Annotated in this window: 48 protein-coding genes and 2 tRNA genes (1 of these 50 only partly in view); 31 read left to right on the top strand and 19 right to left on the bottom strand. The window is 61.1% G+C overall.

Translation table 11 applies throughout. From position 1 onward, the window contains the following. Positions 1–545 precede the first annotated feature (545 nt). Both DXD39_RS00035 and DXD39_RS00040 read left to right on the top strand, forming a co-directional pair. Positions 546–2,435, top strand: a complete 1,890-nt coding sequence (locus DXD39_RS00035; RefSeq protein WP_117802763.1) for a carbon starvation protein A — start codon at positions 546–548, stop codon at positions 2,433–2,435. A 183-nt stretch (positions 2,436–2,618) separates the two neighbouring features. Continuing rightward, complete coding sequence (locus DXD39_RS00040; protein ID WP_158565361.1) at positions 2,619–4,811, top strand: hypothetical protein; 2,193 nt, start codon at positions 2,619–2,621, stop codon at positions 4,809–4,811. 366 nt (positions 4,812–5,177) lie between these two features. Here the strand turns inward: DXD39_RS00040 and DXD39_RS00045 are convergent. From DXD39_RS00045 to DXD39_RS00060, 4 genes are all read right to left on the bottom strand, one after another. Next, positions 5,178–5,252 (bottom strand) — tRNA-Gln (locus tag DXD39_RS00045). A 38-nt stretch (positions 5,253–5,290) separates the two neighbouring features. Further along, positions 5,291–6,196 (bottom strand): peptidoglycan-binding protein, encoded by a 906-nt coding sequence (locus tag DXD39_RS00050; protein WP_199572190.1) that lies wholly within the window; start codon positions 6,194–6,196, stop codon positions 5,291–5,293. A 139-nt stretch (positions 6,197–6,335) separates the two neighbouring features. Continuing rightward, positions 6,336–7,349 (bottom strand): polyprenyl synthetase family protein, encoded by a 1,014-nt coding sequence (locus tag DXD39_RS00055; RefSeq protein ID WP_089573618.1) that lies wholly within the window; start codon positions 7,347–7,349, stop codon positions 6,336–6,338. Positions 7,350–7,476: 127 nt separating this feature from the next. Beyond that, complete coding sequence (locus DXD39_RS00060; protein ID WP_158565363.1) at positions 7,477–9,879, bottom strand: PTS transporter subunit EIIC; 2,403 nt, start codon at positions 9,877–9,879, stop codon at positions 7,477–7,479. A 275-nt stretch (positions 9,880–10,154) separates the two neighbouring features. Here DXD39_RS00060 and DXD39_RS00065 point away from each other — a divergent pair, with 275 nt between their 5' ends. The 5 genes from DXD39_RS00065 to DXD39_RS00085 all read left to right on the top strand — a co-directional run bounded on the left by DXD39_RS00065 (position 10,155) and on the right by DXD39_RS00085 (position 15,546). Continuing rightward, the gene (locus DXD39_RS00065) at positions 10,155–10,874 is read left to right on the top strand and encodes a GntR family transcriptional regulator (RefSeq protein WP_117802766.1); all 720 of its coding nucleotides are present in this window, start codon (positions 10,155–10,157) and stop codon (positions 10,872–10,874) included. 306 nt (positions 10,875–11,180) lie between these two features. Beyond that, positions 11,181–12,497: an ABC transporter substrate-binding protein gene (locus DXD39_RS00070; protein WP_055252173.1), complete on the top strand. Its 1,317-nt coding sequence runs from the start codon at positions 11,181–11,183 to the stop codon at positions 12,495–12,497. An 87-nt stretch (positions 12,498–12,584) separates the two neighbouring features. Further along, on the top strand, positions 12,585–13,439 hold the full coding sequence (locus DXD39_RS00075) for a carbohydrate ABC transporter permease (RefSeq protein WP_055252174.1): 855 nt from the start codon (positions 12,585–12,587) through the stop codon (positions 13,437–13,439). Then, positions 13,439–14,278, top strand: a complete 840-nt coding sequence (locus DXD39_RS00080; protein ID WP_089573621.1) for a carbohydrate ABC transporter permease — start codon at positions 13,439–13,441, stop codon at positions 14,276–14,278. The genes DXD39_RS00075 and DXD39_RS00080 overlap by 1 nt, the downstream gene beginning before the upstream one ends. 68 nt (positions 14,279–14,346) lie before the next feature. Then, positions 14,347–15,546 (top strand): ABC transporter ATP-binding protein, encoded by a 1,200-nt coding sequence (locus DXD39_RS00085; RefSeq protein ID WP_055252176.1) that lies wholly within the window; start codon positions 14,347–14,349, stop codon positions 15,544–15,546. A gap of 533 nt (positions 15,547–16,079) precedes the next feature. On the opposite strand, the gene glgP is transcribed toward DXD39_RS00085, so the two are convergent. The 3 genes from glgP to galE all read right to left on the bottom strand — a co-directional run bounded on the left by glgP (position 16,080) and on the right by galE (position 21,263). Beyond that, entirely contained in the window at positions 16,080–18,347 is a 2,268-nt protein-coding gene (gene glgP / locus DXD39_RS00090) for a glycogen/starch/alpha-glucan family phosphorylase (protein WP_117802767.1), read from the bottom strand. Between the two features lie 128 nt (positions 18,348–18,475). After that, positions 18,476–19,993 (bottom strand): 4-alpha-glucanotransferase, encoded by a 1,518-nt coding sequence (gene malQ / locus DXD39_RS00095; protein ID WP_233541060.1) that lies wholly within the window; start codon positions 19,991–19,993, stop codon positions 18,476–18,478. 208 nt (positions 19,994–20,201) lie between these two features. Beyond that, positions 20,202–21,263, bottom strand: coding sequence for a UDP-glucose 4-epimerase GalE (galE, locus tag DXD39_RS00100; protein WP_117564856.1), 1,062 nt, complete (start codon positions 21,261–21,263; stop codon positions 20,202–20,204). A gap of 266 nt (positions 21,264–21,529) precedes the next feature. On the opposite strand from galE, the gene DXD39_RS00105 reads away from it, so the two are divergent. After that, on the top strand, positions 21,530–22,735 hold the full coding sequence (locus tag DXD39_RS00105) for a hypothetical protein (RefSeq protein WP_117564857.1): 1,206 nt from the start codon (positions 21,530–21,532) through the stop codon (positions 22,733–22,735). Positions 22,736–22,957: 222 nt separating this feature from the next. Here DXD39_RS00105 and murB read toward each other — a convergent pair whose 3' ends face one another. Then, the gene (gene murB, locus DXD39_RS00110) at positions 22,958–23,920 is read right to left on the bottom strand and encodes a UDP-N-acetylmuramate dehydrogenase (protein ID WP_117802768.1); all 963 of its coding nucleotides are present in this window, start codon (positions 23,918–23,920) and stop codon (positions 22,958–22,960) included. A gap of 183 nt (positions 23,921–24,103) precedes the next feature. Between murB and DXD39_RS00115 the strand changes: the two genes are divergently transcribed. From DXD39_RS00115 to hisE, 12 genes are all read left to right on the top strand, one after another. Next, positions 24,104–25,132: a LacI family DNA-binding transcriptional regulator gene (locus DXD39_RS00115; protein WP_089573627.1), complete on the top strand. Its 1,029-nt coding sequence runs from the start codon at positions 24,104–24,106 to the stop codon at positions 25,130–25,132. Positions 25,133–25,336: 204 nt separating this feature from the next. Beyond that, a complete protein-coding gene (locus tag DXD39_RS00120) occupies positions 25,337–27,865 on the top strand; it encodes a phosphoketolase (protein ID WP_117802769.1) in 2,529 nt (842 codons plus the stop codon). 542 nt (positions 27,866–28,407) lie between these two features. Further along, on the top strand, positions 28,408–30,123 hold the full coding sequence (gene hisG, locus DXD39_RS00125) for an ATP phosphoribosyltransferase (protein WP_117802770.1): 1,716 nt from the start codon (positions 28,408–28,410) through the stop codon (positions 30,121–30,123). Between the two features lie 105 nt (positions 30,124–30,228). Continuing rightward, a complete protein-coding gene (hisD, locus tag DXD39_RS00130) occupies positions 30,229–31,665 on the top strand; it encodes a histidinol dehydrogenase (RefSeq protein WP_117802771.1) in 1,437 nt (478 codons plus the stop codon). Between the two features lies 1 nt (position 31,666). Further along, a complete protein-coding gene (gene hisC / locus DXD39_RS00135) occupies positions 31,667–32,782 on the top strand; it encodes a histidinol-phosphate transaminase (RefSeq protein WP_117802772.1) in 1,116 nt (371 codons plus the stop codon). Beyond that, a complete protein-coding gene (gene hisB, locus DXD39_RS00140; protein ID WP_117802773.1) occupies positions 32,783–33,370 on the top strand; it encodes an imidazoleglycerol-phosphate dehydratase HisB in 588 nt (195 codons plus the stop codon). A gap of 79 nt (positions 33,371–33,449) precedes the next feature. Then, complete coding sequence (locus DXD39_RS00145; RefSeq protein ID WP_233541061.1) at positions 33,450–34,151, top strand: imidazole glycerol phosphate synthase subunit HisH; 702 nt, start codon at positions 33,450–33,452, stop codon at positions 34,149–34,151. Next, positions 34,148–34,891: a HisA/HisF-related TIM barrel protein gene (locus DXD39_RS00150; protein WP_117802775.1), complete on the top strand. Its 744-nt coding sequence runs from the start codon at positions 34,148–34,150 to the stop codon at positions 34,889–34,891. Before DXD39_RS00145 ends, DXD39_RS00150 begins: the two co-directional genes overlap by 4 nt. 3 nt (positions 34,892–34,894) lie before the next feature. Continuing rightward, on the top strand, positions 34,895–35,677 hold the full coding sequence (gene hisF, locus DXD39_RS00155) for an imidazole glycerol phosphate synthase subunit HisF (RefSeq protein ID WP_117802776.1): 783 nt from the start codon (positions 34,895–34,897) through the stop codon (positions 35,675–35,677). Positions 35,678–35,819: 142 nt separating this feature from the next. Continuing rightward, positions 35,820–36,161, top strand: coding sequence for a phosphoribosyl-AMP cyclohydrolase (gene hisI, locus DXD39_RS00160; protein ID WP_117802777.1), 342 nt, complete (start codon positions 35,820–35,822; stop codon positions 36,159–36,161). Beyond that, entirely contained in the window at positions 36,158–36,385 is a 228-nt protein-coding gene (locus DXD39_RS00165) for a hypothetical protein (RefSeq protein WP_117802778.1), read from the top strand. The genes hisI and DXD39_RS00165 overlap by 4 nt, the downstream gene beginning before the upstream one ends. A gap of 15 nt (positions 36,386–36,400) precedes the next feature. Continuing rightward, positions 36,401–36,718, top strand: coding sequence for a phosphoribosyl-ATP diphosphatase (hisE, locus tag DXD39_RS00170; protein WP_117583614.1), 318 nt, complete (start codon positions 36,401–36,403; stop codon positions 36,716–36,718). Between the two features lie 27 nt (positions 36,719–36,745). Here the strand turns inward: hisE and DXD39_RS00175 are convergent, their stop codons facing one another. From DXD39_RS00175 to DXD39_RS00185, 3 genes are all read right to left on the bottom strand, one after another. Beyond that, positions 36,746–37,657 (bottom strand): PHP domain-containing protein, encoded by a 912-nt coding sequence (locus DXD39_RS00175; RefSeq protein ID WP_117802779.1) that lies wholly within the window; start codon positions 37,655–37,657, stop codon positions 36,746–36,748. Between the two features lie 232 nt (positions 37,658–37,889). Next, positions 37,890–38,309 (bottom strand): nitrous oxide-stimulated promoter family protein, encoded by a 420-nt coding sequence (locus DXD39_RS00180; protein ID WP_117802780.1) that lies wholly within the window; start codon positions 38,307–38,309, stop codon positions 37,890–37,892. Then, positions 38,309–41,875, bottom strand: a complete 3,567-nt coding sequence (locus DXD39_RS00185) for an ATP-binding cassette domain-containing protein (protein ID WP_117802781.1) — start codon at positions 41,873–41,875, stop codon at positions 38,309–38,311. Before DXD39_RS00185 ends, DXD39_RS00180 begins: the two co-directional genes overlap by 1 nt. A 382-nt stretch (positions 41,876–42,257) precedes the next feature. On the opposite strand from DXD39_RS00185, the gene larC reads away from it, so the two are divergent. The 6 genes from larC to DXD39_RS00215 all read left to right on the top strand — a co-directional run bounded on the left by larC (position 42,258) and on the right by DXD39_RS00215 (position 47,673). Next, positions 42,258–42,743 carry a nickel insertion protein gene (gene larC, locus DXD39_RS00190; protein ID WP_117785985.1) on the top strand — a complete coding sequence of 162 codons (486 nt, stop codon included), beginning with the start codon at positions 42,258–42,260 and terminating at the stop codon, positions 42,741–42,743. Between the two features lie 57 nt (positions 42,744–42,800). Then, positions 42,801–43,349 carry a phosphodiesterase gene (gene yfcE / locus DXD39_RS00195; RefSeq protein ID WP_117646212.1) on the top strand — a complete coding sequence of 183 codons (549 nt, stop codon included), beginning with the start codon at positions 42,801–42,803 and terminating at the stop codon, positions 43,347–43,349. Positions 43,350–43,351: 2 nt separating this feature from the next. Continuing rightward, entirely contained in the window at positions 43,352–44,212 is an 861-nt protein-coding gene (gene mazG / locus DXD39_RS00200; protein ID WP_117802782.1) for a nucleoside triphosphate pyrophosphohydrolase, read from the top strand. A gap of 188 nt (positions 44,213–44,400) precedes the next feature. Beyond that, positions 44,401–45,690 (top strand): phosphopyruvate hydratase, encoded by a 1,290-nt coding sequence (gene eno / locus DXD39_RS00205; RefSeq protein ID WP_117564903.1) that lies wholly within the window; start codon positions 44,401–44,403, stop codon positions 45,688–45,690. Positions 45,691–45,884: 194 nt separating this feature from the next. After that, positions 45,885–46,643 carry a septum formation initiator family protein gene (locus DXD39_RS10275; RefSeq protein WP_233503122.1) on the top strand — a complete coding sequence of 253 codons (759 nt, stop codon included), beginning with the start codon at positions 45,885–45,887 and terminating at the stop codon, positions 46,641–46,643. A 28-nt stretch (positions 46,644–46,671) separates the two neighbouring features. Next, positions 46,672–47,673, top strand: coding sequence for a hypothetical protein (locus DXD39_RS00215; RefSeq protein ID WP_117802783.1), 1,002 nt, complete (start codon positions 46,672–46,674; stop codon positions 47,671–47,673). Between the two features lie 153 nt (positions 47,674–47,826). Here the strand turns inward: DXD39_RS00215 and DXD39_RS00220 are convergent, their stop codons facing one another. The 3 genes from DXD39_RS00220 to DXD39_RS00230 form a co-directional block, all read right to left on the bottom strand. Beyond that, positions 47,827–49,113: an ATP-binding protein gene (locus DXD39_RS00220; RefSeq protein WP_233541062.1), complete on the bottom strand. Its 1,287-nt coding sequence runs from the start codon at positions 49,111–49,113 to the stop codon at positions 47,827–47,829. 489 nt (positions 49,114–49,602) lie between these two features. Next, positions 49,603–49,687, bottom strand: a tRNA-Leu gene (locus DXD39_RS00225). 31 nt (positions 49,688–49,718) lie between these two features. Next, on the bottom strand, positions 49,719–50,342 hold the full coding sequence (locus DXD39_RS00230) for a hypothetical protein (RefSeq protein ID WP_117583606.1): 624 nt from the start codon (positions 50,340–50,342) through the stop codon (positions 49,719–49,721). A gap of 163 nt (positions 50,343–50,505) precedes the next feature. On the opposite strand from DXD39_RS00230, the gene DXD39_RS00235 reads away from it, so the two are divergent. Then, on the top strand, positions 50,506–50,793 hold the full coding sequence (locus DXD39_RS00235) for a PTS sugar transporter subunit IIB (protein ID WP_117654890.1): 288 nt from the start codon (positions 50,506–50,508) through the stop codon (positions 50,791–50,793). 11 nt (positions 50,794–50,804) lie between these two features. Continuing rightward, complete coding sequence (locus DXD39_RS00240; protein WP_117802785.1) at positions 50,805–51,179, top strand: VOC family protein; 375 nt, start codon at positions 50,805–50,807, stop codon at positions 51,177–51,179. A gap of 294 nt (positions 51,180–51,473) precedes the next feature. Here DXD39_RS00240 and DXD39_RS00245 read toward each other — a convergent pair whose 3' ends face one another. From DXD39_RS00245 to DXD39_RS00255, 3 genes are read right to left on the bottom strand one after another with little or no spacing between them, the layout of a single operon-like run. Next, the gene (locus tag DXD39_RS00245; protein WP_117802786.1) at positions 51,474–52,769 is read right to left on the bottom strand and encodes a cell wall metabolism sensor histidine kinase WalK; all 1,296 of its coding nucleotides are present in this window, start codon (positions 52,767–52,769) and stop codon (positions 51,474–51,476) included. Continuing rightward, positions 52,753–53,529, bottom strand: coding sequence for a response regulator transcription factor (locus DXD39_RS00250; protein ID WP_117802787.1), 777 nt, complete (start codon positions 53,527–53,529; stop codon positions 52,753–52,755). The genes DXD39_RS00245 and DXD39_RS00250 overlap by 17 nt, the downstream gene beginning before the upstream one ends. 18 nt (positions 53,530–53,547) lie before the next feature. Next, positions 53,548–54,090: a DUF4342 domain-containing protein gene (locus DXD39_RS00255; protein ID WP_117802788.1), complete on the bottom strand. Its 543-nt coding sequence runs from the start codon at positions 54,088–54,090 to the stop codon at positions 53,548–53,550. 375 nt (positions 54,091–54,465) lie between these two features. Between DXD39_RS00255 and DXD39_RS00260 the strand changes: the two genes are divergently transcribed. Continuing rightward, positions 54,466–55,212: a metallophosphoesterase gene (locus tag DXD39_RS00260; RefSeq protein WP_147348099.1), complete on the top strand. Its 747-nt coding sequence runs from the start codon at positions 54,466–54,468 to the stop codon at positions 55,210–55,212. A gap of 12 nt (positions 55,213–55,224) precedes the next feature. Here DXD39_RS00260 and DXD39_RS00265 read toward each other — a convergent pair whose 3' ends face one another. After that, positions 55,225–56,019, bottom strand: coding sequence for a hypothetical protein (locus DXD39_RS00265; protein ID WP_117802790.1), 795 nt, complete (start codon positions 56,017–56,019; stop codon positions 55,225–55,227). Between the two features lie 478 nt (positions 56,020–56,497). Here DXD39_RS00265 and DXD39_RS00270 point away from each other — a divergent pair, with 478 nt between their 5' ends. Together DXD39_RS00270 and DXD39_RS00275 are read left to right on the top strand one after the other, a co-directional pair. Next, positions 56,498–56,737, top strand: a complete 240-nt coding sequence (locus DXD39_RS00270; protein ID WP_117802791.1) for a hypothetical protein — start codon at positions 56,498–56,500, stop codon at positions 56,735–56,737. An 85-nt stretch (positions 56,738–56,822) separates the two neighbouring features. Beyond that, complete coding sequence (locus tag DXD39_RS00275) at positions 56,823–57,548, top strand: metallophosphoesterase (protein WP_117802792.1); 726 nt, start codon at positions 56,823–56,825, stop codon at positions 57,546–57,548. Between the two features lie 15 nt (positions 57,549–57,563). Here the strand turns inward: DXD39_RS00275 and gluQRS are convergent, their stop codons facing one another. Then, a protein-coding gene (gene gluQRS / locus DXD39_RS00280) for a tRNA glutamyl-Q(34) synthetase GluQRS (RefSeq protein WP_255415031.1) crosses the window boundary here: on the bottom strand, positions 57,564–57,671 show its end. It continues 897 nt past the right edge of the window; the window shows 108 of its 1,005 coding nt (coding positions 898–1,005); its start codon lies beyond the right edge, outside the window; the stop codon is at positions 57,564–57,566.

Here is a 57,671-nt window from a genome sequence, read left to right on the forward strand (position 1 = left end):
ACCTCGGACTTTACCCAACAAAAGTTTTTGCATGAGAGATGCCCCTCGGGAGCGGGCGGGCGTATACAAGGTTTATCGCGAGTTCCGCACGAGCCGGAGAGCACTTAATGTGCTCTCCGTGCGAGCAGGACTGTAGAGCAGGAAACCTTGTATACGCCCGCCCGCTCCCGAGGGGCATCTCTCATGCAAAAACTTTTGTTGGGTAAAGTCCGAGGTCAATGGCGTTTTATACCGAGAAATTCAAAAATAGTTGAAAATTCATTACAAATTTGCGTTGACTTTAGGTAACTAAAGTTTCATACTCCTTTTTCAACCACTGGGGGATGTGAACACGCACGGATCGTTCGCATCATGATTGAAGAGGATTTTTTAGACATGTTCACGCATCAGCTAAACATTATCAGCGTAGTAATTATCTGATGCGGGTTAGCACATACAGCTAGCCCGTACGATAACGGGCGGCTGATGAAGATGAGGGCCGTCGAGCGCAACCGACGGCCCTCATTTTTTATGTCTGAGAAGTTCTTTTTAGAGGAGGAAATGTAATGAACGGAGTTTTGCTCATGGTTGTGGCCGCGGCGGTGCTCGCCTGCGGCTATCTGGGCTATGGCCGATGGCTGGCCAACAAGTGGGGCGTTGACAAAGAGGCCCTCACGCCGGCCAAGCGCATGAAGGACGGCAAGAGCTTCTCGCCCGTCTCCGCCTTTACCGCGTTCTCGCACCAGTTCAGCTCGATCTGCGGTGCTGGCCCTGTCACGGGTACGATCGTCGCCATGGCCTTTGGCTGGCTGCCCGTCGTGCTCTGGGTCCTCGTCGGCGGCATCTTCTTTGGCGCCGTCCACGACTTTGGTGCTCTGTACGCTTCGATGAAGAACAACGGCAAGTCGCTCGCTCAGCTCATCGAGAAGTACATCGGCAAGACCGGCCGTCGCCTGTTCCTGCTGTTCTGCTGGCTGTTCTGCATCATCGTCATCGCCGCCTTCACCGACATGGTCTGCAAGACGTTCATGTTCACCCCGGCCGTTGACGCTTCTGGTGCTGCTACCGGTGCCATCGACTTCACCAAGTCCTATGCCGCCGGCTGCGCTGGTACCATCTCCATCCTGTTCACCTTCGTCGCTATCGCCTTTGGTTGGGCCCAGAAGAAGTTCAACCTCACCGGTGCTACCGAGTTCGTCACCGGCGTGGTCCTCATGGTTCTCATGTTTGCCGTCGGTATGCAGTTCCCGGTCTACCTGGATAAGTTCCAGTGGTTCGCCGTCGTCATGGTCTACCTGGTCTTCGCTGGCGCTATGCCCATCCAGATGCTCAAGACCCCGCGTGACTACCTCACTTCCATCATGATGATCGTTATGATCGTTTGCGCTGTCCTCGGTATCGTCGTCCTGGGTGTTAACGGCCAGGCCACCATCACCGCTCCGGCCTTTACCGGCTTCTCCAGCGCTTCTGGCATGATGTTCCCGGTCCTGTTTGTTTCCGTTGCCTGCGGTGCCCTCTCCGGCTTCCACAGCCTCGTTTCTTCTGGTACCTCCTCCAAGCAGGTCGAGAAGGAGCAGGACGCCGTCAAGGTCGGTTATGGCGCCATGATCGTCGAGTCCTTCGTCGGCATCCTTGCCATCATCGTCGCCGGCATCATGTTCTCCGATATGAACACCGCCGGCACCGGTGCCCTCAACGCCGGCGTCGCTTCCACCCCGTTCCAGATCTTCGCCGCTGGCATCTCCCGCGGTATGCAGGCCTTCGGTGTTGACGGCACGCTCGCTACCGTCTTCATGACCATGAACGTCTCCGCTCTGGCCCTGACCTCGCTCGATGCCGTCGCCCGCATCGCCCGCACCTCGTTCTCCGAGTTCTTTGCCCAGACCAACGACGCCCTGGCCATCGAGTCCAAGGCCGGCTACATGAAGGTTCTCGGCAACCCCTGGTTCGCCACGGTCGTCACCCTGCTTCCCGGTCTCGCCCTCGCCTTTGGCGGCTATGCCAACATCTGGCCGCTCTTTGGTGCTTCCAACCAGCTGCTCGGCGGCATGACCATGATCACCCTCGCCGTGTTCTGCAAGTGCACCGGCCGCAAGGGCTGGATGCTCTACGTGCCCGTCGCCTTCCTGCTCTGCTGCACCTTCACCTCGCTGGTCCAGAGCGCCATGGGCTGCATGACCGCTGTCCAGGCTTACGGCTTCTTCGGCACCATCCCGGCTACCGCCACCACGGCCGCCGTCTCCGTCGCCGCCACCAAGGGCCTGCAGCTCGTTTTCGCCGTCCTGCTGATGGTCCTGGGCCTCATCGTTGCCGTCAACTGTCTCAAGGAGTTCTTCGGCAAGGAGGCCGGCTCCATGCCCGACGAGGAGCCCGAGTGGTCCGAGATGGGCAAGGCCGAGTACGGTCGCGCCGCTGCCGCTGAAGCTCCTGCCGACGCCGAGGCCGCCAAGGCCTAGTCGGTCGGACGGGTTGAATCTCCCATCTATTTGACTCGGAAAGACCGGGTCCGCAATCAAGCGGACCCGGTCTTTTTTCTTGTGAGAACAGGTGGTGCAAGGGCGTTCTCGCAGATGTTTTGCGTGGATAGGCTCGTGCGTTGTACCATATGGACGTATATGTGTGCATATGAAAGGGGCCCCGTGGCCAAGACGGTATATTCCGATAATCAAAACAATGTCGATGCTCTGGCTGAGCGTCTGAGCAGCCAGACATCGCTTTCTGCCGAGCGCGCCAAGCTGGTTGCCTACGACCTGCTCTGCCGCAAGGCGCTCAAGATTAAGTCGAGCGCGCTGGCGCAGATTTTCCGCTCCGTCGATAAGGAATGCGACACCAAGGCGATGCGCGATGAGCTTATCGCGGCAAATATCGTGACCAAGATCGAGGGCAGCGGCATTAACGGGCGCCCGGCGTTCTATACCATCAATGTCGAGATCCGCGATGCCCAGGAGCAGCCTGCCGAGTCCGTCGAAGATTTTGTCGTCGAGGATTCCGCTGACGTGCCTGCTGTGGAAGAAGCTGCTCCGCGTGAGCATGTCGATACCGATGAGTTGCTCGATGAGAACGTCGTGCGTGCCTTTACGGCCAAGGCAGGACGCGGCGGTTTTGGCGGGGGTGGCAAGCGCGATGCGCAGCGCCGCGCCCAGCAGGAGCGCTTCCGTCGTGCCGTTGCTCAAAAGGGTGAGACGGATGCCGAGGCTGTTGAGAACGAGGTTGCTGCCGAGTCGCAGAGGCCCGCGAAGGAGCAAAAGCCCGTGGAGGCCCAGGAGCCCCAGCGTCGCCGTGGTGCCCACTTTAAGGCTGCGCAGCAGGATGTCGCGCATGAGGTTGAAGAGCCTTCCGAGGCTGCAGACGATGTTGAGGAGTCTGCCAAGAAGGCTCCGGGTTCATGCCGTCCCGGGCGTGGTTTTGCGAGGCGCGCGTATCCCGTAAGGCGTCAGGAGAAGGGCGAGCCGGCTTCGACCGCTCAGGCCGAGAAGGCCGAACAAACCGAGAAAACCGTTGAGCCGGCGGCTCGCGAGCAGCAACCTTCCGAGTCGCAGCCTGCGGCTGACACTGAGGTCAAAGCTCAACAGACCGCTGATAAGCAGGCTGGGGAGAGCGCCTCAGGCAAGCCCCGCCGTCGTCGTCACCGCGGCGGTCGTGGCTCAAATGCCGAGGCCGCGGCCGAGAAGACAGCGACACAAAACGGAGATGAGAAGGCCGAGACTCCGGTGGATCAGGTCAAGCGCCAGCCGGCGAAGGAGGCCAAGTCCGATCGTCCGCAAAAGCGCTCGTCTGCGCCCAAGCAGGAACGTAATACCCGGGCAGATTCCAAGCGTAAGCCTCATGCACAGGCTGAGCCTGCCGCGGCTGATAGTGCTACCCAGCAGCCCGAGTCGGCCGTCCACGGCGAGGTATCGGCGTTTGCCCTTGCCCGCGTTTTGGGCAGGCAGCTGCTCAAAGTTGTCCCTACGCCTACGGCGCTCTCTAAGATCAAGGAGCAGCAGACTCAAATTGTTAAGGTCGAGGGCAAGGACGGCAAAAAGGCGCCGCAGCGCACTCAGCACAACGAGATGTCCAACCGCAAGATTGCCGAGGAAATCGCAATCATCCAGGCTTGGATCGAGCAAAACCGAGGTGCCGATACGCCGGTTGCCTCGCGCCGCCAGCGTGCCTACCAGATTTTTAACGATGAGAAGGCCTTTGACGGCAAGCACGGCGAGCGCCTAATTCGGCGTATGACCGAAAAGGGCATCAGCATGCAGGCGATTAAGGTCGCCCCCAACCGCCCCGTTCACTTTACGGGTTTCTTTACGCTGGGCGCCGATAAGCCGTTCATTATGGTCGAGAACCTGGACACCTACGACGAGATCGTCAGGCTGCTGCGTGGCCGCAAGCACGCCAAGCTCTTTGGCATCAAGGTGGGCGGCGTGATTTTTGGCGGCGGATGCAAGGCGAGCGTCTCGCATGCCCTGGACGATTATCTGGCTGAGATCGGCTATCGCTTTAACTACGTCTACTACGTGGGCGATATCGACCGCGAGGGCGCGCGCATCGTCGAGCAGGCTCGCAATGCCAATGTGGTTGAGATTCGCCTGCATGCCGGCATGTACCGCGCCATGCTCGCCGAGCATAAGCGTCGCGTGAAGGCCGGCGGCGAGTGCGAGCCCGCGGCTGCCAACCAGGGCGTGCCGCAGAACCTGGCCGCTACGATCAAGGACCTGCCCATGGTCACGCGCGTGCAGTTCCGCAACGTGCTGCGTGAGGGCGGACGAATTCCGCAGGAGATTCTGATGACCGCCGACTATCGGGATGGCGACTCGGGAAGCTTCGACCGCATGCTCAACAATTAGGGACGTGTGGCCCCGGCGGGCCGGGCATTAAGTTTGCTGCTCTACAGTCCTGCGCAAGACGAAGGCCACATTAAGTGGCCTTCTTTGCGTGCGGAACTCGCGACAAACTTAATGCCCGGCCGGCCGGGGCCACACGGCACTTTGTAGATGGCGGCTCGCTTTTCGGAACTGGGCTGATGTGGGACGGTGGGATTCCGCGTCCGCCTTTTCGGCGGCCGCGCCCCGCTGTGTCGCTTCGCTCCTTGCGTGCTGCGCTAGAAAACGCTTCGCGTTTCCTCAGCTCCGCACCCTTGCGGGTTCGAATCTCTCCGCTTGCCCACAAGAAAGCGCCCTGGGCCGTTATGGGCTCAGGGCGCTCAGTTTTAATGGCTGGGACGGAGGGATTCGAACCCCCAACAGCCGGCACCAAAAACCGGAGTTCTACCGTTGAACTACGTCCCAATGTGTGGTGTTGCCCAAAAGCAACTCGTCTAGTTTACCTAATCTGCGAGGGCATCGCAAACGCCGTCGAGTAGGCGTACGGCGAGCGTCTGCGCGTCGCTGGCCGTGAAGGTGCCGTTGTAGCGCGTCATGCCCGTGAGCTCAATGCGAATGCGAGCCGGCTTCTGCTGCGCGGCGACATTGGCGGTGCGGATGCGCTGGGCCAGGTTGTGGCACTCGGCGAGGGCAATCGTGGCGCGTGGCGCGGCGTCGGCGGGCAGCTCGTCGCTTGCGATCTCGAGCACCAGGTCAACGTCGGTTGGGACCTCGGAGTCGCAGAGCATCATGCCGCTGTTGTCGGTCGTTGCCGTGGCGATGTTCCACATGCGCGAAGCAACGCTGCGTGCGATGGGGTCCTCACCGATAACGGCGATCTGGAAGCGCTCGAGCACGTTGGCGGCGCGAGCAAAACCGATGCGGGACTCGGCTTCGGTGACCGAGGGCTTGCCCTCCCACACATGGTGCAGGCGGTTGATGTAGGCGTAGGTGTCCTGGAAGGCCATGCCGTCGGCAAACAGGCCGACATTTTCCTGGAACTGCTGCAGGGCGGCCTCGGTATGCGGACCAAAGTAGCCGTCGTCCTCGCCGCAGGCAAAGCCCAAAACGTTGAGAGCGCGCTGCAGGGCCTGCACATCGGCGCCATGGAAATTGGGCATGCGCAGATACAGAGTGCGGTCGCCCAGCTTATACGAGGCGTCGACCAGGGCGCTCCAACAGGAGATATCGACGGCATGACCGGCAGCAAGGCCGCTGTCGAGCCTGAAGGTGCTGACGGCCTGCTCGGTGGTGGTGCCAAAGCGCTTGTCGACAACCTCGGCGCCATCGATTGTATAGCCGAGCTGCAGAAGGCGGGACTGGACGTCCTCGACGGCTGCTCCCTGCATGCCCGTGGTAATAGGTTCCATGAACGAACCCCTTTCGGCGTACCATTCGTACTATTTTGAGCGTGTGTCGGATAGACAACGCGAGACAATTTATAAACATGCACTCAATAGTGTAGCAACTTGTACCCAAACTCGCTGCCCACAGGTTTTATGACCCCCGCTAGTTAAGGCGCTCCACAAAGAAATCTGCCATTGAGAGGAAGAGCTCGCGCGCATGCGGGTCGAGCTCGACGCCTTCGATAGCGGCCTTGGCCTTGGCGGTCAGGTCGAGCGCATAGGTGTGGGCGTAATCGATGGAGCCGGTCTCCTGGAAGATCTCCACGGCGCGTGCGAGCTGCGCAGGGTCCTCGGTGCCCGAGGAAAGGATTGCCTCGATCTCGTCGTGATAGCGCTCGTCTGACAGGGCATGCACGGCAACGAGGGTGCGCTTGCCCTCGGTGATATCGGTGCGGAAGTCCTTGTTGGCGGCCTCCTTGGTGCCGATCAAGTTGAGCAGGTCGTCTTGAATCTGGAAGGCAAGGCCCGTGTGCAGCCCAAAGGCGCGCAGTGCCTCAATCTGCTCTTCGCTGCCGCCGCCGATAATGGCTCCGGCGGCAAGCGGCGTCGCTCCGCTGTAGTACGCGGTCTTGTGCGTCGCCATGTCCAGATAATCGTCGACCGAAATGTCAAAGCGCCCGTCGCGGACCCAGCCCAGGTCGAGCGCCTGGCCCTCGATGGTACGGACGATCATCTCGGTAAGCTCGTGGAGCACGCGAAGCTTCACGTCTGCGTTGAGTGTGGGGTCGTCGAGAACCGTCTTGGTGACCATGGTGAGCGCCAGGTCACCGCAGTTGATGGCAAGACCGGTGCCCTCGGTAAGGTGCATGCAGGGCTTGCCGCGACGAATCTGCCCGTTGTCGGCGATGTCGTCGTGGATGAGTGCGCCCGACTGAAAGTGCTCGATGGCCGCCGCTGCGCTGCGGGCGCTCTCAAAGCTGCCGCCTACCGCAGTGGCGGCGAGCATGCAGATGAGCGGGCGGTGGCGCTTGCCAGCGTTTGCCGTAAATGCCGAGAGCGGGGTATACAGGTAGCGCTCGATATCGGCGGAAGTCGCCTGTCCGTCAAAGAACGTGGCCAGATAGTCGTTAATCTGGTCAAAGTGCTGGGCTAAAAAGCTGGTAAACGGACTGGACACGGGTTCTCGCATTCTTTGATAGGTTGCATCGTTGCATTATGCAGACAACATATTGCCACATTAGGGCGTCGAGCGCGGCGGTTGAAGACGATTGGTCCATGCGGCCGCAAGTGCGGTAGGGGCTTGGCTAGATAAGCCCAAAGTGTTCGAGCGCGGTGACGACGCCGTCGTGGTCGATGCTGTCGGTGACATAGTCGGCCTTTTCCTTGAGGAAGTCCGGTGCGTTGCCCATGGCGATGCCAACGTCGACGGCGTTCATCAGCGAGACGTCATTGCTGGCGTCGCCGATGCCGTATACGGTTCCGTGGTGGGGATCGAGGGCGTCGAGTACGGACTGGATACCCTCGCGCTTGGTGCATTCGCGAGGCGAAATCTCGGTCACTTCGAGCTCGAGCTCGTTAAAGCAGAGCAGCGGCTCAAACGCTTGATCCTGAGCGATGCGGTTGGCAAGCGACGTGGACATTAAGATCTTGTAGGCGCTGTAATGTTGCAGCTGCGTAATTGCATCGCCCACGGTGCGGGCGTATCCTGGGGCGTCGGGCGCATCGGCACTCATGCGAACGACGCCATTGAGTCCCTCAAAACGAATCACTTCGTCCGATTGCTCAAGAATGGGAGCAAGGCGCTGCAGCATGCCGGGCGTCATCGCCAAATCGCGAATCACGTGTCCCTCAAGTTCGACATAGCCACCCGCGAGGCAGACGATGCCGGTCCAGGGCAGCTCGAGCAGCTTTGGATGGATGCAGCTCAGCGTGCGCCCTGTGCAGATAAACGCCATATTGCCCTTGGCGACAAAATCACGGATGGCTTGCGAGACCGCTTCATTGGGATAGGGGGAGAGGTCTCGCTCGCTCTCGGGAAGTTCTTGTGCCACTCGAGGGTCTTGCCAGGCGAGTGTTCCGTCGATATCGAAGAAGCAGATATCGCCGCGCTTATGGGCTGCGCTGGCGGCAGGGGAGGCCGAGGTGGTGGGCACAAATCCCGGCTCGAGGCCCATGATCTGGTCAAAATGCTCTTTAACGCGGGGAACGGAGATGCCAATAATCACCTGGGCGGTCTTGCCCGTAATGATGAGGCCCTTGGCGCCCACCGCGACAAACGACGCATTATCTGCAACGATGGAAGGGTCTGCGACCTCGACGCGCAGGCGCGTGGCGCAGTTGGTTGCGCCCACGATATTGCCAACGCCACCTAAAAGCTGAATTACCCGCTCGGCGAGGACGTGATCTTGATCGGATTGAATACTGACCTCGCCATTGGGAGATTGCTCTTTGGCAAAGCCGCTTCCCGTTAAACGATCGATTGCCGCGCGATTGGAGACATGATCCTCGCGGCCCGGCGTCTTAAGGTCATAGACCAAGATGAGTGCTCGAAAACTAACAAAAAAGATGAGGCTAAAGGCAAGACCGATACCGAGCGCCAAAAGGTAGGAGCCGGCATGCATTCGCATGAGTGGGATGAAGTTGAAGGCCGTCATTTCCATGAGACCGCCCGAGAAGATGCCGACGATGCCAAAGAAGTTCATGGTCATGGCAAGGCAGGAGGACAGGACGGCGTAGAGCAAAAAGAGTCCGGGATAGGTGAACATAAAGAGAAACTCGAGCGGCTCGGTGACGCCGCAGACCACCGAGGCGACGATGGCGGGCAAAAGGATGACCTTAAGGCCGGCGCGGCGTTCGGGTTTGGCGGTGAAATAGAATGCTGCCGCGATGGCGGGAAGGCCAAAGAGCTTGCCCCAGCCGGTGGCGGTAAAACCTGCCCAGGGCGCAAGTTCATTTAAAGGGCGCGTGCTATGGGAGAGAATGGGGAGCAGGTTGGTCCACGTGGCGTAAATACCGTCGTGAATGACCAGATTGTCGTAATAGATGGGCATATAGAGCAGATGGTGCAGCCCCATGGGCTCGAGCGCTCGCTCCAAAAACACAAAGATGCCCACGCCGAAGGGGCCGACGCCCGCAAGTGCGTGGCGCAGCGTTTCGGTCACAGCGTATGCGAAGGGCACGATGGCGGCCGAGATGGCGGCAAGGGCAAACACGGCAAAAAAGCTGATGAGGTAGACCAGCGAGGAACCCGAGAAGGTGCCGAGCCAATCGGGAACCTTGGCATCGTAGAAGCGGTCATGGATGGCGACGACGGTTGCCGATACCGCCAGCGGGCCGATAATGCCGGTATCGAGCGTCTTGATGCCGTCGATGACGGTGATACCGCTGGCGGGGGTCAAAGACGACGGGTACTTAAGCCCAAGGTTGTCTCCGCTCAGCTTAATGATCTCGCTCAAAAAGAAGCAATAGGCAAAATAGGCCACGAGTGCCTCGAGGCAGCAGCGTGCCGGTTGCTTTTGGGCAAGACCGATAGGCAGCGCTACGGCAAAAAGGAGCGGGAGACGTTTAAAGACCGTCCACGAGCCGCGCTGGATGATGGTCCAGAAAACGTACCAAGGGGTTCCGTATACGGCGAGGTCGCCGACGATGTCTACGGTCGTGGCGAGGGCGGAGATACCGACCATGAGGCCTGATATAGAAAACAGCATGGCGGGCGCGAACGTTGCCCCGCCAAAGCGTTGGATTTTTTGCAGCATATTCTGCCTCTCGACCATAAGCCCGCCGTGTCTGCGGTGGAACGTTTAAACAATGAGTTAATTGTAGGGGAGTGAGCGTTCGCCGCATTGTTGGTTTTGATTCGAATCGATTGGAGCATCACGGGCGCCGTTGACAGTTAATAATCGGTGCTTTGCCGATAGACGGTTTAAACAACCCAAAGAAATGCTATCGTGCCTAGCCATACATATTCATTAGAGGTGAAATCATGCCAAAAGCGATTTACGAAGGAATCTACCGCGAGATCCGTTCGCGCATCATCAACGGGACCTATGCGTTTCAGGAGATGCTGCCAACCGAAGCCGAGCTGACCGCGGAGTTTGGCTGCACGCGTAATACCGTTCGACGCGCCTTGAGCATGCTGGCCGACCAGATGTTTGTGCAGCCTATACACGGTAAGGGCGTGCGCGTTATTTGGCTTAAGGGCGAAACCGACATGCTGGGCGCACTCGAAGAGGTTGAGTCGTTTGGCGAGTTCGCAAAACGCAACAATGCCGTCGCATCGACCGAGGTCAAGTCTTTTGAACATTTGATTTGCACTGAGCAACTCTCTCGTCGCCTGGGCTTTAAGGTGGGCGAGGAGCTGATTCGCGTAGTGCGTGTCCGAAGCCTCAACGGCAGCGCGCGCCAAGTGGACCATGGCCACTTTTTGGCGTCGATCGCCAAGGGCCTGACCCCCGAGATCGCGGCGGATTCTATCTACGGCTATCTGGAGCACAAGCGCGGCGTCAAAGTGATGGCGAGCCGCCGTACGGTGAGTGTCGAGCTCGCCAACGATGAAGACTGCAGCTATCTGGACCTCGGCAAGTACAACTGCGTCGCCGTTATGGAGAGCCAGTCGTACACCTCGGACGGCATCTTGTTCGAGGTCACGCATGCCCGCACACACCCCGAGATCTTCCATTACCGCGTCAATTCCAAGCGATAGCCGGCTAGCTCGCAGCCTGACGAGACTCATGCCCTCAAAGCGAAAACGCCCGGTCAAACCGACGATGCATCGGCTTGATCGGGCGTTTTCTCTGCATTCGATAACAAATAATTGTTTATACAAAACTTGTCAAGTATCAAGTTGAAATTACCGTTCACCGAAGTTTTTCTACCGCTCTAGTAATACTTGTTCAAACAACTAGCCAAATAGCGTATTGTACAAGTCAGCAAAAGGGGCAAAGTCCCCGAGCCAATCTCCGAAGGCGGCGGCAAAGGGTGCCGCCACGGTGTGAAAGGGTGGATTGTAATGAAGAACGAAATGAGCAGAAGGCAGTTCCTGGGCTTTGCTGGTTCCGCGGCTGCGGTTCTTGGTCTGGGCCTCGTGGGCTGCGGTGGTTCTGCCGGCTCTGGCTCCTCTGCTTCTGGTGACGCTGCCGAGGTCTACTTCCTCCAGTTCAAGCCCGAGGTCGACAAGGAGTGGAAGGAGATCGCCAAGGCGTACAAGAAGGAGAAGGGCGTCGAGGTCAAGATCGTGACCGCCGCCTCCAACACCTACGAGGAGAAGCTCAAGTCCGAGATGTCCAAGAGCTCCGCTCCGACGCTGTTCCAGGTCAACGGCCCCACCGGCCTTAAGAACTGGAAGGACTACTGCGCCGATCTTTCCGACACCAAGCTCCGCGGCGAGCTCATCGACGACTCCCTGGCGCTGCAGTCCGACGGCAAGGATCTGGGTATCGACTGGGTTCAGGAGAGCTACGGCATCATTTACAACAAGGAGCTCCTCGAGAAGGCCGGCTACAAGGCGGAGGACATCAACTCCTTCGACAAGCTGAAGGCTTGCGCCGATGACATCCAGGCCCGCAAGGACGAGCTCGGCGTTGACGGTGCCTTCACTTCCGCCGGTATGGATGACTCCTCCAGCTGGCGCTACACCACGCACCTCGCCAACCTCCCGCTCTACTACGAGTTCGAGAAGGAGCACAATCAGGAGGACGACGAGATCAAGGGCGAGTATCTCGACAACTTTAAGCAGATCTTCGACCTGTACATCACCGACTCCACCTGCGATCCTTCGCAGCTCGCCTCCAAGACCGGTGACGACGCCACCAACGAGTTCGCAACCGGCAAGGCCGTCTTCTATCAGAACGGCTCTTGGGCCTACGCCGACCTCACCAAGGCCGGTATGACCGACGACCAGCTCGGCATGCTGCCGATCTACATCGGCGTCGACGGCGAGGAGAACCAGGGCCTGTGCTCCGGCGGCGAGAACTACTGGTGCGTCAGCTCCCAGGCTTCCGAGGATGCCCAGAAGGCCACCGAGGACTTCATGTATTGGTGCGTCACTTCTGACACCGCCACCAGCATCATCGCTGACAAGATGGGTCTGACCGCCCCGTTCAAGAGCGCTAAGGAGACCACCAACGTCTTCTCTCAGCAGGCCGTTGCTATGGCCAAGGACGGCAAGAAGACCGTCGCTTGGGACTTCGTTTACATCCCCTCCGAGGAGTGGAAGAAGAACCTCAAGCAGGCTCTCATCGCTTATGCTGCCGACAACACCAAGTGGGACGGCGTCAAGAACGCCTTCGTCGATGGCTGGAAGACCGAGAAGGCTGCTTCCGAGTAAGCAGTTGCTGCCCAAGCTATCTGATTAGCGACAGGGGGCGGGCAGACGTAGGTTTGCCCGCCCCCTGCATATTGAAAGGACCCTTCTATGGGCAAAGCACTCAAGCGCTGGTGGCCGCTCTTTATGCTGCCCACGTGCCTGGCGTTTATGATCGGGTTCGTGATTCCCTTTATCCAGGGTTTCTATCTCTCGTTCTGCCAGTTTATTACCATCAATAACGCGCACTTTGTCGGTATCGAGAACTACGTGCGCGCGCTGTCCGATCCGCAGTTCTCCACGTCGTTCTTCTTTACCGTGGCGTTTGCCTTCCTGTCGACGGTGCTCATCAACGTGATCGCGCTGGCCATTGCGCAGGCGCTCACTCGCAAGGCGCTCAAGGGCACCAACATCTTCCGTACGATTTTCTTTATGCCTAACCTGATTGGCGGCATTGTACTGGGTTACATTTGGCAGATTCTGATCAACTGCCTGCTCTCCAACGTGGGTGCCCAGCTTATCGCCCTCAACTCCGCCGCTGGCTTCTGGGGCCTTATCATCCTGACCCTGTGGCAACAGGTCGGCTACATGATGATCATCTACATCGCCGGTCTGCAGTCCATTCCGTCCGACTACATCGAGGCCGCCAAGGTCGATGGCGCTACGGCATGGCAGACGTTTTGGAAGGTTAAGATCCCCAACCTGATGCCGACCATCACCATCTGCCTGTTCCTGTCCATCACCAACGGCTTTAAGCTGTTCGACCAGAACCTCGCCCTTACCGGTGGCGCCCCGGCGCACTCCACCGAGATGCTCGCCCTGAACATCTACAACACGTTCTATTCGCGTGCTGGCATCGCATGGCAGGGCATCGGTCAGGCCAAGGCAGTTATCTTCTGCATCCTGGTTGTCGCTATTTCTATGATCCAGCTTAAGGCCACGAGGTCCAAGGAGGTGCAGCAGTAATGAAACGCGATAAGGCTATTAACCGCGCGCTCTCGATCTTCTTTACGATCCTGTCGCTCGCATGGATCTACCCCGTGTTCATGATTGCGCTCAATTCCTTTAAGAAGGGGACCGCAATCAGCACCACCACGGCGTTCGATCTGCTCACGCCCGAGACGTTCAACGGCCTCGCAAACTACGTGCACGCTCTGAACGAGCAGGGCTTTGCCTCGGCGTTTATGTATTCGCTCATCATCACGGTCACGTCGGTCGTGCTGATTCTGGTGTGCTGCTCCATGTGCGCCTGGTACGTGGTGCGCGTCAATAACAAGATCTCGAACTTCTTCTATTACCTGTTCGTGTTCTCGATGGTCGTGCCGTTCCAGATGCTGATGTTCACGCTGTCCAATTTGGCGGACCGCATCGGCTTTAACACGCCGTTCAACATCTGCTTTATCTATCTGGGCTTTGGCGCGGGTCTGGCGGTCTTTATGTTCGCCGGCTTTGTAAAGAACATCCCGCTCGAGATTGAGGAGGCGGCCATGATCGACGGCTGCAACCCGGTCCAGGTGTTCTTTAAGATTGTCCTTCCCATCATGAAGCCCACCTATCTTTCGGTTGGCATCCTCGAGACCATGTGGGTCTGGAACGACTACCTGCTGCCCTACCTCACCCTTGACTCCACCAAGTACAAGACCATTCCTATCTTGATCCAGTACTTCCGTGGCGGCTATGGCCACGTCGAGCTCGGCCCCATGATGGCCTGCATCATGATGGTCGTTGTCCCCATCGTCATCATGTACATCTTCTGCCAGAAGTACATCATCGACGGCGTGGTGGCAGGTGCCGTCAAGGGCTGATGCCGTAACTGTTTTGCAAGTTTCTGCGGCGCCCCTCAGCGTGGCGCCGCATATCGAAAGGTAAAGACATGGCCGAGATCGTTCTCAAACATGTTCAGAAGGTGTATCCCAACAACGAGTCCAAAAAGAAGGGCTTCTTTGGCAAAAAGAAGAAGACCGAGGAGAAGAAGCACAACCTCAAGGTTACCGAGGACGGTGTGCTCGCTGTAGAGGACTTCAACCTCACCGTTCACGACCAGGAGTTCATCGTCCTCGTTGGCCCCTCTGGCTGCGGTAAGTCCACGACGATGCGTATGGTCGCCGGCCTGGAGGACATTACCTCCGGTGACGTGCTCATCGACGGCAAGCGCGTCAACGACGTGGCGCCCAAGGACCGCGACATCGCCATGGTGTTCCAGAGCTATGCTCTGTACCCCAATATGACGGTGTACGAGAACATGGCGTTTACGCTTGAGCTCAAGAAGGTTCCCAAGGACGAGATCGACCGCAAGGTTCGCTCCGCCGCCGAGATCTTGGGTATTACCGAGTACCTCGACCGTAAGCCCAAGGCGCTTTCGGGCGGCCAGCGCCAGCGCGTCGCCATCGGCCGCGCTATCGTTCGTGACCCCAAGGTCTTCCTGATGGACGAGCCGCTGTCCAACCTGGACGCCAAGCTTCGTAACCAGATGCGTGCCGAGCTCATTAAGCTGCGCCACGAGATCAAGGGTACGTTCATCTACGTCACCCACGACCAGACCGAGGCCATGACCCTCGGCGATCGCATCGTGGTCATGAAGGACGGCGTCGTCCAGCAGATCGCCACCCCGCAGGAGGTCTTCAACCATCCCGCGAACATCTTCGTCGCCGGCTTTATCGGCGTGCCGCAGATGAACTTCTTCGATGCCCAGCTGGTGCGCTCGGGCAACGGCTTCACCGTCAAGACCGAGGATATGAACGTGGCGCTCGCCCCCGAGACCTGCGCTCAGCTTGCTCTCAACTGGGACGGCGGCGACGTGAAGGAGATCACGGCCGGCGTGCGCCCCGAGCAGATCCTGCTTGCCGACAAGGACGAGGAGGGTGCGCTCCAGGGCACCGTCGAGGTGACTGAGCTCATGGGTTCGACCGAGCACGTCCACGTGACTGCTCCCGATGGCCAGTTCGTCCTGATCATTCCCGTTGTCGACCTTGAGGCCAAGGGTGCGCTCAAGGCGGGCGACCCCATCTGGTTCAAGTTCGAGAAGAACGCGACCCATCTCTTCGATAAGGTGTCTGGCAAGAACCTTATCTAGGCCCGGTGCATCCAGGCCCTCCCTTTGGGCGACTGCGGCTTTGCCATCCTTTTGCCGTGGTCACATATAAGGCTCCCCTCCCGTCCACTGGGCGAGAGGGGAGCCTTTCTTTGTGTTGGGGTTGTCCATCTGTCAGTTTGTCTTGATCTGTAACAGGAGGAGGGCCAAATTGGGCCTAGGTGTTACAAGTTGAGATGTTGTTGAGCTGCCCGTCCTTCCATCTCAATCCGTAACACGAGAGGCTGATTTCGACAGTTACCTGTTACAGATTGAGATTGTTTTAGCGGCCTTGCCCGTCTGTCTCGTTCTGTAACAGGTAGACCCGATTCCAGCGGTTATCTGTTACAGATTGAGACAGTTCATCGGGACAATTCTGTTTGTCTTGATCTGTAACAGATAGACCCAATTTTGCCGGTTAGGTGTTACAGATCGAGATTGTTTGGTCGAGGTGGGCCACGGGCAACACGCAGGCACAAAAAACGGAGCCGTGTTGCCACGACTCCGCTTTCAAGAGGATGGGTAAGGGGAATGGGTTAGTCCAGGTGCCAAATCTCGTCGTTGTACTGGGAGATCGTACGGTCGGACGAGAAGGTGCCGGCGTTGGCGATGTTGATCAGCGCCTTGCGCATCCAGACATCCTGGTCCTCGTAGTCGGCCAGCACGCGCTCCTTGGTCTGGATGTATTCCTCAATGTCGAGCAGGGCCATAAACCAGTCCTTGCCCTTAATGTCGTCGTGCAGACGCTGCAGGCGCTCCGCGTTGCCGGTCGCCATAAAGGCGGGGTTGGTGATGAAGTCCACTAGCAGCTTGATGCCGGGCTTGCGGTAGAGCGCGCCGGCGTCATAGGTGCCGTCGGCGTAGAGCTGCTCGACCTGCTTGGACGAGGCGCCAAAGGTATAGATGTTCTCGTCGCCCACGAGCTCGGCAATCTCGACGTTGGCGCCGTCGAGCGTGCACAGGGTCAAGGCGCCGTTGAGCATGAACTTCATGTTGGAGGTACCGCTCGCCTCCTTGGAGGCCAGGCTGATCTGCTCGGAGATGTCGGCAGCGGGAATCACGCGCTCGGCGGCGGTGACGTTGTAGTTCTCGATCATGACGACCTGCAGGTAGGGAGCCACGTCGGGGTCGTTGGCGATCCACTGGGAAAGCGTCAGGATCAGGTGAATGATGTCTTGGGCGATGGTGTAGGCAGGTGCCGCCTTGCCGCCAAAGATGATGGTGACGGGGTGCTCGGGCTTGTTGCCGTTCTTGATGTCGAGATACTTCCAGATGATGTAGAGCGCGAGCATCTGCTGGCGCTTGTACTCATGGATACGCTTGACCTGAACGTCGATGATGGCGTTGGAGGGAATGGTCACGCCCTGCTCGAGCGCCATGAACTGGCGCATGATGGTCTTGGCCTCGACCTTGGTAGCGGCCAGGCGCTCAAGAACATCCTTGTCGTCGGCGAACTTGGCGAGCTTGCTCAGATCGCCGGTGCTGCGCCAGTCGGTGCCGATTACATCGTCGAGCAGGCTGGCGAGCGCGGGGTTGGCCCCATGGATCCAGCGGCGGAAGGTGATGCCGTTGGTCTTGTTGGAGAACTTCTCGGGATAGATCTCGTAGAACGGATGAAGCTCGGTGTCCTCCAGGATCTTGGTGTGGAGGGCGGCTACACCGTTGATGGAGAAGCCAAAGTGGATGTCCATGTGGGCCATGTGGACGGTGTCGTGCTCGTCAATGATGGCGACGCGCGGGTCATCGTGCTCGGCCTTCGCGATCTCATCGAGCTTGACGATGATGCCGGCGATGGCGGGGGAGACCTTCTGCAGGCTGGCGAGCGGCCACTTCTCGAGCGCCTCGGCAAGAATCGTGTGGTTAGTGTAGGCGACCATGGAGCGTACGATGGTCACGGCCTCGTCAAACTCGATGTCGTGCTCGGTGGTGAGCAGGCGGATGAGCTCGGGGATGACCATGGTGGGGTGTGTGTCGTTGATCTGGACCACGGCGTAGTCGGCCAGGTCGTGCAGGTTGCTGCCGCGCTCGACGGCCTCGTCAATCAGGAGCTGGGCGGCGTTGCTCACCATGAAGTACTCCTGGTAGATGCGAAGCAGGCGGCCCTGCTCGTCGGAATCGTCGGGGTACAGGAACAGGGTGAGGTTCTTGGCGATTTCGGTCTTGTCAAAGTCAATAGAGCTGCCGGGGACCAGGCCGTCGTCGACGCTTGCCAAATCGAACAGGCGCAAGCGGTTTTTGGTGGGCTGGCCGTAGCCGGGCACATCGATGTTGACGAGCTTGGAGGTAACGGCAAAGTCGCCGAACTCGACGGTGTAGGAGCGGTCGTCATCGATCAGGATATCCTGCTCGCCGAGCCACTCGTCGGGGACGGCCTTCTGCTGGTTGTCGACAAAGCGCTGGCGGAACAGGCCGTAATGGTAGTTGAGGCCCACGCCGTCGCCGGTAAGGCCCAGCGTGGCGATGGAATCCAAGAAGCACGCGGCCAGACGGCCCAGGCCGCCGTTGCCGAGCGAAGGCTCGACCTCGAACTCCTCAATCTTATTGAGGTCGTGGCCGGCGGCGACGAGCTGGTCCTTAACCTCGTCATAGATGCCGAGGTCGATCATATTGTTGATGAGCAGCTTGCCGATCAAAAACTCGGCAGAGATGTAGTAGAGCTTTTTCTTGCCGTTGTTGAGCGGACAATCGGCAGAGCGCTCCTGCACGAGCTTGACCAGCAGCTTATAAATACGACGGTCATCGAGCTGCTCGAGCGAGGTTCCAAAGGACTGCTCGGCAAGAGCCGCAAGATTGATACGGGGCATGTTTCCTCCTGTGGTGAGTTGACGACATGTCAGAAATTCAAAAGAAGCCCGCGCGAGGGATTGGGGCGGCCTCGCGCGGGAAAAGCGGTCGCGTCCGCACGGTGGGGTGGGGTCGGGCGCGGTGGCTCCTATTGGGGAAGCTCAATTTCGGCTTCCGACGGGATGCGGAAGTAGGTTTCGGTCCAGTCGGTGAGCTTGTGCTCGAGCTCGCGGGTGATGGCGCCATCGAGCATGCGCCAGGTCCAGTTGCCGCCCAGCGTGGCGGGAGTGTTGATGCGCGCCTCGTTGCCCAGGTTGAGCAGGTCTTGCATGGTGTAGATGCAGGTATCGCTCACGCTGGCGGCGATGGTGCGGTTGAGTGCATCGGCCATGGGCTCGCCGGCCTGCTGGTGGGTGTACAGGGCCGCCTGCTCGCGCTGACGCGGGGTGGCCGTTCCCTCAAACCAACCGCGCGCCGTCTCGTTGTCGTGGGTGCCCACATAGGCGACGGTGTTGGCAATGTAGTTGTGTGGCAGATAGTACGAGTTGGTGCCCTCAAAGGCGAACTGCAAGATCTTCATGCCGGGGAAGCCCGAGTTGTCGCGCATGTCGATGACGCCGGGGGTGAGGAAGCCCAGGTCTTCGGCGATGATGGGTAGCGTGCCGAGCTTTTCCTCGAGCGTCTTGAAGAACTTGAGGCCGGGGCCCTGCGTCCACGAGCCGTAGGACGAATCGGGTGAGGAGAACGGCACCTCCCAATAGGCCTCGAAGCCGCGGAAGTGATCCAGGCGGATGACATCGTACATGTCGAGGGCGGCGCGGATGCGGCCCTCCCACCAGGAGAAACCGTCCGACTCCATGGCGTCCCAGTCGTAGATGGGATTGCCCCAGTACTGGCCGGTGGCAGAGAACTGGTCGGGCGGCGTGCCGGCGACACTCACAGGATTACCGGCGGCGTCGATCTTAAAGAGCTCGGGCGTGGCCCACATCTCGACGGAGTCGCGTGAGACATAGATTGGCAGATCGCCGATGATCAGGATGTCGCGCTCGTTGGCATAGGCCTTGAGGCGGCTCCACTGACGATCGAAGAAGTATTGCGTCATCTGGTGGTAGAGCATGCGCGCGGGATGGGCGGCGCAGACCTTGGCAGAGGCCTCACCGCGGGTACGAAGCTCTGCGGGCCACTCCCAAAATGCCTTGAGGCCGCACTCCTCCTTGACGGTCATGAACTCGCAGTAGGGGATGAGCCAGTCCTCGTTGGCCTGGATAAAGTCATCAAAATCGGCCGGCTTGTCGGCAGCAAAGCGCTCAGCGGCGCGGTCGAGAATCTGACGGCGGCCGCCAAAGATAGCGCCGTAGTCGACATTGCTGGGGTCGGATCCCAGATACACGCCATCGATATCGCGCTGCTCCAGATACCCTGCCTCGATAAGCTCGGCAAAGTCGATAAAGTTGGGGTTGCCTGCGCGGGCCGAGAACGACTGATAGGGCGAATCGCCATAGCTGGTCGTCGTAAGGGGCAGAATCTGCCAGTAATGTTGTTTGCACGAGGCGAGAAAATCGACGAAGTCGTAGGCATTCCAGCCAAAGCCGCCGATTCCGTATGGTCCGGGCAGAGATGAGACGGGCATGAGGACGCCGCTTGCACGCTCCATGAATGCGCTCACCAACCTTCTTGTTGTGGGGTCGGCCTGCCGATGGGTGTGCAGTCCGCCTCCGATGTTCTGATTCGATACGCCTATTGTAAAACATGTTGTTTAAACATGTACAGGCAAGATAAAAAAGTTGGAAGTATTTTGGTGAATGGTTACGCGTCATGAAAAAGCCCCGGTCTCACATCGTGAGATCGGGGCAAGAACGGTATGTAGGTTTTTGCTACTCGGCGTCGGCGAAGCCGTTGGGGTTGTGGCTCTGCCAATTCCAGCTGTCGCGGCACATGTCCGCGATATCGTACTGGGCCTTCCAGCCCATCATGCGCTCGGCCTTGGAGGCATCGCACCAGTTGGCGGCGATGTCGCCGGCGCGGCGCTCGCGGATCACATAGGGCAGCTCCTTGCCGCAGGCCTTGGAGAAAGCAGCGACGACCTCGAGTACCGAGGTGCCGGTGCCGGTGCCCAGGTTAAAGATCTCGACGCCGGTCTTGCCGTTCATCCAGTTGAGGGCGGCCACGTGACCAGATGCCAGGTCACACACGTGGATGTAGTCGCGCACGCCGGTGCCGTCGGGGGTGGGGTAATCGTTGCCAAAGACCTGAACAGCCTCGAGCTTACCGACGGCGACCTGGGCGACGTAAGGCACCAGGTTGTTGGGGATACCCTTGGGGTCCTCGCCAATCAGGCCCGACGGATGGGCGCCGATGGGATTGAAGTAACGGAGCAGCACGACGTCCCACTCGGGGTCGGCGGTGTGGACGTCCATGAGGATCTGCTCAATCATCCACTTGGTCCAACCATAGGGGTTGGTCGCGGGCTTCTTGGGGTCCTCTTCGGTGACAGGCGGATTGTCCGGATCGCCGTAGACGGTCGAAGAGCTCGAGAAGATGATGGACTTGCAGCCGTGGTTGCGCATGACATCGATGAGCACCAGGGTGTTCTCGATGTTGTTGTGGTAGTACTCGACGGGCTTGCTTACCGACTCGCCAACGGCCTTAAAGCCGGCAAAGTGGATGACACGGTCGATCTGGTGGGTATCGAAGATCTTGTTCATCGCGTCGCGGTCGAGCACGTTGGCCTCGTAGAAGGTGAGGTTCTTGGCGGCCTCGTCGCCCACGATGGTCTTGACGCGGTCGATGGCAACGGCGCTGGAGTTGGAGAGGTCATCGACGACGACAACCTGGTAGCCGCCCTCGAGCAGCTGAACGACGGTATGCGAGCCGATAAAGCCGGCGCCGCCGGTAACGAGGACGCAGGTGTCTTTGGGGTCGAGTGCTTTGGACATGTAGTCTCCTATCGAATCAGGAACACTTCTTGAGGGGAGTATAGCGCAGGCGGGGACGCCCAAATGGTGCACTGTAGGAAAAGCAGAGGATTATGTTAACGTACTCATATAAGAGCTTGCTCAATTGTTACCTCAAATTTGACAATTGCTTACGAGCCGCCGACCTTGTAGTTTCCTGCCGTTCGTGGAAATCGTTGGGACGCGCCATATGTACGCTAATATGTATGAGTTGAGCGACATATAAATAAGCATGTAACGGAGTACATATGTCACCAAACAGCGATTCCATCCTTTCCCAGGAGCTCTCGCGCCGCACTGCCCTTAAGGCCCTGTTCGGCGCCGCTTCTGCGGCAGTTCTTTTTGGCCTGCCCACTCGCGCCCATGCGGCGGAGGCTTCCAAAGAAACCACCGATAAATTGAATGCCGCCCAGGCCCAACTCGACGAGGTTCAGGCCCAGCTCGACAGCATCGCAAATGAGTATGCGGCGCTGGCCAACAAGAATGCCCAGACCCTCAACGACATCGAGAATGTCCAGGGCAAGATTGACGACACGCAGGCCCAGATCGATGAAAAGAAGGCCGAGCTCAAGAAGAAGCGCAACGACCTTTCCGATCGCGTGGCCGCCAGCTACAAGTCCGGCGGTACGAACATCCTGTCGCTGCTGCTGGCCTCTGGCTCGTTTGAGGAACTCGTCGCCAACGCGCATTACGTTGAGAAGATCAACAAGAGCGACCGCGATGCCATCGAGGATATCCAGACGATTCAGGCTGAGCTCGACGCGCAGAAGACCGAGCTCGAAGCACAAAAGGCCAACCTGGAGAAACTCAAGGACCAGCAGACGGCTCAGATGCAGGATATGCAGGCCAAGCAGCAAGAAGTCCAGACCGTGCTGAACGGTCTTTCCGACGACGTCAAGGAGCTCATGGCTCAGCGCGATTCCGAGATTCTCGCTGCCGCCCAGGCCGAGGAGGCCGCTAGGAAGGCCGCCGCTGCCGCGGCCGCCGCGAACAAGAACAATTCCTACTCGGGTGGTTCGAGCTCGGGCGGTGGATCGTATGCGCCCGGAACTCCGCAGCAGAATGCCGGCTCGGGCAAGCAGCAGGCCGTCGTCAACGCGTGCTACTCCACGCCTTCGCCGGGTCAGAACTGGTGCGCGGCGTGGGTTACCAATGTCTTCCGCAATGCCGGCGTGGGCTATTTTGGCGGCAACGCGTGTGACATGTTCAACGCCTGGTGCTATAGCTCCGACCGCTCGGCGCTGCAGGTGGGCATGATCGTGGCCGATTCCTCGCACAGCGGCACGGGTGCTCCGGGCCTTATCTACGGTCATGTGGGTATCTACGTTGGCGGCGGCATCGTAATGAGCAACGAGGGCGCCATTACGTCTAAGTCGCTTGATTCGTTCATTAGCTTTTATGGTACTGGCTCTGGCGTGCGTTGGGGCTGGCTTGGCGGTATTGCGCTGTCGTAAAGCCGACTGGGCCGCGTGCCCGCCCGCAATATATTTGATTGCCTGCTCGGGCAGTCCTGCGCAAGACGAAGGCCACATTAAGTGGCCTTCTTTGCGTGCGGAACTCGCGATCAATCAAATATATTGCGGGCGGGCACGCGGCCCTCTCGGGTTCGGGGCGCTACGCACCGGATTGGTTGTCTGAATAAAAGAAAGTGAAGGCCCCTTTCGGGGCCTTCTTTTTTAGAGGAATTCGCCGACTCGGTGGACTTCGGGTTCGAGGTCTACGTCGAATTGGTCTTTGACGGTTGTTTGGATGTGGCGGATGAGTTCGTCGACATCGGCGGCGGTGGCGTGGTCGGCGTTGACGATGAAGCCGCAGTGCTTTTCGCTCACCTGCGCGCCGCCGATGGCGTGTCCTCGCAGGCCGGCGTCCATGATGAGCTTGCCGGCAAAGTAGCCCTCGGGGCGCTTGAAGGTGGAGCCGGCACTCGGCATGTCGAGCGGCTGCTTGTCCTTGCGGCGCTGGCGGTAGTCGTCCATGTCGGCCTTGATCATCGCGGCGTTGCCCGGGGCGAGATTGAAAGTGGCCGAAAGCACGACGAAACCGTCGTCGGCAATGCGGCTCTTGCGATAGCCCAGGTTGAGCTCATCGACATCGAACTCAATAATGCTGCCGCTACCGCGGGTGCCGTCGTCGAGCATGCGGGCGGGCTTGTAGACGCGCACGGACTCCAGCACATCGGCCATGCAAGCGCCGTATGCTCCGGCGTTCATGTAGCAGGCACCGCCGACCGATCCGGGAATGCCCGAGATGGGCTCCATGCCGGTAAGGCCGGCCTCGGCTGCCGCGGCTGCGACATCGGAAAGCAAGGCGCCGGCTGCCGCCGTGACGTGCGTGCCGTCGACCGTAATGTCGGAGAGGCCCTCGCCCAGCGCTACGACGACGCCGCGGATGCCCTTGTCGCCGACGAGCAAGTCGGAGCCGTTGCCCACGATGGTGAGTGGTAGATTGCAGCGATAGCAGGTATCGAGCGTGGCGACGAGGCCCTGCTCAGTATCGGGCGTGACAAAGACGTCGGCCGGACCGCCGATCTTAAACGTGGTGTGCTCGCGCATGGGCTCGCTCATCAGCACGTTGTCCTCGCCGGCAACGCCAGCGAGCGCGCACAGCAGGTCCTCGTTAAAAAAATCGTTCTCGTGCATACGAATATCCGCCTTTTGGTGGTCGTTGTCATCAATCGATTGCAATATACCCCACCCGGACGGATTTGGTGCGCTGGCGGCGATAAAACAGCCGTCCACCGGATTGGTAAAGTGTTTATCACCGAGGTAGAGGGGTAGTCGCTATACTTTCAAGAGATTGCGCGTAAACCCGGAAGGAGCGAGATGGCCAACAAAGTCACCCTCAAGCAGATCGCCCAGGAGGTGGGGCTTTCCCCCTCGTCGGTCTCGCTTGTTCTCAATAATCGGCCCTGTCGCATCTCGGAAGAAAACCGCAAGCTCATCAAAGAGGTCGCGGCGCGCAACCACTATGTTCCCAACCAGATTGCGCGCAGCCTGGTCATGCGCGAGTCGCGCACGCTGGGCCTTATCGTCCCTAACATCGAGAGCCGCTTTTTTGCCTCGCTCGCCGGTAGCCTGGAAAAGCGCTGCCGCGAGGACGGCTATGCGCTCTTCATTACCAGCTCGGGCGGAAGCGCCGATGACGATCTGGAGCTGCTGCGCCAGCTGGTGACGCGCGGCGTTGATGGCGTCTTCCTGGTGGTGGGTGACGAGTTCTCCGATGACCGCGCCCTGCGCGAAGAGGTCAGCCACCTGCCCATCCCGGCCGTAATGGTCGACCGTGCCATTGAGGGGCTCGAGTGCGACAAGGTGATGTTCGACCACGAGATGGGCGGCTATATGGCCACCCGCTATCTGATCGAGCAAGGCCACCGCCGTATTGCCTGCCTGGTTAATGCCCGCCGTTCCAATACGGGTCGCAAGCGACTTGCCGGCTATGAGCGCGCGCTGCGCGAGGTTGGCCTGCCGATCGACGCGCGTTTGGAGTTTGAGAGCGAGTACTACATTCCGAGCGCATACGAGGCCTCGGAGGCAGTGCTCGCAACTGACGCCACTGCCGTGTTCGCAAGCTCGGATAACATTGCCCTCGGTTTGCTCAAGCGCTTGCACGAGATGGGGAAGAGCATCCCGGGCGATATCTCGGTGGTGAGCTATGACAACTCGGCGGCCGACGTTCTCTTTGAGCCGGCACTGACCGCGATTGAGCAGGACCCTGGTGTCCTTGCGGAGCATGCTTTTGGCTGCATGTCCAAGCGTCTTGCCGGTAGGGGCGGCAGGCGTGCCGAAGAGGTCGTTCTGGAGCCGGAGCTTATCGTTAAGGACAGCGTGCTCGAGCTTACTAAACACAACTAAACACGTTTACCAATTTGCAGAGACCGAATGTGGAGCACCTGTGACAATCAACGCCGCAGGTGAATGTCGCGTTTTGCTAATCGATGGGATTGATAAGGGTGGTAAAACGTTTTTTCACCATGATAAAACGTTTTAGCAAATATACTGGTCCCAACGAAAGGTTGCCGTATTGGAGGGTGACCGCACAGCGAAGGGACATAAACAATGGCTAAAACACTGGGGACGCCGTGGCAAAAGCTGGGCCACGAGGTGCCGGCTTCCGAGCTCGAGGGCGTCGACCTGTATTGGCGCGCATCGAACTATCTGTCCGTCGGTCAGATCTACCTTCGCTCTAACCCGCTAATGCGCCCCGACTTTGTCGACGAGAAAACCGGTGAGGTGCGCGACTTCGGTCGTCCGGACGTTAAGCACCGCCTGGTTGGCCACTGGGGCACCACGCCCGGCATCAACTTCCTGTTCGGTCACGTCAATCGACTGATCGCCGACCACAACCAGAATGCTATCTTCTTGATGGGCCCTGGTCACGGTGGCCCCGCCGGTACTGCTCAGTCGCTGCTCGACGGCACCTACCGCGAGATTCGCCCCGACATCACCAATGACGAGGCAGGCCTGCAGAAGTTCTTCCGCCAGTTCTCCTATCCCGGCGGCATCCCGAGCCACTTTGCGCCCGAGACGCCCGGTTCCATCCACGAGGGCGGCGAGCTCGGCTACACGCTCAGCCACGCTTACGGTGCCGTCATGGACAACCCGAGCCTGTTGGCCGTGGCCGTGGTGGGCGACGGCGAGTCCGAGACCGGCCCGCTCGCGACCTCTTGGCAATCCAACAAGCTCGTGAACCCGGCAACCGACGGTATCGTTTTGCCGATCCTGCACCTCAACGGCTACAAGATCGCCAACCCCACCATCCTCGCCCGCGTGTCCGATGAGGAGCTCACCAAGTTCTTTGAGGGCATGGGCTATAAGCCGCACTTCTTTGTCGCCGGCTTTGACGACGAGAGCCACGCAAGCATTCATGCGCGTTTCGCTGCCCTGTTTGAGCAGGTCTTTGACGAGATCTGTGACATCAAGGTCACCGCGCAGGCCCAGGCCGCCGCAGGCGAGACCGTGGTCCGCCCGGCCTACCCCATGATTGTGTTCCGTACGCCCAAGGGCTGGACTTGCCCCAAGCACATCGACGGCAAGAAGACCGAGGACTCCTGGCGCGCGCATCAGGTGCCGCTGGCGAGTGCCAAGGACACCCACGAGCACTTCCGCGTGCTGCGCGAGTGGCTGCGTTCCTACAAGCCCGAGGAGCTCTTTACGCCCGAGGGCCAGGTGCGCCCCGAGGTGACGGCCTTTATGCCGACTGGCGAGCTGCGTATCGGCGCCAATCCCAACGCGAACGGCGGCAAGGTGCGCCGCGAGCTCGAACTCCCCGATATTCATGCCCACGAGATTCCCGTTGCCGAAAAGGGTCACGGCTGGGGTTCCACCGAGGCCGCTCGCGTCTTTGGTGAGTACACCGCCGACGTTCTGGCCAAGAACATGGACGACTTCCGCATCTTCGGTCCCGACGAGACCGCGTCTAACCGCCTGCAGGCCGCCTACAAGGTAACCAAGAAGCAGTGGGACGCCGGCTTCTACGAGGACGAGGCCAACGACGAGCTGCTGGCAGGCTCCGGTAAGGTCGTCGAGCAGCTGTCCGAGCACCAATGCGAGGGCTTCCTCGAGGCCTACGTGCTCACTGGCCGTTCCGGCGTGTGGAGCTCCTACGAGAGCTTTGTCCATGTGGTCGACTCCATGGTCAACCAGCACTGCAAGTGGCTCGAGGCTACCAAGCGCGAGATTCCGTGGCGTGCCCCCATCAGCGGCCTTAACATTTTGCTGTCGAGCCACGTCTGGCGTCAGGACCACAACGGCTTCTCGCATCAGGACCCCGGCTTTATCGACCTGCTGCTCAACAAGGCCAACGACACGCACGTCGTAAACGCCTACTATCCGGCCGACGCCAACATGGCTCTCGCCGTGGCCGAGCGCGTCTACCAGTCCACTGACTGCGTCAACGCCATCTTCTGCGGCAAGCAGCCTGCTCCGACCTTCCAGACGGTCGACGAGGCCAAGGCGGAGCTCGCCGAGGGCGTTGCGACCTGGGAGTGGGCATCGACCGCCGATTCGCTCGCCGAGGCCGACGTCGTGGTCGCCACCTGCGGTGACGTGCCGACGCTTGAGGCTCTGGCTGCAACCGACATGCTGCGCGAGCTGGGCATCAAGGTATGGTTCGTCAACGTGGTCGACCTGCTCAAGATCCAGAACGTCTGCGAGAACGACCAGGCTCTCAGCGACGAGCGCTGGGCTGAGCTGTTCGGCTGCGGCGAGAAGCCCGTCCTCTTCGCGTTCCACGCTTATGCCGGCACGATTCGCCGTCTGATTTGGAACCGCCCCGGCCACGATGCCTTCCGCGTCCACGGCTACGAGGAGAAAGGCTCCACGACAACGCCGTTCGACATGCTGCGCCTGAACAACATGGACCGCTGGGCACTGGCCGCCGACGTGCTGCGCCTGGTCGACGCCGATAAGTTTGCGGAGCAGATTGATAAGTGGGAGGCATTCCGCACCGAGGCCTTCGAGTTCGCGTGCGATGAGGGCTACGATCACCCGGCCTTCACCGACTGGGTCTGGCCCGACGCCGCAGCCGCAACAGCAGCCGACGGCGCGCTCTCCGCAACGCAGCTTACTGCCGGCGACAACGAGTAGGTAGGCATCCGGGACGGTCTCGCGCTGGGGCCTTGCCCGGCGGGGTGGCTTTGTCTGGGGAAGTGGGCTTCGCGAACTTCCCCAGACAAAGCCACCCCGCCGGGCAAGGCCCTCTCGACCGTTTCGATCTGCGGGGGCTGATATTTTTTATGTAATGGGGACTTTGCTGATGCTGCCCCGGAGACCGCATATCTAACTTTGGTCAGCCTGAAATGCATTGCCGGGGCTGGGGCGCCTGCTTTGTTTTGAGAAGTTCGCGAAGCCCACTTCTCAAAACAAAGCACGCCTCCCCGGCCCTCGTCTGTAAACTCTTCCGCTGAGCGAGCGGGAGCTCGGACGTTTTTTCGGATGGACTGTCGATGCCCTTCGCTGTAGAGGCGGGCCGCGGGCAATCCGCTCCAATGTTTCCAAATGAATACGGTGTGAGCGGCTGCGACGGATTTTCCCCGCAAGCACTCTAGTATGCTAAAGTACCCAGAAGACCGGCGGAGCTATGCCGGTCTTCTGCTCTATATGAAACACAGCATGAGGAGGCTCACCAGATGACGGCCACACCGTGGGGATTCCGGGACATATTGCCCGAGGAGGCTCAGGCGCGCGAGGAGATTGCGCTGACGGTGAAGGGCTGCTTCAGGGAGCATCATTACCTTCCGGTCGAGACGCCGCTGCTCGAGGACAAGGGTTCGCTCGAGGAAGGCGGCCGCATTGCGGACACGCCGTTTAAGCTCTTTGATGACGACGGTCGCCTGCTGGTGGTCCGTCCCGACAACACATTGCCGATCGTGCGTCTGGTTTCGACCCGCATGCGCGCGGCCGACCTGCCCCTACGCCTGCGCTACGAGGCGCCGGTGGTTCGTGAGTACCAGCGCAATGCCGGCGGCTCGCGCCAGTTTACACAGCTGGGCTTTGAGCTTATCGGTGCGGGCGACACCGCGGGCGATGTCGAGATTGTCTCGCTCGTGGCCGAGGCGGTGCGCAAGCTGGCGCTGCCCGATGCGCGCATTATCGCAGGTAGCGTGCGTCCGTTTAAGGAGCTGCTCGCGGCGTGCGAGGATCGCGAGCTGGCCGCCGAGGCCTTGCGCTGCGTGCACGCCAACGACTTTGTGGGCCTCGATGCCCACGTGGCGGCAAGCGTCGAGTCCGATGCCGTCAAGGCCGCCATTAGCGAGCTGCCGCGTCTGCACGGCGGTGCCGAGGTACTCGACCGCGTGGACGCGCTGCTGGAGGCCGCCGGTATCGTCGCGCCGCTGACGCGCGAGCTGCGTGCCCTGGTCGAGGGCCTGGCACCCGAGGACGCCCAGGTGCTGTCGTTCGACTTCTCTATCATGAACTCTTTCGATTACTACACGGGCCTGGTCTTTAAGGCCTATGCCGGCGGCTTGCCCGATCCGGTCGGTTCGGGCGGACGCTATGACTCCATCTTTACCGGCGCATTTGGCGTCGGTATCGAGGTGCCGGCGGCGGGCTTCGCCTTTTCGCTCGAGCGCCTGGAGGCCGCGCGCACCTCGGCCGAGGATGCCGCTTCCGATGGCGACCATGCCGCGGGCCGTGGCGCCGAGGGCCCGCTGCGCATCGCCGTGCCCAAGGGCTCGCTTAAGGCCGACACGCTCGACGTGCTCGAGGCCGCGGGCTTGGACGTCTCTGAGCTGCGCGACCCCGGCCGTCACCTGATCGTGCGCGGCCGCGACACACGTGCCGGCGAGGGCGCGGTCGGCGATATCGAGTTTGTCATCGTGCGTCCCAGCGATGCGCCTGCCTTTGTGGGCTGCGGTGGTGCCGATTGCGGCATCTGCGGTTGGGACTCGCTCATCGAGGCCGACCTCAACCTGCTGCAGCTGGTCGATTTGGGCTACGGCCTGTGCACCTTTATCGAGGCGGAGCCCGCGTGGCGTGCTGGCCAGGCCGAGCGCAACTATGCCCGCCGCGGGTCGCTTCGCGTGGCAACCAAGTACCCGCGCATCGCGAGTGCCTGGTATGCCGAGCGCGGCGTGAATGTCGACATCGTTTCGCTGCACGGTAACATCGAGCTGGGCCCCATCGTCGGCATGACCGATCGCATCGTGGATATTACCGCCACGGGTGCCACGCTGCGCGACAACGACCTGGTCATCACCGGCCGCATCATGGACTGCACTGCCCGCTTCTTTGTCAACCCGGGCGCCGCGCGCCTGGATCCGCGCGTACGCAATCTGGCAGATCGCTTGGCGGCAGCCGTGAAGGACAAGCATTTTGAGCCCGTTGCGGGCTCGGCACAATAGCGCGAGCACGCACGGGCGCCCCAACGTCCGGGCGGCGGGCCGACTGACGCCGCCGCCCGGTCTCTCGTTTTTCGAACAAAACCTCGACCGATAGGGGATACCGATATGAAGACTATCAAGCTTGCTCCCGGTGAGCGCCTCGTTACCAACCAGCTCAACCGCAAAGGCGTGCTGCCGCAAAACATCGTCGACGCCGCCCGCGATATCGTGGCCAACGTGCGCGCCAACGGCGATGCCGCGGTGCGCGATTACTGTCAGCGTTTTGACGGCGTTGAGCTGCAGAGCTTCCGTCTGCCGCAAGAGCAGATCGATGCCGCGCTCGAAGGCCTCGACCCCGCTTTTGTCGCCGCGCTCGAGAAGGCCGCGCGTCAGATTCGCGAGTTTCACCAGCGCGAGGTCGAGCAGAGCTGGTTTACCACGCGTCCGGACGGCACGATGCTCGGCGTCAAGGTGACTCCGCTTGCTGCGGCTGGCATCTACGTGCCGGGCGGTCGCGCGCAGTACCCCTCCACCGTGCTCATGAACGCCATTCCCGCCAAGGTGGCCGGCGTCAAACGCGTGGTCATGGTAACCCCGCCGCAAAAGGATGGACTGATTAGCCCGTATACGCTCGCGGCCGCCAAGCTCGGCGGCGTGGACGAGATCTATATGGTGGGCGGCGCCCAGGCCGTGGCCGCGCTGGCGTACGGTACTGAGACCATTCCGCGTGTCGACAAGATTACCGGCCCGGGTAACGCCTTTGTCGCCGCTGCCAAGCAGATTGTCTCGGGTGATGTGGGTATCGATATGGTCGCCGGTCCCTCCGAGGTTTGCGTGTTGGCCGATACCACGGCCAAGCCCATGGTAGTCGCGGCCGACCTGATGGCCCAGGCCGAGCACGATCCGCTGGCGGCCTGCTATCTGGTGACCTGCGACGAGCAGTTTGCGCGCGAGGTCGAGGCGGGTGTCGACATTCTGGTGGCGCAGTCCCCGCGCGCCGAGATCACACGCGCCTCGCTCGATAACGAAGGCGCCATCGTGGTAGCCGCCGACATGGCTGCCGCCGTCGAGGCCGTGAACACCGTGGCGCCCGAGCACCTTGAGCTGCACTGCAAGGATGCGATGGGCCTGCTCGGCGGCATTCGCAACGCCGGCGCCATCTTTGTGGGCGCTTGGAGCTCCGAGCCGCTCGGCGATTATGTTGCCGGCCCCAACCACACGTTGCCGACCGGCGGCACGGCCATGTTCTCTAACCCGCTTTCGGTCGAAGAGTTCGTCAAGCGCTCGAGTGTCATTTGCTATACACCCGAGGGCCTGCTCTCGGACGCTCCCGCCACACAGCGTCTAGCCGAGGCCGAGGGGCTGTGGGCACACGCGCTTTCGGCCGCACTGCGTCGCCGCGTGCTGGAGCAGGGCGAGGGTGCCGTGAGCGCCGAGTCGCTCGCCGCGGCCGACCTGACCAAGGTTGCCTGGCCGGGCGACGCCGTGGAGACGGTTGCCGAGGGAGTGAACCTGGCGGCTGCAAGCGCGGATGTTGCCGGCGTGACCGGCGAGGAGGTCTAATATGGCCGAACTCACGCCGCGCATGAAGGAGCTCGTCCAGCCCTATCTGGCCGGCATTGAGCCCTACAATCCTAACTTTACGCCCACGCGCATCAATCTTTCGGCCAACGAGAACACCTATCCCGTGCCCGTCGGCGTGCGCGAGGCGGTTGATGCGGCCCTGGCTGCCACACCGCTCAACCGCTATCCCGATCCCATGTCGAACGACCTGCGCGACGAGCTTGCTGCCCGGCATGGCGTGACGCGCGAGAATGTCTGCGTGGGAAACGGCGGCGACGAGCTGCTCTATAACTATCTGCTGGCGTTTGGTGGCGCGGGGAGGACCCTGCTCAACTGCCCGCCGTGCTTTAGCGAGTATGCCTTCTTTGCGTCTCTGTGCCAGACCGAGGTGCGCGATGTGTGGCGCGACCCGGCGACCTTTGAGCTCGACCAGGCAGCCGTGCTTGCGGCGGCACCCGAGTGCAACCTGGCCATCGTGACCTCGCCCAATAACCCCACGGGTGACGTGGCACCGCTCGACTTTGTCGCGGCGCTGTGCGATGCGTGCCCCGGCATGGTCATGGTCGACGAGGCCTACGTTGAGTTTGCCGACGATTCGTTTGGCGCGGCCACCACGGCGCAGGGACTTATCGCCGAACATCCCAACCTGGTGATTCTGCATACGTTGTCCAAGGCGTTTGGCGCTGCCGGTACGCGTCTGGGTTACGTGATCGCGGCACCCGAAGTCATCGACGTGTTCGCGGCGATTCGCCAGATCTATTCGGTCAATGTGCTGAGCCAGGCGGCGGCGCTTGCCTGCGTGCGTGCCCGTAATGCCTACACGCCCGTGGTGGCGCAGGTCGCATCCGAGCGCGAGCGCGAGCTGTGCGCCCTGCGCGCAATGGCTGCCGATGGCCTGCCCGTGGAGGCATGGTCGAGCGCGGCGAACTTTGTGCTCGTGCGCACGCCGCACGCCACACGCGTGCGCGAGCGTCTGCGCGACGAGTATTCGATTTTGGTACGCGACTTTAGCTATGCGCCGGGGCTTGCGGGCTGTCTGCGCATTACCGTGGGTACGCCGCGGGAAAACGACGAGGTGCTGACTGCGTTTGCCGCGCTGGTGAAGGAGGAGATGTAGATGGGCCGTTATGCCGAGGTGACCCGCAAGACGGGGGAGACCGACATTGTCGTCAAGCTCGACCTGGACGGATCTGGCGTGTGCGATATCTCGACCGGCGTGCCGTTTTTCGACCACATGCTCAACGCCTTTGGCCGCCATGGTCTGTTCGATCTGACGGTGCACGCGGTGGGCGACGTTGAGGTCGACGCGCACCACACCGTCGAGGACACGGGCATTGTGCTGGGCGAGGCGTTTTGCCACGCGCTGGGCGACAAGGCGGGTATTACGCGCTTTGCCGACGCGGCGATTGCCATGGACGAGACGCTCGTGATGGCCGCCGTGGACATTTCGGGTCGCGGCCAGGCCTATTGCGAGCTGCCCGTGCCGACCGAGCGCGTGGGTAGCTTCGATACTGAGCTAGCCGTCGAGTTCTTCTATGCCTTTGCGCGCGACGCCAAGCTCACGCTGCACGTGCGCGAGCTGGCGGGCGGCAACTCGCATCACATTATCGAGGCCGCCTTTAAGGCCGTGGGCCGTACGATGCGCCACGCCTGCGAGCTCGATCCCCGCGTGCAGGGCATCCCCAGCACCAAGGGCTCGCTGTAACCGTCACAAGGGTAAAACCACCACGAAGATGCCTGTCCCCTTTGTGGTGGTTTTGGATGATGGGAAATGGAGGGGTCGCGTGGGCGAACCGAAGATCGTGGTGGTCGACTACCACAAGGGTAACTTGTCGAGCGTCGTGCGCGGGCTTGCGCGCGCCGGTGCCGCCGCCTGCACGTCGGACGATCCGGAGCAGATCCGCAACGCCGACGGCCTGGTCATCCCGGGCGTGGGTGCGTTCTATGACGCGATCGCCTTTATGCGTCAGAGCGGCGAGGAGGTGGCCGTGCTCGATGCCGTTGCCGCCGGAACTCCGCTGCTCGGCATCTGCCTGGGCCTTCAGCTATTTTTTGAGCGCGGCAACGAGGGCGTGCCTACGGACGAGGGCGCGGACGCGGACGACGACGCCTCCGGGCAGGCCGGTGCCCCCTGGGTCGATGGCCTGGGCATCATGCGCGGCTCGTGCACGCGCCTGGAGTCGAGCCGTCTGAAGGTGCCGCACGTGGGGTGGGACCAGGTGCACATGACGCCCGCCGGTGCGGCCGATCCGCTGCTTGCCGGCTTTGCCGAGGGTGCCAACATGTACTTCACCCACAGCTACGCGGTGGCCGACGACGCCGATGCCGCCGATGTGCTGGCGCGCACGCACTATACGCGGAGCTTCCCGTGCATTGTGCACCACGGCAACGTGTGGGGCTGCCAGTTCCATCCCGAGAAATCCTCTGCGCTGGGTCAGCGCATCCTTAAGAACTTCGTCAACATCGTCGAGGAGGTTGGCCGATGATCCTGTTTCCCGCAATCGATCTGATCGGCGGCAAGGTCGTGCGCCTGGAGCGCGGCGACCGCAGCCGCTGCAAGGTATATTCCGACGACCCCATGGCCGTTGCCCGCTCGTTTGCCGAGCAGGGCGCGAGCTGGGTGCACGTCGTCGACCTGTCCGCCGCCTTTGGCGAGGACGAGGACGCGTGCGCTGCCAACTCGGCGGCGATTAAGGCTATCTGCGGCGTCGACGGCCTGTCCGTGGACGCGGGCGGCGGCGTCCGCTCGCTCGCGCGCATCGACGAGCTGGCTGGCTTCGGGGCACGCCGTATCGCACTGGGTACCGTACTGGTGACCGAGCCGGGTTTTGCCGAGGTGGCGGCGCAGGGCTTTGGCGAGCTGCTGGTAGCGGATATCGCCGCGCGCGATGGCCAGGTCAAGGTGAACGGTTGGCGCGACGGCGCGGGCGTGGCGCTCGACGATGCTGTGGCGCAGCTTTCTGAGCTGGGCTTTAAGCATCTGGTGTATACCGATATCGCGCGCGATGGCATGCAGACGGGCATCGACGTGGCGGCGTATCGCCATGTTGCCGAGGTCGCGGGTTTTCCCGTCGTCGCCTCGGGCGGCATCTCGACACTCGACGATATTCGCGCGCTTGCCGCGGTGGGCGAGGGCGCGATTGAATGCGCCATTACCGGCCGTGCGCTCTACGAGGGCAACTTTACGCTGGTGCAGGCGCTGGCCGCCGCCCGAGGGGAGGAGTAGCCCATGCTTACCAAGCGCGTGATTCCCTGCCTAGACGTCAAGGACGGCCGCGTGGTCAAGGGCGTCAACTTTGTGAGCCTGCGCGATGCGGGCGATCCGGTGGAGCTTGCCCGCGCTTACGATCGCGAGGGTGCGGACGAGGTCGTGTTCCTGGACATCACCGCCACGAGCGACAACCGTGCGACGACCATCGAGATGGCAGCGCATGCGGCCGAGGAGCTGGCCATTCCCTACACCGTGGGCGGTGGCTTTCGCGATCTTGCGGGCATGCGAACCATGGTGGCGGCCGGTGCCGACAAGGTGTCGCTTAACTCTGCCGCCGTGCGCGATCCGTCGTTGATCAGCCAGGCCGCCGCGGCGTTTGGCAGCCAGGCCGTGGTCGTGGCGATTGATGCCAAGCGCGTGGGCCTGCCCGGTCAGCCGGATGCCGACAAGTGGGAGGTCTTCACGGCGGGCGGTCGCAACGCCACGGGTATCGATGCGGCGGCGTGGGCCGAGGAAGCGGCTCGTCGCGGCGCCGGTGAGATCTTGCTCACCAGCATGGATCGCGACGGCACCAAGGCCGGCTTCGACCTGGCACTCACCCGCGCCGTGGCGCGCGCGGTGCCGATCCCGGTGATCGCGAGCGGCGGCGTGGGCACGCTCGAGCATTTTGCCGAGGGCGTGATCGAGGGCGAAGCCGACGCCGTACTGGCGGCCAGCGTCTTTCACTTTGGAACCTTCAGCATTCGCCAGGTGAAGGAGTATATGGCCTCTCAAGGCATCCCTGTCAGGTTGGACTTCTAGCGCTGCGGCTTGCCCAGGCGCCCGACCTTCCGGCTCCAACCCTCCTCGCGTACTTTAAGTACGCGTCGTCGGGCTGTCGCTCGGAATCTCGGGCACCTGGACAGCCCTCGACGACCTGCGAAGTTTGAATTTGGGGAGAGAAATGGAAGAGATAACCGATCCTTCAAAACTTACGTACGACGCCCGCGGGCTGATTCCTTGCGTGGTTCAGCAGTATGACACCGGTGAGGTGCTTATGGTTGCTTGGATGAACGAGGAATCGGTGGGGCTGACGCTCAAGACCGGTACCACGTGGTTTTGGAGCCGCAGCCGCCAGGAGCTCTGGAACAAGGGCGCGACGAGCGGCAACATGCAGGAGGTCAAGGAGCTTTGGGCCGACTGCGATAGCGATACGCTGCTGGTCAAGGTCGACTCGCCGGATCCGGCCTGCCATACCGGCAACCGTACCTGCTTCTTTAAGCGCGTGGAAGGGGGAGCGCGATGAAGGTCGTGACGCCGTTCGAAGTCGCCGACTGCAACACCGAGCTCCTCCGCGCGGGCGTGCCATGCCGCGTGCACCTGACCGATGCCTGCGGGGCGCAGTCGCTTTGGCTCGAGGCCCAGAAGGAAAGGCTCGATGAGGCCCATGCCGTCATCGTCGAGTTCTTTGAGAAAAAGGGCGCAAAGCCTCGGTTCGATGAGGCCGGTACCTACTTTACGCTGCAGTAACGAGAGGAAATAACCATGGGAGTCAGAACAGCTAACGTGCAGCCGGGAAACATCGGTGAGACGCTGACGGGACTGGCCGAGGTGATTCACGGTCGTCGCGACGCATCGCCGCAGGAGAGCTATACCGCGCGTCTGCTGACCGACGTCGAGGACGAGCTGCTCAAGAAGCTTGCCGAGGAGGCGAGCGAGGTGATCATGGCCTGCAAGGATAACGACCACGATCACATTCGCTACGAGGCCGGCGACCTGATCTACCACCTGCTCGTGACGCTCGAGCGCTACGGCATTACCCTCGACGAGCTGGCCGGCGAACTCAACGCCCGCCGCCACTAGTCATTGGGGACGTTCTTAAACGACTAGTTAGGCGAGGGGCGTGGACTCCCATTCGCTGGTGGCGTGGGGGATGTCGAAGGTTCGATAACCGCAGTCGTAGGCGTGGGCCTGAGCCTCGCGAATGTTCCAGCAGATGTCGCAGGCGCGGTGCGCGTCCGAGCCAAAAGTGATCGGCACCTCGGCATGGGCGAAGCGGCGCAACAGCCCGGTCGCGGGGTAGTAATCGTCGAGCCCCTTGCGCGGTGCGGCGGTCGAGACCTCAACGCGGCGACCCGTATCGTGGGCGCATTCGGCCATCTGCTTCCAAAACGGCGCGGGGTCAAAGTCGGGTGCAAAGCCTTCCTTCGAAAAGCGCATGACCAGGTCGGGATGGGCCATCGCGTCAAAGTTGAGTGAGCTTTCGCAAGCACGGCACCAGTCGTCGACGTAGCACTCCCACACGCCGCGCACGCCTAAGTTTTCCCAAACATGCAGGTTGGTATCGTCGTCGATCCAACCGCAAAGGGAATCGGGTGTATCGGGGCGCGCGACGTCCTCTGTCCCTGCCGTGCCCGCGGCGCCTGCCGCAATATCGCCCGGGTTGCCAATCCAGTGCACGCTGCCCAGACGTACGACGGCGCCCTGGGACCAGTGCTCTACCAAGGGCTCGCAGCCCTCGTACCAATCGCATTCAAAACCGTAGATAAAGGTGAGCTCCGGCGCAATCTGCGCGGCGAGTTTGCGGGCGTCCTCAAAGGCCAAACGATGTGCCGGCAAGTCGCCCTCGACGACCTGCACCTCGCAGTTAGCATCCATACTGGCAGGCAGGGTGAGGTGGTCGGTCGAGACCATGACACGGCATCCGGCAGCAGCGGCGGCACGGACGTTGTCCTCAAACGAGGCGTGCCCGTCCGAGAACGAGGTGTGGGTATGGCAATCGACCAGCGGGCAGGCGGGCATGGCGACTCCTTTGCATTTGGTGAATCCGCTCCATTGTAATGGTGCAGCTCTCAACACGCCGCGCACGCCGGGTGCCGAAATCGAGTGGAAAGGCGGGGCGGCGCGCGGTGCGGCCTCGCTCTAAAATGTGTACGTCAGCCTCCAAAAGCTGCAAAAAATGACATGTTTGGAGGCTGACGTACACGTTTGAGACGAGGGCGAGGGGCGGGGCAGCGCGTGCCGGCGCCGGCGACTACTTGCTTCGTGTCGCCGCTCGTTTGGACTGCACGGTTATAATCGCGTGCCGCACGGCGGTGACGGGACGATAGCGGATCATACGCGGTCCCGACCAGCGCATGACCTCGCGGATCTTCTCGCGCATGGCAGGCCGGTAACAATGCGAAGGACAGGCCGAGCAAAATGTCTTGGTGCCCATGTGCGGGCAGTGCTCAATGCGCGCGATGGCGTATTTCTGCAGCTCGGCGCATTCGGGGCAGAGCGTAATGGTCCGAAGGCCGAGCTTCACGCGCACGGACTCATCGTCGCCAGCCTGTTCGACCGCATGCCCACCGCCATGATGCCCGCGGCACCACAACGCGATCATCTGCGACACCATTTGGGCCTCGCGCTCACGTTTGCGTGCCAGCTCCGGTGTGTCGACCGGGCGTGCCATTAGCTCAGCCTCCCGTGCTCGACCGAAAGCGAGAAATCGGCAAACGCGCAGGTGCTGGCACGGTGGCTTACGAGCACAATGGTCTTGCCGCGGCGCTTGAGCTCGTCAACGGCCTGCATTACGGCTGCCTCGTTGAGAGCGTCAAGTGCGCTGGTGGGCTCGTCGAGCAAGATGAAAGGCGCGTCGTTGAGGAAGATGCGCGCAAGGCCGATGCGCTGGCGCTCGCCGCCCGAAAGCGAGTCGCCCAGCTCGGCAACGGGCGTGTCGAGTCCCTGCGGCAGACGGTCGATGAGGGCGGTAAGCGAAGCGGAGCGGCAGGCATCGAGCAGCTCGGCATCGGTGGCGTTGGCGTGCGCGATCAGCAGATTCTCGCGTACGGTGCCGCAGAACAGATGTGTGTCCTGGGTCATATAGGCCTCGTGGCTGCGCAGGCTCGCCGTGTTGATGTGGCGGGCATCGACGCCGCTCACCGTGATGGTGCCAGCTGCGGGGTCCCAAAAACGCATGAGCAGCTTAAGCAGCGTCGACTTGCCCGAGCCCGAGCGCCCCATGATGCAGGTCATGGTGCCGGGCGCAAAGGTGCAGGTCACGGCGTCGAGGATGAGACTCGCAGCGGTGTCGTTCGCGATCTGCTCCGTGGCGCCCGCACCGCCCGCGTCCACGCCGCCCGCATAACTAAAGCTCACATGCTCGGCTGCGGCGCCGGCAAACTCAACGTCCTGTCCGTCGGCGACCTCGGCGCACTGGGGCTGCTCGTCGAGCAAATCGAGCACGCGTGCGCCCGAGGCGAGCGTCTCCTGCAGTGAGGCACCCAGGCGGCTCACGGCCATCACCGAGCCAAACGACGACACAAAGGTAAAGACGGCGACAAACGCTGCGGCAAAGTTAATCGTTCCTGCAGCCACCAGCTGCAGCGCACGTCCGAGCATCACCAGATTGGCCGCAAGAATAAGCGCATCGGCTACGGCCTCGCTGGCCGCTTGGCGGCGCTTGAGGCGCGCGTCCACGGCGCCGACTTGCTCGGTCAGCTTGCCCAGGGCACGGCTGCGATCGGCGCCACCGGCAAACTGGATAGTCTCGGATGCGCCGCGCAGACTGTCGAGCACAAAGGCACCCAGCTTACCGGCGCCCTCGCGGCTCTGGCGGCCGGTGGTGCCGCATGCCTTGGCCGAGGTCAGGGGCAGCAGCACGCCCAGGACCGCGTAGGCCACGAGCGCGATGCCCGCGAGCTCGGGGTTTACAGCCAGCAAAAAGCCCTCAAACACAACGGTGCAGACCAGAGCTATGGCAATGGGCGAGATGGTGTGCGCGTAGAAGACCTCGAGCAGCTCGATATCCGAGGTGACCAGGCTCACGAGCTCGCCCTTACCGCGGCCCTCGAGCTTGGCGGGGGCGAGCTGGCGCAGGGCGCCAAACACCAGGTCGCGAATGTGCGCGAGCAGACGGAATGCGATGTAATGGTTGCAGAGCTGCTCGCCGTAGTGGAGCGGCCCGCGTGCGATGCCGCAGGCGGCACAGGCCGCACATGCTGCGATAAGACCAAGCCCCAAGGCGTTGCGGCCCAGCGCGGCCATAAGGCCGAGGGCGCCAAAGGCCGGCACGAACGCGGCGGTGAGCATGCCAATGCTGCCCAGCGCGACGGCTAGCACAAGCCAGCCGGCAAGCGGTCGGACGAGCCCCATCATGCGCCACATGATGGACGGCGCCGAGCGACGGGCGCGGCCGGAGTCAGGCGCCGCGGTAGCGGAAGACGAGCCGGCACCGTTGTGGCTATCGGTACAGGCAGTACTGCCGCCAACAGCCTCAACCGCGCCGGCATCCTCAGCATCATCCTCCGCATACGCATATGCCGAGAGCTGCTCCTGGCTGTTCCACATGCGCGCATAGGTGCCCGCGCCCGATAGGAGCTCATCATGGGTGCCGCGCTCGGCAATGCGACCGCGCTCCAGCACCAGAATCTGATCGGCGTCCACGATTGTCGACAGGCGGTGTGCCACCACAATTACAGTGTGCCCGCCGGCGAGCGATGCAATGACCTCGCCGATTGCGGCTTCGCTTGCGGCATCGACGTTGCTCGTAGCCTCGTCAAACACATAGATCGGCGAGTCGTGCAGCAGGGCGCGTGCCATGCACACGCGCTGGCGCTGGCCACCCGAAAGGTTGGTGCCGCCCTCGTTAATCACCATGTCGAGCCCGCCGTTGGCCTGCACAAAGGCCGCCACGCGCGTGCGGCCGAGCGCGCGCAAAAGCTCGGCGTCGGTGGCGTTGGGCTGGGCGAGCAGCAGGTTGTCGCGCAGGGTGCCGGCAAACAGGTAGCCGTTGGTGGGCACCAGCGTGACGGCGCGCATGAGTGAGGTGGCCGTGGCATCGCGCAGTTCAACGCCGCCAATGCGCACGCTGCCGCGGTAGGCACCCTTGCGGCCCGAGATAATCCCCGCGAGCGTGGACTTGCCGCCGCCGCTTTCGCCCACGAGTGCCACGAGCGAGCCGTGTGCAATGGTCGCGCTGGCGCTGTCTAGCACCGTGCGGTCGCCGTATGCATAGCTCACGCCCGCGAGCTCGATATTGCCGCGACCGTCAAGCTCAACATCGCCGCGCTCGGGCTCGGGCGTATCCAAAATGCCAAACATGCGGCGCGAGGCGGCCATGCCGTTCATGGCCGTGTGGAACAGCGATCCCAGGCGGCGCATAGGCAAAAAGAACTCCTGCGACAGAAAGACGATGAGGAAGGCAGCCTCAAAGCCAATCTTGCCCGTGGCGAGCTGCAGCGTGGCTACGATAATGCCGAGCGCGGCGCCCATATAGACGACCAGGTCCATAACGCAAATGGAGCGCAGCTGCATCACCAGCAGGCGCATGGTCGCTGTGCGGAAACGCTCGGACTCGGCGTTGATGCGCTCGTGCCAGCTGCGATCGGCCTGGTAGACCTTAAGGGTGGTGAGACCCTGCACGGCCTCCAGGAACATGCCGCCCAGATCGACATAGCTGCCCCAGTACTCGGCACCGATCTTTTTGGCGTTGCGCATGACCATCATGATGGAGGCGGGGATGACCGGAACGCAGGCGAGCAGCAGCGCGGCGGGAAGACCCGCCTGGCCCACGAGCAGTACAAACAGCGTGATGGGTGTCAAGCCGGCAAAGAAGAGCTGCGGCAGGTAACCGCCAAAGTACACCTGGAGTTGCGTGGCGCCCTCGACGCTGGTCTGGACGGCCTCGGCGGTGGGGGCGGTTTCGGTGTAGGAGGGGCCGAGTGCGGTGAGCTTGTCGTAGACGAGCGAGCGCACGCGGCGGACGGCCTCGAACGCGGCCTTGTCGCCGGCGCGTTTGGCCAGGTAGATGGAGGCGGCGCGCACGATGATGGCGGCGGCGAGCGGCAGGGCCGCCTGTGCGAGGGCATCGACGGCGAGCGCGGCGGAAAGACCGTTCGTGACGATGCCGCCCAAGATGCGCGCAAGCATCCACATCACCGTGATGTTTGCCATGAGCGCGATCCACTTAAACAGGACGCTTGCCATAATGTAGGGCGTTGCCTGCGGAACCAGGGAGAAGAGCCGCTTCTCGAACATGAAACCTCCTATGCCGTAACGGTGCCGGGCTGGGTCCTCGGCAGCCGCTTAGTTAGCCAAATGCAACTAGAGTAACATCGTGCAGCGGGTAAGTATGCCGAGGGTAATTTTTAGCCGATGAACTGCGTAGAAAGTTCAAAATTGTTGAGTGCGGCGAACTTTGTGGTGGACGGAATGCGGGCGCAATTTTGATCGTGTGCGGCCCGCTCCAAAACGTGTACGTCAGCCTCCAAAACCGACAAAAAATGACATGTTTGGAGGCTGACGTACATGTTTGGATAGGGGCAAGGGCGACGACGGACGAAAGTCACGCCTGTGCCACGTTCGATGTGCTAGCGTTTGGGTGAATAAAACGAGCCCGTGCGGAAAGGATCCGGACCGTATGCAACGTGGAAGTACATCTCCGCTGTCCCGCGAGACCGATGCGCCCGAAACCATCGTCAAGCTGGAGTGCGACATCGACGATGCGTCGCCCGAGGTACTCGCCTATGCCGCCGACCGCCTGCGCGAGGCGGGCGCCCGCGAGGTGCACTGGCTGCCCCTCTACTGCAAAAAAGGCCGCCCCGGCTGGCAGCTGCAGGTGATCTGCTCGCATGAGGATATCGAACGCCTGCAGACGATTATCTTTTTGGAAACCACGACCAACGCCGTTCGTCGCCAGGTGATGGAACGCGTTTGCCTGCCGCGTCGTTTTGAGCAGGTAGCGACGCCTTGGGGCGAGGTGGCCGTCAAAGTAGCCACCCTGCCCGACGGCAGTGAGCGTGCGGCGCCCGAGTACGAGGACTGCGCCCGTCTTGCCCGCGAGCATAACGTGCCGCTCCAGCGCGTGATGCAGGCGGCACAAGCCTCGGCACTGCGATTTGAATAGCGCGGCCGGCGACATCTCGCGCCCGGCCACATCAGCCCCACTCCGAAAGGACTTCCCATGAAATACCTCATCGCTTCCGACATTCACGGCTCGGCATACTGGACCGAGCGCCTGGTCGCCGCCATCGAGTCCGAGCAGCCCGACCGCATTGTGCTGCTGGGCGACCTGCTCTACCACGGCCCGCGTAACGACCTGCCGCGCGACTACGCTCCCAAACGCGTGATTCCGCTGCTCAACGCCCTGGCCGACCGCATCATCGCGGTGCGCGGCAACTGCGACGCCGAGGTCGACCAGATGGTCCTCGACTTCCCCGTCATGGCTGACTACGCCACACTATTCGACGAGACCGGACGTGAACTGTTCCTGACGCACGGCCACGTCTTTGGCGCTGGCATGCATAACAGCGTTGATCACGCGCCCGCGCTGCCCGAGGGCTCCGCGCTCGTCTACGGCCACACGCACATCAAGGTTAACGAGGCAAGCGAGGCGCACCCGGGCCTGTGGCTCTTCAACCCCGGCAGCGTGAGCATTCCCAAGGACGGTACGCACAGCTATGGCATCTACGAGGACGGCGCGTTCCGTCACGTGATCCTGGAGGAGGAATAACCATGGCAGAGCAGCTGGCTCAGCAAAATGCCGAGGGCTCGCGCGACCTGTCCACGCTGGTAGACGCGTCGGCCGAGCTGCAGCATCTGGTGCAGACCATCTGGCGCCTGCGTCAGCCCGACGGCTGCCCGTGGGACCGCGAGCAGACGCACCGCAGCATTGGCAAGAACATGATCGAGGAAGCCTACGAGGCGCTCGACTGCATCGAGGCCGACGACGCGGCACACCTGCGCGAGGAGTTGGGCGACGTGCTCATGCAGGTCGTACTGCATGCGCAGATTGCGGCGGATGCCGGCGAGTTTTCGCTGGCCGATGTGGCGCGCGATATCGACGCCAAGCTCATCCGTCGTCACCCGCACGTGTTTGGCGATGCGGATGCCGACAACTCCGACGAGGTGCTCAAGATTTGGGACGAGGCCAAGCTTGCCGAGAAGGCCGCCAAAGACCAGGCCGTGGCGGCAGTCGGGGCCGCACCCGAGGGTCTGCTCGACGGTGTGCCCACGCACCTGCCGGCGCTGATGCAGGCTCAGAAGGTGTCGCGCAAGGCGGCTGCCGTGGGCTTTGAGTGGGAGACGGTCCAGGACGTGTGGGACGAGGTTGCCGAGGAGCGTGCCGAGTTTGAGGCCGAGGCTCCCGGTTCTCCCGAGCGCGAGATGGAGTTTGGCGACCTGCTCTTTGCCCTGGTCAACGTTGCGCGCAAGGAGGGAATTGACGCCGAGAGCGCCCTGCGTGCCAGTACGGCAAAGTTCCGCCGCCGCTGGGCCGCGATGGAGCAGATGGCGGCCGACGCCCACGTGGATCTGGCCGAGCTTTCGACCCACGGCCTCAATGACCTCTGGGATGCCGCAAAGGCAGAGGAGTAAGACTGCGGGGGCGACGGGACGGACTTGTCCCATCGCCCCTATTATTTTTAAAAAGATTGTATCCCTTGTCTAACTTAGGGCATAATGCAAAAAGTGCGATAAGGCTAACTTATGAACCTGCGCGCCGCTGTAGCGTGCAAGCCGTGTCGCCAAGCATTCAACCCGTTTCCAAGTGAGAGGGAGACAACATGAGCGATATTTTGGACGTCTACGGTCGCGAGGTGCTCGACAGCCGCGGCAATCCCACCGTCGAGGTCGAGGTCGTGCTCGAGGACGGCAGCTTTGGCCGCGCAATGGTGCCTTCGGGTGCTTCGACCGGCGCCTTTGAGGCATGTGAGCTGCGCGACGGCGACAAGGGCCGCTATCTGGGCAAGGGCGTTTCGCAGGCCGTCGAGCACGTCAATAACGAGTGCGCTAACGCCGTCGTGGGCCTCGACGCCTTCGACCAGCGCGCCGTCGATGCCGCGCTGATTGCCGCGGACGGTACCCCCAACAAGACCAAGCTCGGTGCCAACGCCATCCTGGGCGTGTCGCTGGCCGTCGCCCGCGCCGCTGCCGAGTCGGCGGGCCTGTCGCTGTACCAGTACCTGGGCGGCGTCAACGCCCACCTGCTGCCCACGCCTATGATGAATATCCTCAACGGTGGCGTCCATGCCGACAATAACGTTGACTTCCAGGAGTTCATGATCATGCCGGTGGGCGCCCCGAGCTTTGCCGAGGGCCTGCGTTGGTGCGCCGAGGTCTACCACACCCTCAAGGGTGTGCTGCACGAGGCCGGCCTGGGCGGCGGCGTGGGCGACGAGGGTGGCTTTGCGCCCAACCTCAAGACCAATGCCGAGCCGTTCGAGTACATCACCAAGGCCGTGGAGAAGGCCGGCTTTAAGCCCGGCGTCGACTTCATGTACGCCATGGACCCGGCCTCGACCGAGTTCTACAACGCCGAGACCGGCATGTACGAGCTCAAGGGCGAGGGCGTGGAGTACACGAGCGCCCAGATGGTCGATTACTGGGAGAAGCTCGTCGACACCTATCCCATCATCTCCATCGAGGACGGCATGGCCGAGGAGGACTGGGACGGCTGGGTTGAGCTCACCCGTCGCATTGGCAACAAGGTGCAGCTGGTGGGCGACGACCTGTTCGTCACCAACACCGAGCGCCTTAAGAAGGGCATCGAGCTGGGTGCCGCCAACGCGATCCTGGTCAAGGTCAATCAGATCGGCACGCTCACCGAGTCGCTTGAGGCCATCGAGACCGCCAAGGAGGCCGGTTACGCCTGCATCGTGAGTCACCGCTCCGGCGAGACCGAGGATTCCACGATCGCCGACCTGGTCGTGGGCGTCAATGCCGGCCAGATCAAGTCGGGCGCCCCGTGCCGCAGCGACCGTATCGCCAAGTACAACCAGCTCATTCGCATCGAGGACGAGCTCGAGGGCAGCGCGCGCTACGCCGGCAAGGCCGCGTTCTACAACATTCGCTAGGCAGCGGCGTGTGCGGGGGCGGGGCTGACTCGGTTCCGCCCCGCCTTGGCTGGATGTCGCAAAGCGCTATGGGCGCTGGGCCATATGGCTCAGCGCCTTTTTTATGTCGAGCAAAGGCCGCCGAAGGCGTTGCGTGTGCTCGTGCTATAACTAGAATACTTAGCGCAAACAAACCTCAACCGCACAAGGCGCACATGGATCAGATTTATGACAACAGGTACTATTCCGTCGGTTCGCGTGAGCCGTCGCCTCGCCGTGCGCGCACGGTGCAGCTCGGTGGGTCCGCCTACGCCGGTGCCGACCGCTCCGCGCAGCGCCCGACAAGCACCTCGCGCCCCAATGCTCAATCGAATACTTCGGCAGATGGACCGGTGCGCCCGCCACGTTCGTCGCATGCATCGCGTCCCTCGACTCAGGCACACGACAAATCGAGCAGGCCTTCGAGCCGTCTTTCGGGCTCGGACTTTATGCGCTACGCCAACGACAATGCGGTGGTCAAGGCAATCTATGACTTTACGCATGGCTCTCTGCGTCCGCTGTTTATCGGTATCGTGGTGGCTCTGGCGCTCGTGAGCCTGTATTTCCCCGTGCGCGACCTGTACGTTGCAAAACGCTCGAACGACATCTTGGCCAAGCAGGTCGAGATTCGCGAGCAATACAAAGATGAGATGAAAAAAGACACTGACAAGTGGCTCTCGGAAGAGGGCATTAAGGATCGGGCACGGGAACTGGGCATGGCGATGCCCGGCGAGAAGAGGATTGAAGTGCTGGGCCTGGACGATGATTCGGATTCGTCGTCGAGCAAAAAGTCCTCAAACGCCAAGAAGGCCAGTGAAGTGGCCAAAGAGATCGAAGAGGTCGGCAAGGACGCACCGTGGTACATCCAGACGCTCGATATGCTGTTTGGATTTAACGGCGTCGAGGGCCAGACGGTCGCGTCCAGCGGCGAGTAGGCGAGTAGCGCCCGGAGGGGAGCCCGCAATGGCAGATTGCAAACGATATAAGGTGGCCGCGATCGACCTGGGAACGGTGTCGTCGCGACTGGTGCTGGCGCAGGTCGAGGCCGGGGCGATCGTGGAATCGTTCAAGCATACCGAGATCACCGACTTGGGCGAGGGCGTGGACGCGACGGGCCGCTTTTGCGAGGCGGCGGTCGAGCGCGTGCTCGCCGCATGCCGCATGTTTGTGGACGAGGCGCGCACCTTTGGGGCCGCGTGCGTCTGCACCACCTGCACGAGTGCCGCGCGCGATGCGTCCAACGCCGCACTGCTGCTGGACGGCCTGCGCGAGCTGGGGCTTGAACCGCAGGTGATTCCGGGCGAGGTCGAGGCACGCCTGACATTTTTTGGCGTGGCGCACGACTTTGCCGGTGAACGCATTATCGTCGCCGATTCGGGCGGTGGCTCCACGGAGCTCGCGACGGGCGTATACGCTCCGGAGCGCGGGGTCTTTGCGCTGGAGGGAACGCGCTCACTGGACATCGGTTGCCGTCGCGTGACGGAGCGGTTTTTCTCGGCGCTGCCGCCCGCGGACGGCGAGCTCGCGGTTGCCGCCGCGTGGGCGGGCGAGCAGTTCTCCGCCTATTTTGAGGGCCTGCCGAGCAATTATGAGCGTGCAGAGCGCCTGGTCGCGGTGGGCGGTACCGTCACTACGCTCGTGGCGCTGGTCCACGAACTGGAGCCGTACGACTCGAGCTTTGTGCACCTGCGCGAGCTTTCGATGGAGCAGATTTCTGCCGCTATCGAGCGCATGTCCACGCTGGACGTGGAGAGCATTGCCGCGTTGCCAGGCGTGCAGCCCAAGCGCGCGGGCGTGATTCTGGCCGGCGCCGTGGTGATTCGCGAACTCATGCGCGCCGGTGGCTACGATGCGCTCACCGTAAGCGAGAACAGCCTCCTCGCCGGCATGGCCGCCACCATCAACGAGGTTCTCGACGGCGCGACTCCCACCATCGCCTGGACCCCGAGCCTGAGCGCCCTTTAACCATCCCCTCATAAGTTGCGGTGAAATGCGGACTAAAATCGCCCTTTCGGGCCCCAACCAGTCCCTATTCCACCGCAACTCAACAGCCGGCACCTAGGGACGTTTTTTCTGCCGGCACCTGGGGACAGTCCTTGCTGAGCGCCTCCGTAGCCTTTATGCCAGTTTGTCGATTTGCCCAATTTCCCAAAGCGGAATATTGACGAGCGTGTCCTCGTCTCTATATGCCGCCAGAGAGCTCCTCACGCAACGCTCGAGTTTGAATTTTTCGCAGGCTATTTTCAGACTCTTCGCTTTAAGGTTCTCTGCCGCCTTGACCTCAAGCGGAAGCACGGTTCCCGCATGGTCGATGGCAAAGTCGGTTTCGGCATTGCCAGAGGTAGAGGACCAATACACGGGAGTTTTGTCCTGGAGCAAAAGCTCCTGCGCGACGTATTGTTCGGTCAGCGAACCTTTGAACTCGGTAAAAACAGCGGATCCGTTAAGAACGATGGCCGGAGAGAGACCGGAGAGCGCTCCGAGGATGCCGGTGTCGATGCAGAACAGTTTGAAGCCCGAGAGGTCTTCGTAGCTCGAGAGCGGTGCCTTTAGAGCGGAAACACGTGGCACCTTATGAACGATTCCGTAGTCCGTGAGCCACTGGAGGCTTTCCTCAAAATCGCGTGCGCGCGCTCCAGGGCGAAGGGCGCCATAGACAAACTTCTTGTTCTCCTTGGCAAGCTGGCCGGGAAGGGATTTCCAAACCAACCTCATGCGCTCGACGATGCGGGCGGGTGCATGTTTGCCAAAATCGGATTCGTAAGCCTCGATGATTTGCTGCTGAAGCCTTCGGGCTTCAATGAAGTCGCGTGTCTCGGCGAAAGCGGAGACAACTTCGGGCATACCACCGACAACAAGGTATTCCTTGAGCAAGTGCACGAGCTTTTCGGTGACGTTTGCTAGAAGGTTCATGTCTGCGGCAAGGATGGCGTCGGCGAGCGGGTTGCCGTCGACGGCGCGAACGAACTCGGCAAACCCCATGGGACGCATGGTGAGCTGGTCGATTTTGCCGACGGGAAATGACTCGTTTTCGCGTCGGAGCGCGAGGCCCATATAGGAACCGGCTGCTACGATGTGGTATTCGGGTGCAAGCTCGTTGAAGTACTTGAGCGAGGTGATCCCGCGTGGCGCCTCTTGGATCTCGTCGAAGATGATGAGCGTGTCTGTCGGCGTTACGGTTTGGCCACGTAGGAGCTCTATCTGGGAGATGATGCGCTTGGGGTCGAGGTCCCCATCGAACAGCGAGCGTGTGCTCGGCCCGAGCATAAAGTCAAAACGAATGACGTTTCGATACTGCTGGCTTGCGAATTCGTTAAGAAGCCAAGTCTTTCCTGTCTGGCGGGCTCCCTTAAGCAAGAGAGGTTTGCGATTCGCCCTTGATTTCCAAGCGATAAGTTCACTCATAAGCTGTCGTTGCATATTGCCTCCCAACCCTCTCGGCTAGTATAAGACCATTTGGGCGTTTCCATCGGAAAATGTGCGAGACAACCACGTTTTTCCATCGGAAAATGTGCGAGACAACCACGTTTTTCCATCGAAAAATGTGGGAATGCCAATCTAAGTTGCGGTGAAAAAGTTCTTAAATGAGCTGGTAACCAGTCAAAACAGGAACTATTCCACCGCAACTTATCATCCGTGTCGGTATCCACAAGAAACGAGCCCGCGTCTCCGGGGGACACGGGCTTGTAAACAATGCGTGGTAGGGGCGGTGGGACGTCTGCGAATTTGCGCAGCAAATACGCACCGGCCTCGGTCGCCTGCCGGCGCCCTCGCCGGCTCGCTACAAACGCTCCGCGTTTGCTTAACGCTCGCCCCCTCGCGGGTTCGAGCCCCACCGGCGTGCAAAAGAAACGGGCCCGCATCCCTGGGGGACACGGGCTCGGAAGCTCCATATGGTAGGGGCGGTGGGACTCGAACCCACAATCCTTGCGGCGAGAGATTTTAAGTCTCCTGCGTATGCCAATTCCGCCACGCCCCCGTGAGACTAGAAGTCTAGCACAAGCCGCCCGTTACGCGTTGACAGCCATCGAGTGCTGCCCCGACTTTTCCAAGTACTCGGCAAACTTGGCCTCGTCGCCCTTGTTCTTGTACTGCAGGGCCAGCAGGTATTCCAGGCGGCAGCTCTTGACCTTGTCGTCACCGGCCTCTTCGAGCATGCGCTCCAGCTCGGGAATGTCGTTGTGGCGCTTGAGGATCATCGTGTCGTACATCAGCTGGCATTCGTGTGCGACTGCCTCGGCCTGACCGCCCTCAAAGCCCTTGATCTCGTGCAGCAACTCCTTGGACTTTTTGCGGTCCTCCTGGCCAACGTAGTAGTTAAAGGCCTTAATGACCAGGTCGACGCGCTGCATCTTGGGCAGGTTGAGTCCCAGCAGCAGGTCGAACATCTCGCTGGCGCGCTTGTGGTCCTCGCGCAGCAGATAGGAGTTCAGGCGCAGGTAGTCGCGGTTGTAGCGCGGGTACAGCATGCTGGTGAGTTTGCCGTCGAGCAAGCGATCGAACTCGTCCCACTGCTTAGCGGCCATAAGCTGCTGCAGGCGTTTAAACGTGGTGCGTTTTTTGACGCTAAAGAACACCGACACGGCGATACAGATGATAACGACGGCGGTCCAGAGTGTGCGGGAATCGGGCATATTAGGATCCTTAGTCGCTCATAAAGCGAGCGGTATGACAACACGTACTAGATGTATTATACGCAGCGCGCAAGCAAACTGGCATAAAAGCTCATCGAGGCTAAGTGCCATCGCTCGCTGCGGTACACTTACCTAAAGTAAACCATGAAGGGAGACATTACCTATGAAGAAGATCGTTTTGGCTTGCGGTGCTGGCGCTGCTACTTCCACGCTCGTTGCCCAGAAGGTCGCCACCATGCTCGATGCCAACGGTTATGCCGGCAAGTACGAGATCGTGCAGTGCGCTATCTCCGAGGCCAAGGATTACTGCGACGAGGGCGCTGACCTGCTGATCGCCACCACCGTTGCCCCCGAGGGACTCACCTGCCCGTACGTGAGCGGCGTGCCCTTCATGACCGGCATGAACCGCGTCGCTGCCGAGAAGGCCGTCCTCGACGTCATGGCTCAGTAGGCGCTGACTGTATGAGTGAGCAGAACGCCAACCCGGTCGAGCTTTTTGGCATGCGCGTTGCCCATGTGGGCATCAACGCCACCGACCCGGCAGACGCCTTGGAGATCGCGGAGCTGTTCTCGACGATGATGGGCCTGCCCGTTATCGAGACCCCGGTTTCGTACTTTAACGATTCGCTGGTCGAGGTTATGAAGCAGAACGGTCGTGGCACCAAGGGCCACATTGGCTTTGCCGTCAACGACATCGATGCGGCCGAGAAGTGGTTTGCCGAGCGCGGGCTCGAGGTCAACGAGGAGTCGCGCGCGCTGCTGCCCGACGGTAGCACCAAGCTCGTGTACTTTAAGCGCGAGTTCGCCGGCTTCGCCGTGCACCTGTGCCGCGAGTAGCGCACGAGCTGCTATGGCTAACGAAAAATGGGGTAAGGCGCGTGGCTTTGCCCCATTTTTAATGCCGAGAGGGTGACTGACGGGCTGCCGTAAATCGAAGGTGAATGCTTTTCCGCGAAGTGAACGAGTGAAATCGAGCCCCTGAAGCATCGACACTTTTACGTCGCTCTTTCCTGCGGTTTTGTCAGGTATTTCCTGCGGTTTTGGCGCCAAAAAGTGCGGATGCTTCGGGGGTCCAAAATAGGTCGCTCACTTCGCGGAAAAGCATTCACCTTCGATTCGTGAGAGACGCCCCTACCGTGGCAGCCGAATCGTAAAGCGGCTGCCGACGCCCTCGACTGAGGTCACGCCAATGACACCGCCATGGCTGTCGACGATCCACTTGGCAATGGCAAGCCCCAGACCCGAGCCCTGTGCGCCGGCATCGCGTGCATTGTCGGCGCGGTAGAACCGTTCAAACGCGTGAGCTGCGGATTCCTGGTTCATGCCGATGCCCTCGTCCTCAACACTTATGTCGATCGTGCCCAAGCCCGCATTGGGCGTTATGCCAAATGTGACGGTCGTTCCCGCATCCGAGTACTTGGCGGCGTTTTGCACGATCACGCGCAGAGCCTGCTTCACGAGCGCCACGTCGACGGGCGCGTCGCAGCGCGGGTCGCTGGCAAGCAAGGCGTCAAAAGCCAGCCGATACGTGTGCTCGGCATCGATCATCTGCGACTCCTCGCATACCTCGCCGACCAGTGCGGCCAGGTTGGTATTCGCATGCCGCAGGGCCGTGCGTCCGGCATCGCCGCGCGCCAAAAACAGCAGCTGCTCCACGAGCTCCTGCATGTGCTCGCTTTCGGCCTTGAGCGAGGCGATGGACTCTGCCAGTACGTCCGGGTCGTTTTTACCCCAGCGGTCGAGCATGTTCACGTAGCCCTGAATCACCGCGATGGGCGTGCGCAGCTCGTGGCTCGCATCGTTGACAAAGCGCATCTGCTGCAGCTTGGCCTCTTGCATCTGGCGCAGCAGGCGGTTGAGTGCGACCTCGATGCTTGCCAGGTCGGCGTCGCCGGTGGTGACGCTCGGCGAGTCGACGCTTGCGCGCTCGATGGCCTGCTCCAGCGTTTCCATCTTGCCGCCGGAGAGCTGCATACGGCCGAGCTCGTCCACGCGCAAGGCAAGGTCGTTGAGCGGCGCCATGGTGCGGCGCACGCGGCGGGCGCCGCCGAGCATGTTGAGCACGCTGATGACCTGCCAACCCATAACGACAAGGTAGAGAGGCCATAGCGCGACGAGGTCCTGCGCGAGGGAGAAGGTCTTGGTGCTACGCGCAAGCTCGACGGTATAGGTGAGCGTTGTCAGGTCCCAGCCGCGCGCGGGGGTCAGCGACATGCTGCGAACGGCGGCGCCGGGGATCCATCCCGCGGTAAACGCGCCATCGGGCAGCGTCTGGTTGTAGCCATAGACGAGGATCGCCGCCGCAACAAGCAGCAGCAACAGATCCAGCCAGACGTAGCTCACCAAGCGGCGCCACATATAGCTCCAGTTGATGGCGCGGGCGATGGAGGTGACGCGCTTGGCCTCGGCGTTACGCGCGGCAGACATAGCCCACCCCGCGCACGGTCTGGATGATACGGGCACCGCCGGCGTCTTCGATCTTGGCACGCAGGTGCGCGATGTGCACGTCGACGTTGTTGGTGTCGCCCACGTATTCGTAGCCCAGCGCCTCGTGCGCAATGCGCTCGCGCGTGAGCACGGTGCCGGCATGTGCCATAAGCAGGGCGAGGACATCGAACTCGCGAGCCGTGAGCGCGATGGGCGAGCCACCGACCGTAACTTCGCGGCGGTCGGGGTCGAGCGCAACCGAGCCCACGGCGAGCGTGGCGGGGGAGGGCGAGGCAGAGGTCTTGGCCGAGTCGCCAGCCGGGGACGTCGCGGCGGTACCGGCACCCGTAGCGCCCTCCCCGGCCCCAACGCCGCCAACGCCCGAAGCCGCCCGCGCGGCCTCAGCGCGCTTCAACGCCACGCGGATCCGTGCGAACAGCTCCTCGATCGCAAAAGGCTTGGTCAGGTAATCGTCAGCACCGGCGTCAAGCCCTGCCACCTTGTCCATCACGGCATCGCGCGCGGTGACCATGATCACCGGCACATCCTTGTGCTTGCGTACGCGCCGCAGCACCTCCATGCCGTTGAGCTGCGGCAACAGTACATCGAGCAGAATCAGATCGTAGTCGCGCTCCAGCGCCAGGTCCACGGCGGTACGACCGTCGGCGGCGTGCTCCACCTGGTAGCCCTCGTGCTCCAGCTCGAGCGTCACAAAGCGGGCGATTTTCTCCTCGTCCTCTACGATCAGAATCCGTGCCATGCGTGCCCCCGTCTGCGATTACTTGTCGTCGTTCAGATTTTTCTTGATGCCGTCCGCGGCGTCGGCGGCGTGATCCATCAGGTTGTTGATACTGCCGGGCACGTCGCCGTCGCTATCGATGCGGTAGCGCATGCCAAAGAACAGGCCAAGCAGCATCAGCCATATCGTAGCGCCCCAGGCAAACAGGGCGACGATAGGGATCAGGATGGGGATGTTGAGGATGATCGCATCGCGGCGCGTGGCGATAAACTTGGTGTCCAGGCTCAGGCGGAAGAGCTTTTTGAGGTACTCCCACACGCTGTCCATTTTCTTAGAGAAGTCGGTCTTTTCGCTCGACTTTTCGTAGGCGGCCTGCGCGGCGACCATCTCGGCCGAGGGTTCATCGACTGGCTCGGACTCGGTGGCGGCGTGTGCCGACGTGGTCTGGGTCTTGCCCTGCGACTCGAGCCAAATGATGGCATCCAGCACGTTGCCGTCGGCAGCGTCGAGTGCGGCCTTGGCATCGGTGTAGCTCACGTTGCACTTGGTGCGGATGGTTTCAACTTTTTCGAGGTCGTCCATGACCTGTCCTTTCGTTCGATGGGCGCGACGCCGGGCGATCTGCCCGGGCGCGAGCGTTGCGTTCGGCGGCCTGCGTTGCGCGGTGCCGCCCCGCCCTTGGTCGAACTCTATAGTGCGGGTTATAGATTAAGCGATTCTTGAGCCAAGATTAATGTTGGATGAGTTTTTGGGTGGGGCCGAGGCCAAGCGCGCGGGGCGCCCGGAGCTCAGGCGTAAATTTGTGTCCGCACGGCGAGATACACTTTTAACAATGTTGAGGGGCGTGACAGGACAAGGTTGCCCGGCGCCTGCGAAATCAGAGGGGCTGCCGCGCCGCATGGCTCAAACGAGCGGGACCCTGACGCAAACAGGAGGTCATGCGTGCATATCTACGCCATGAGTGACATTCACGGGTGCTTGGACGCCTTTAAGGCATCGCTTTCCACCGTCGACCTCGATGCCGAGGATTCCAAGCTGGTTTTGCTTGGCGACTACTGCGACCGAGGTCCCGATTCGCTCGGGGTCTTCGAGCTCATCATGGGCCTGCAAAAGCGGTACGGCGATCGCGTCGTGGCGCTGCGCGGCAACCACGAGGAGATGTTCCTCGAGTACATTGACGAGGTAAACGACCTTAATTTTACGCAGGCATGGATACTTGCCGACAACAATCTGGCAACGGCCAAGAGCTTCCTGGATGCCGAGGCATTCAAGCACGTTAAGCACCTTTTGAGGCTCAGGAAGTTCGAGGAGGCCTACGCCTTTACGGTTGAGCGCATAAAGGCCGAGCACGCGGACATTATCGCGTGGGTCCGCAAGCTCCCTTACTTTTACGAGAGTCCCTTCGGCCAGGTCTTTGTGCACGCCGGCATTGACGAGGGGGGCGGGGAGTACTGGAAGCTTGGCACGGCTGACGAGTCGTTTACCATGATGCCGCCCGATTACGTGGGGCGTAAGTTCTACCTAGATGTTATCGCCGGGCACATCAACACCGAGGCGGTCTCGGGCATTGCGGGCTACCGCGGTATCTGGACCGACGGGGCCAGCCATTTCTACATCGACGGGAACGTAGTTCAGCACGGCGAGATCGTCGTGCTGAACTACGACTCAGAGACAGGGAAGTACAGCGGGCAAGGGCTGGAGTAGGTTGGCGGGCGATTATTTGCCGGCTAATTTACGCAGTGCTTCTTCAAGCCATTCGTTCATTTTCTCAGAGGGAGGTGTTTTTGTTTCCGCGTTTGTAGTGGTTGTCTCCGGTATAACAATTTGAAGCTTGATGCGCTTGTTTTCGAGCTGGTTAGGGGGACAAAAGAGTTTTAAATTCAGCGCACTTAAAGATCCTTTGTCCCATTTTTTAATATAGTGATACAGACAACGATATTCGTGCTGGTCGTTACTTAAGGCGTGGGCGATATCATAGAACGCAAGCACGGAGATGAGCACATGCCATTGCTGGTTTAAATTATCGTGTGTACCGTCAGTAAAGGGCTCAAAGGCATCGACTTCTGCAACTGCATCTTTGTCAAAATAAAAGCAGTAATGTTTTTGCTTATCGGTGCGGTGTCTGAGCGCAAGATAGAAGACCGCGTTTTCCGGGTATTGTTTCATTACATTAATTGTCGGTTTGAGTCTTTTTGCCTGCTTCGCTTGCCTCCATTCGGTTTCACACCAATCGCCCCATACACCTCCCCTGAGAGCGGCTTCCATCGTAGCGAGCTCACTGTTGTCAAGTTGATTCAGGGAGACTACTGCGTTACCCAGCGCTTTGGCGGCGCTGTCTCCACTGCTGTATTTGGATTGTGCCTCGCAAAGATTGCACAGAGCGATAAAGTCCTTGACGTCTATTGGGTCGCTATGTGGCTCTTCAATTGGGGATACACTGTTGCGCGCGCTGTCGACACGGCTGAAAAACTCCCGAAGATTGTCCAAAACGGCGTGGTTGACTTCGTCCATATCTGGATTCCTTTCTCATCAGGAAACATGTCTCATTATAGGCATGCCTGCGGTCGTAGCGGCTAGGGGCGCCAGTGCTAGTGAGGGTTCCAGAGAAGGAAGCGGCGCACCCTCGGGGCAGTAAAGAATCAAGGTCTAATACTTTTCCCGAGAAGTGAACGAGCTAAAACGGACCCCCGAAGCATCGACGCTTTGAGAGTGCCGTTTCCTGCGGTTTCGGTACTGAAATCCTGCGATTTTGCCGTCGAAAAATGTGGATGCTTCAGGGGTCCAAAAACAGCCGTTCACTTCTCGGGAAAAGTATTAGACCTCGATAGCGGGGAGGGGGATGGGATGCCGGTGCAAAACGGCGTCAAGGGTTGGTCGAGCAGGTGGTTTCTCCATTGATGTCCGCACGACATGTGACACTTTTCTTGTCGCCCTGCTCTGCCGCCGCGGCGTGCATCTGAACAACGACCCTCTAAGGAGTTCGATATTGATGAGTGACAACGCAAAGCATCTCGCAAAGAAGTGCGTCAAGGACGCGGGGCCGTGCCTCGCGTTGTGCCTTGCCGGCGCAGCGGTCGCGCTGCTGGCTGTTCTGGGGCCGTTCGACGTGCTCCGAAGTGCCGTCTCTCTGCACGTTTGCATGGCCCTTGCCGGCGCCATGATGACCGGCGGCGTGCTCGATCTGGTTTTTTGGGTGCTCGACCCGTTTGGATGGAAGAACGAGGGGTAAGCCCTAAGGGATGGAAGGGCTGGAACGGTTGGCTTGGTGATCGTGCAGAATGTGGGCTAGCGACTTACAGGGAAGTGGTAATCCGATGACGGTCTATGTGACGGGCGATATTCACGGCGGCCTCGATATGCAAAAGCTGCGCGACTGGGAGCTTGGGGATAGCCTGGCGAGCGACGACTATCTCATCATCGCGGGCGACTTTGGCTTTCCGTGGGATTTCTCCGCCGAGGAGTGCGCCGACATCGCTTGGCTGGAGTCGCGCCCCTATACCGTGCTGTTCGTCGACGGCAACCACGAACGCTACGATCATTGGGCGGAGCGCCCCATGGAGTTGTGGCACGGTGGACTGACACAGCGCTTGTCGGACACCTCGCCTATACGGCGCCTGACGCGCGGCGAGGTTTTTGAGCTCGACGGCTCAACGATTTTTACCATGGGCGGCGCCACGAGTGTGGACAAGGAATACCGCATCCCGTATTCCAGCTGGTGGCCGCAGGAGCTGCCGGGTGAGCGCAACTTTGAGGAAGCGCGGGCAAGGCTCGATAGTGTAGGCTGGAAGGTCGACTACGTAATCACCCACACCTGCTCCACGCGCATGCTCTCGCCCACGCTCTATCCGGCGCCCTGCTGGAATTACCCCGATGTCGATCGGCTTACGGCATTTTTCGATGAGCTGGAAGATCGCTTGGACTACAAGCGCTGGTACTACGGGCATTTTCATCGCGACGCCAACCCGGCCGAGCGTCACACCGTGCTCTACGACTGCATCGTTCGCCTGGGCGACGAACTCCAGCCCTGGGATGTTGCGTAGCGGCAAGGCGTTTGACTACTCGGCCGTTACGGTGATGTTCTCCCTGTGCTTGCGGATAACATCCCAGCTAAAGTGCTCGACCAGCCGCTCGGCAGAGCGCGGCGTGGTGTCCGGCGCGATGCC

The organism is Collinsella sp. TM04-29 (genome assembly GCF_003466565.1).
Lineage (GTDB): Bacteria > Actinomycetota > Coriobacteriia > Coriobacteriales > Coriobacteriaceae > Collinsella.

What these genes read in the sequence shown, in the direction of transcription:
- larC (WP_117785985.1), top strand. Translation starts at nt 42,258, where the DNA reads ATGCAACGTGGAAGTACATCTCCGCTGTCCCGCGAGACCGATGCGCCC.
- eno (WP_117564903.1), top strand. Translation starts at nt 44,401, where the DNA reads ATGAGCGATATTTTGGACGTCTACGGTCGCGAGGTGCTCGACAGCCGC.
- hisB (WP_117802773.1), top strand. Translation starts at nt 32,783, where the DNA reads ATGGGCCGTTATGCCGAGGTGACCCGCAAGACGGGGGAGACCGACATT.
- DXD39_RS00260 (WP_147348099.1), top strand. Translation starts at nt 54,466, where the DNA reads ATGAGTGACATTCACGGGTGCTTGGACGCCTTTAAGGCATCGCTTTCC.
- DXD39_RS00255 (WP_117802788.1), bottom strand. Translation starts at nt 54,090, where the DNA reads ATGGACGACCTCGAAAAAGTTGAAACCATCCGCACCAAGTGCAACGTG.
- DXD39_RS00245 (WP_117802786.1), bottom strand. Translation starts at nt 52,769, where the DNA reads ATGTCTGCCGCGCGTAACGCCGAGGCCAAGCGCGTCACCTCCATCGCC.
- DXD39_RS00230 (WP_117583606.1), bottom strand. Translation starts at nt 50,342, where the DNA reads ATGCCCGATTCCCGCACACTCTGGACCGCCGTCGTTATCATCTGTATC.
- murB (WP_117802768.1), bottom strand. Translation starts at nt 23,920, where the DNA reads ATGCACGAGAACGATTTTTTTAACGAGGACCTGCTGTGCGCGCTCGCT.
- DXD39_RS00050 (WP_199572190.1), bottom strand. Translation starts at nt 6,196, where the DNA reads ATGGAACCTATTACCACGGGCATGCAGGGAGCAGCCGTCGAGGACGTC.
- DXD39_RS00060 (WP_158565363.1), bottom strand. Translation starts at nt 9,879, where the DNA reads ATGCTGTTTTCTATATCAGGCCTCATGGTCGGTATCTCCGCCCTCGCC.
- DXD39_RS00215 (WP_117802783.1), top strand. Translation starts at nt 46,672, where the DNA reads ATGGCAGATTGCAAACGATATAAGGTGGCCGCGATCGACCTGGGAACG.
- DXD39_RS00120 (WP_117802769.1), top strand. Translation starts at nt 25,337, where the DNA reads ATGGCTAAAACACTGGGGACGCCGTGGCAAAAGCTGGGCCACGAGGTG.
- hisE (WP_117583614.1), top strand. Translation starts at nt 36,401, where the DNA reads ATGGGAGTCAGAACAGCTAACGTGCAGCCGGGAAACATCGGTGAGACG.
- DXD39_RS00105 (WP_117564857.1), top strand. Translation starts at nt 21,530, where the DNA reads ATGTCACCAAACAGCGATTCCATCCTTTCCCAGGAGCTCTCGCGCCGC.
- DXD39_RS00235 (WP_117654890.1), top strand. Translation starts at nt 50,506, where the DNA reads ATGAAGAAGATCGTTTTGGCTTGCGGTGCTGGCGCTGCTACTTCCACG.
- galE (WP_117564856.1), bottom strand. Translation starts at nt 21,263, where the DNA reads ATGTCCAAAGCACTCGACCCCAAAGACACCTGCGTCCTCGTTACCGGC.
- DXD39_RS10275 (WP_233503122.1), top strand. Translation starts at nt 45,885, where the DNA reads ATGGATCAGATTTATGACAACAGGTACTATTCCGTCGGTTCGCGTGAG.
- mazG (WP_117802782.1), top strand. Translation starts at nt 43,352, where the DNA reads ATGGCAGAGCAGCTGGCTCAGCAAAATGCCGAGGGCTCGCGCGACCTG.
- DXD39_RS00270 (WP_117802791.1), top strand. Translation starts at nt 56,498, where the DNA reads ATGAGTGACAACGCAAAGCATCTCGCAAAGAAGTGCGTCAAGGACGCG.
- DXD39_RS00115 (WP_089573627.1), top strand. Translation starts at nt 24,104, where the DNA reads ATGGCCAACAAAGTCACCCTCAAGCAGATCGCCCAGGAGGTGGGGCTT.
- DXD39_RS00080 (WP_089573621.1), top strand. Translation starts at nt 13,439, where the DNA reads ATGAAACGCGATAAGGCTATTAACCGCGCGCTCTCGATCTTCTTTACG.
- DXD39_RS00250 (WP_117802787.1), bottom strand. Translation starts at nt 53,529, where the DNA reads ATGGCACGGATTCTGATCGTAGAGGACGAGGAGAAAATCGCCCGCTTT.
- hisF (WP_117802776.1), top strand. Translation starts at nt 34,895, where the DNA reads ATGCTTACCAAGCGCGTGATTCCCTGCCTAGACGTCAAGGACGGCCGC.
- hisI (WP_117802777.1), top strand. Translation starts at nt 35,820, where the DNA reads ATGGAAGAGATAACCGATCCTTCAAAACTTACGTACGACGCCCGCGGG.
- DXD39_RS00065 (WP_117802766.1), top strand. Translation starts at nt 10,155, where the DNA reads ATGCCAAAAGCGATTTACGAAGGAATCTACCGCGAGATCCGTTCGCGC.
- yfcE (WP_117646212.1), top strand. Translation starts at nt 42,801, where the DNA reads ATGAAATACCTCATCGCTTCCGACATTCACGGCTCGGCATACTGGACC.
- hisD (WP_117802771.1), top strand. Translation starts at nt 30,229, where the DNA reads ATGAAGACTATCAAGCTTGCTCCCGGTGAGCGCCTCGTTACCAACCAG.
- DXD39_RS00165 (WP_117802778.1), top strand. Translation starts at nt 36,158, where the DNA reads ATGAAGGTCGTGACGCCGTTCGAAGTCGCCGACTGCAACACCGAGCTC.
- DXD39_RS00240 (WP_117802785.1), top strand. Translation starts at nt 50,805, where the DNA reads ATGAGTGAGCAGAACGCCAACCCGGTCGAGCTTTTTGGCATGCGCGTT.
- DXD39_RS00085 (WP_055252176.1), top strand. Translation starts at nt 14,347, where the DNA reads ATGGCCGAGATCGTTCTCAAACATGTTCAGAAGGTGTATCCCAACAAC.
- DXD39_RS00265 (WP_117802790.1), bottom strand. Translation starts at nt 56,019, where the DNA reads ATGGACGAAGTCAACCACGCCGTTTTGGACAATCTTCGGGAGTTTTTC.
- DXD39_RS00180 (WP_117802780.1), bottom strand. Translation starts at nt 38,309, where the DNA reads ATGGCACGCCCGGTCGACACACCGGAGCTGGCACGCAAACGTGAGCGC.
- DXD39_RS00150 (WP_117802775.1), top strand. Translation starts at nt 34,148, where the DNA reads ATGATCCTGTTTCCCGCAATCGATCTGATCGGCGGCAAGGTCGTGCGC.
- DXD39_RS00220 (WP_233541062.1), bottom strand. Translation starts at nt 49,113, where the DNA reads ATGAGTGAACTTATCGCTTGGAAATCAAGGGCGAATCGCAAACCTCTC.
- hisG (WP_117802770.1), top strand. Translation starts at nt 28,408, where the DNA reads ATGACGGCCACACCGTGGGGATTCCGGGACATATTGCCCGAGGAGGCT.
- glgP (WP_117802767.1), bottom strand. Translation starts at nt 18,347, where the DNA reads ATGCCCCGTATCAATCTTGCGGCTCTTGCCGAGCAGTCCTTTGGAACC.
- DXD39_RS00070 (WP_055252173.1), top strand. Translation starts at nt 11,181, where the DNA reads ATGAAGAACGAAATGAGCAGAAGGCAGTTCCTGGGCTTTGCTGGTTCC.
- DXD39_RS00185 (WP_117802781.1), bottom strand. Translation starts at nt 41,875, where the DNA reads ATGTTCGAGAAGCGGCTCTTCTCCCTGGTTCCGCAGGCAACGCCCTAC.
- DXD39_RS00035 (WP_117802763.1), top strand. Translation starts at nt 546, where the DNA reads ATGAACGGAGTTTTGCTCATGGTTGTGGCCGCGGCGGTGCTCGCCTGC.
- hisC (WP_117802772.1), top strand. Translation starts at nt 31,667, where the DNA reads ATGGCCGAACTCACGCCGCGCATGAAGGAGCTCGTCCAGCCCTATCTG.
- DXD39_RS00075 (WP_055252174.1), top strand. Translation starts at nt 12,585, where the DNA reads ATGGGCAAAGCACTCAAGCGCTGGTGGCCGCTCTTTATGCTGCCCACG.
- DXD39_RS00275 (WP_117802792.1), top strand. Translation starts at nt 56,823, where the DNA reads ATGACGGTCTATGTGACGGGCGATATTCACGGCGGCCTCGATATGCAA.
- DXD39_RS00175 (WP_117802779.1), bottom strand. Translation starts at nt 37,657, where the DNA reads ATGCCCGCCTGCCCGCTGGTCGATTGCCATACCCACACCTCGTTCTCG.